This is a genomic window from Variovorax sp. UC74_104 (assembly GCF_044055375.1).
Lineage (GTDB): Bacteria > Pseudomonadota > Gammaproteobacteria > Burkholderiales > Burkholderiaceae_C > Variovorax.
On sequence record NZ_CP171978.1, the window covers coordinates 1,697,793 to 1,753,342 of the forward strand.

General features: G+C 68.3%; 52 protein-coding genes, 1 other RNA gene and 2 pseudogenes (2 of these 55 cut by a window edge). 21 read left to right on the forward strand and 34 right to left on the reverse strand.

The window, feature by feature from the left end:
- Positions 1–1,032: the end of an RNA 2'-phosphotransferase gene (locus tag ACHMXA_RS07930; RefSeq protein ID WP_395319889.1), read on the forward strand. It extends 1,848 nt beyond the left edge of the window; only the last 1,032 of its 2,880 coding nucleotides appear in the window; the start codon falls outside the window, past its left edge; its stop codon occupies positions 1,030–1,032.
- A gap of 22 nt (positions 1,033–1,054) precedes the next feature.
- On the opposite strand, the gene ACHMXA_RS07935 is transcribed toward ACHMXA_RS07930, so the two are convergent.
- The 14 genes and pseudogenes from ACHMXA_RS07935 to ACHMXA_RS08000 all read right to left on the reverse strand — a co-directional run bounded on the left by ACHMXA_RS07935 (position 1,055) and on the right by ACHMXA_RS08000 (position 17,358).
- Positions 1,055–1,588 carry a hypothetical protein gene (locus ACHMXA_RS07935; protein ID WP_395319891.1) on the reverse strand — a complete coding sequence of 178 codons (534 nt, stop codon included), beginning with the start codon at positions 1,586–1,588 and terminating at the stop codon, positions 1,055–1,057.
- A gap of 178 nt (positions 1,589–1,766) precedes the next feature.
- Complete coding sequence (locus tag ACHMXA_RS07940; RefSeq protein ID WP_395319893.1) at positions 1,767–2,039, reverse strand: hypothetical protein; 273 nt, start codon at positions 2,037–2,039, stop codon at positions 1,767–1,769.
- Between the two features lie 475 nt (positions 2,040–2,514).
- The gene (locus ACHMXA_RS07945; RefSeq protein ID WP_395319895.1) at positions 2,515–3,486 is read right to left on the reverse strand and encodes an NAD(P)H-dependent flavin oxidoreductase; all 972 of its coding nucleotides are present in this window, start codon (positions 3,484–3,486) and stop codon (positions 2,515–2,517) included.
- 16 nt (positions 3,487–3,502) lie between these two features.
- A complete protein-coding gene (locus ACHMXA_RS07950) occupies positions 3,503–4,435 on the reverse strand; it encodes an electron transfer flavoprotein subunit alpha/FixB family protein (protein ID WP_019656081.1) in 933 nt (310 codons plus the stop codon).
- 148 nt (positions 4,436–4,583) lie between these two features.
- On the reverse strand, positions 4,584–5,345 hold the full coding sequence (locus ACHMXA_RS07955; protein WP_395319897.1) for an electron transfer flavoprotein subunit beta/FixA family protein: 762 nt from the start codon (positions 5,343–5,345) through the stop codon (positions 4,584–4,586).
- Between the two features lie 57 nt (positions 5,346–5,402).
- Positions 5,403–6,416: a Bug family tripartite tricarboxylate transporter substrate binding protein gene (locus ACHMXA_RS07960; protein WP_395319899.1), complete on the reverse strand. Its 1,014-nt coding sequence runs from the start codon at positions 6,414–6,416 to the stop codon at positions 5,403–5,405.
- A 59-nt stretch (positions 6,417–6,475) separates the two neighbouring features.
- Complete coding sequence (locus tag ACHMXA_RS07965; protein WP_395319901.1) at positions 6,476–8,362, reverse strand: acyl-CoA synthetase; 1,887 nt, start codon at positions 8,360–8,362, stop codon at positions 6,476–6,478.
- A gap of 120 nt (positions 8,363–8,482) precedes the next feature.
- Positions 8,483–9,475 (reverse strand): Bug family tripartite tricarboxylate transporter substrate binding protein, encoded by a 993-nt coding sequence (locus tag ACHMXA_RS07970; protein WP_395319903.1) that lies wholly within the window; start codon positions 9,473–9,475, stop codon positions 8,483–8,485.
- A 42-nt stretch (positions 9,476–9,517) separates the two neighbouring features.
- Entirely contained in the window at positions 9,518–10,726 is a 1,209-nt protein-coding gene (locus tag ACHMXA_RS07975) for a CaiB/BaiF CoA transferase family protein (protein WP_395319905.1), read from the reverse strand.
- Positions 10,727–10,807: 81 nt separating this feature from the next.
- Positions 10,808–11,624 (reverse strand): annotated as a pseudogene (locus ACHMXA_RS07980) (oxepin-CoA hydrolase, alternative type).
- Entirely contained in the window at positions 11,621–12,763 is a 1,143-nt protein-coding gene (locus tag ACHMXA_RS07985; RefSeq protein WP_395319907.1) for an acyl-CoA dehydrogenase family protein, read from the reverse strand. Before ACHMXA_RS07985 ends, ACHMXA_RS07980 begins: the two are co-directional and overlap by 4 nt.
- Positions 12,764–12,774: 11 nt before the next feature.
- Positions 12,775–13,983 (reverse strand): acyl-CoA dehydrogenase family protein, encoded by a 1,209-nt coding sequence (locus ACHMXA_RS07990; RefSeq protein ID WP_395319909.1) that lies wholly within the window; start codon positions 13,981–13,983, stop codon positions 12,775–12,777.
- Between the two features lie 13 nt (positions 13,984–13,996).
- A complete protein-coding gene (locus ACHMXA_RS07995; protein WP_395319911.1) occupies positions 13,997–15,187 on the reverse strand; it encodes an acetyl-CoA C-acyltransferase in 1,191 nt (396 codons plus the stop codon).
- Between the two features lie 35 nt (positions 15,188–15,222).
- Entirely contained in the window at positions 15,223–17,358 is a 2,136-nt protein-coding gene (locus tag ACHMXA_RS08000; protein WP_395319913.1) for a 3-hydroxyacyl-CoA dehydrogenase NAD-binding domain-containing protein, read from the reverse strand.
- A 143-nt stretch (positions 17,359–17,501) separates the two neighbouring features.
- On the opposite strand from ACHMXA_RS08000, the gene ACHMXA_RS08005 reads away from it, so the two are divergent.
- A complete protein-coding gene (locus tag ACHMXA_RS08005) occupies positions 17,502–18,416 on the forward strand; it encodes a LysR family transcriptional regulator (RefSeq protein WP_395319915.1) in 915 nt (304 codons plus the stop codon).
- Here the strand turns inward: ACHMXA_RS08005 and ACHMXA_RS08010 are convergent.
- From ACHMXA_RS08010 to ACHMXA_RS08025, 4 genes are all read right to left on the reverse strand, one after another.
- Positions 18,392–18,691 (reverse strand): hypothetical protein, encoded by a 300-nt coding sequence (locus ACHMXA_RS08010; RefSeq protein ID WP_395319917.1) that lies wholly within the window; start codon positions 18,689–18,691, stop codon positions 18,392–18,394. The two genes, ACHMXA_RS08005 and ACHMXA_RS08010, sit on opposite strands and share 25 nt — an antisense overlap.
- Positions 18,692–18,752: 61 nt before the next feature.
- Positions 18,753–20,255 (reverse strand): diguanylate cyclase domain-containing protein, encoded by a 1,503-nt coding sequence (locus tag ACHMXA_RS08015; protein ID WP_395319919.1) that lies wholly within the window; start codon positions 20,253–20,255, stop codon positions 18,753–18,755.
- 98 nt (positions 20,256–20,353) lie between these two features.
- Positions 20,354–20,917 (reverse strand): YbhB/YbcL family Raf kinase inhibitor-like protein, encoded by a 564-nt coding sequence (locus ACHMXA_RS08020; RefSeq protein ID WP_395319921.1) that lies wholly within the window; start codon positions 20,915–20,917, stop codon positions 20,354–20,356.
- A gap of 90 nt (positions 20,918–21,007) precedes the next feature.
- Positions 21,008–21,346 (reverse strand): Rieske (2Fe-2S) protein, encoded by a 339-nt coding sequence (locus ACHMXA_RS08025; RefSeq protein WP_395319923.1) that lies wholly within the window; start codon positions 21,344–21,346, stop codon positions 21,008–21,010.
- A 127-nt stretch (positions 21,347–21,473) separates the two neighbouring features.
- On the opposite strand from ACHMXA_RS08025, the gene ACHMXA_RS08030 reads away from it, so the two are divergent.
- Positions 21,474–21,992, forward strand: coding sequence for an ureidoglycolate lyase (locus ACHMXA_RS08030; protein WP_395319925.1), 519 nt, complete (start codon positions 21,474–21,476; stop codon positions 21,990–21,992).
- Between the two features lie 15 nt (positions 21,993–22,007).
- Here ACHMXA_RS08030 and ACHMXA_RS08035 read toward each other — a convergent pair whose 3' ends face one another.
- The 6 genes and pseudogenes from ACHMXA_RS08035 to ACHMXA_RS08060 form a co-directional block, all read right to left on the reverse strand.
- Positions 22,008–23,186 carry an amidase gene (locus ACHMXA_RS08035; protein ID WP_395319927.1) on the reverse strand — a complete coding sequence of 393 codons (1,179 nt, stop codon included), beginning with the start codon at positions 23,184–23,186 and terminating at the stop codon, positions 22,008–22,010.
- Positions 23,187–23,221: 35 nt separating this feature from the next.
- Positions 23,222–24,210 (reverse strand): annotated as a pseudogene (locus tag ACHMXA_RS08040) (ABC transporter ATP-binding protein).
- A gap of 14 nt (positions 24,211–24,224) precedes the next feature.
- The gene (locus ACHMXA_RS08045; protein ID WP_176667900.1) at positions 24,225–25,265 is read right to left on the reverse strand and encodes an ABC transporter ATP-binding protein; all 1,041 of its coding nucleotides are present in this window, start codon (positions 25,263–25,265) and stop codon (positions 24,225–24,227) included.
- Positions 25,266–25,274: 9 nt separating this feature from the next.
- A complete protein-coding gene (locus tag ACHMXA_RS08050; RefSeq protein WP_395319929.1) occupies positions 25,275–26,177 on the reverse strand; it encodes an ABC transporter permease in 903 nt (300 codons plus the stop codon).
- A 6-nt stretch (positions 26,178–26,183) separates the two neighbouring features.
- The gene (locus ACHMXA_RS08055; protein WP_395319931.1) at positions 26,184–27,137 is read right to left on the reverse strand and encodes an ABC transporter permease; all 954 of its coding nucleotides are present in this window, start codon (positions 27,135–27,137) and stop codon (positions 26,184–26,186) included.
- 10 nt (positions 27,138–27,147) lie between these two features.
- On the reverse strand, positions 27,148–28,809 hold the full coding sequence (locus ACHMXA_RS08060) for an ABC transporter substrate-binding protein (RefSeq protein ID WP_395319933.1): 1,662 nt from the start codon (positions 28,807–28,809) through the stop codon (positions 27,148–27,150).
- 232 nt (positions 28,810–29,041) lie between these two features.
- Here ACHMXA_RS08060 and ACHMXA_RS08065 point away from each other — a divergent pair, with 232 nt between their 5' ends.
- The 6 genes from ACHMXA_RS08065 (at position 29,042) to htpX (ending at position 33,463) form a co-directional block, all read left to right on the forward strand.
- Entirely contained in the window at positions 29,042–29,260 is a 219-nt protein-coding gene (locus ACHMXA_RS08065; RefSeq protein ID WP_395319935.1) for a DUF2892 domain-containing protein, read from the forward strand.
- Between the two features lie 3 nt (positions 29,261–29,263).
- Entirely contained in the window at positions 29,264–29,806 is a 543-nt protein-coding gene (locus tag ACHMXA_RS08070) for an RNA polymerase sigma factor (RefSeq protein ID WP_395319937.1), read from the forward strand.
- Positions 29,803–30,834: a dihydroorotase gene (gene pyrC, locus ACHMXA_RS08075; RefSeq protein WP_395319939.1), complete on the forward strand. Its 1,032-nt coding sequence runs from the start codon at positions 29,803–29,805 to the stop codon at positions 30,832–30,834. Before ACHMXA_RS08070 ends, pyrC begins: the two co-directional genes overlap by 4 nt.
- Positions 30,831–31,658 (forward strand): NYN domain-containing protein, encoded by an 828-nt coding sequence (locus ACHMXA_RS08080; protein ID WP_395319941.1) that lies wholly within the window; start codon positions 30,831–30,833, stop codon positions 31,656–31,658. The genes pyrC and ACHMXA_RS08080 overlap by 4 nt, the downstream gene beginning before the upstream one ends.
- Entirely contained in the window at positions 31,655–32,416 is a 762-nt protein-coding gene (locus ACHMXA_RS08085) for a DUF3025 domain-containing protein (protein ID WP_395319943.1), read from the forward strand. The genes ACHMXA_RS08080 and ACHMXA_RS08085 overlap by 4 nt, the downstream gene beginning before the upstream one ends.
- A 171-nt stretch (positions 32,417–32,587) precedes the next feature.
- The gene (gene htpX, locus ACHMXA_RS08090; protein WP_176667782.1) at positions 32,588–33,463 is read left to right on the forward strand and encodes a protease HtpX; all 876 of its coding nucleotides are present in this window, start codon (positions 32,588–32,590) and stop codon (positions 33,461–33,463) included.
- A gap of 114 nt (positions 33,464–33,577) precedes the next feature.
- On the opposite strand, the gene ACHMXA_RS08095 is transcribed toward htpX, so the two are convergent.
- The 4 genes from ACHMXA_RS08095 to cysK all read right to left on the reverse strand — a co-directional run bounded on the left by ACHMXA_RS08095 (position 33,578) and on the right by cysK (position 37,861).
- Positions 33,578–34,525: a ProQ/FINO family protein gene (locus tag ACHMXA_RS08095; RefSeq protein WP_176667783.1), complete on the reverse strand. Its 948-nt coding sequence runs from the start codon at positions 34,523–34,525 to the stop codon at positions 33,578–33,580.
- Between the two features lie 120 nt (positions 34,526–34,645).
- Positions 34,646–35,209, reverse strand: coding sequence for a VUT family protein (locus ACHMXA_RS08100; RefSeq protein WP_395319946.1), 564 nt, complete (start codon positions 35,207–35,209; stop codon positions 34,646–34,648).
- Between the two features lie 8 nt (positions 35,210–35,217).
- Positions 35,218–36,867 (reverse strand): NAD(P)/FAD-dependent oxidoreductase, encoded by a 1,650-nt coding sequence (locus ACHMXA_RS08105; protein ID WP_395319948.1) that lies wholly within the window; start codon positions 36,865–36,867, stop codon positions 35,218–35,220.
- A gap of 73 nt (positions 36,868–36,940) precedes the next feature.
- On the reverse strand, positions 36,941–37,861 hold the full coding sequence (gene cysK, locus ACHMXA_RS08110; RefSeq protein ID WP_395319950.1) for a cysteine synthase A: 921 nt from the start codon (positions 37,859–37,861) through the stop codon (positions 36,941–36,943).
- Positions 37,862–37,959: 98 nt separating this feature from the next.
- Between cysK and rnpB the strand changes: the two genes are divergently transcribed.
- From rnpB to ACHMXA_RS08140, 6 genes are all read left to right on the forward strand, one after another.
- Positions 37,960–38,288: RNase P RNA component class A (rnpB, locus tag ACHMXA_RS08115), an RNA gene on the forward strand.
- Between the two features lie 178 nt (positions 38,289–38,466).
- Positions 38,467–38,925, forward strand: a complete 459-nt coding sequence (locus tag ACHMXA_RS08120; RefSeq protein WP_395321254.1) for a MarR family winged helix-turn-helix transcriptional regulator — start codon at positions 38,467–38,469, stop codon at positions 38,923–38,925.
- A gap of 4 nt (positions 38,926–38,929) precedes the next feature.
- Positions 38,930–41,047 carry an FUSC family protein gene (locus ACHMXA_RS08125; protein WP_395319952.1) on the forward strand — a complete coding sequence of 706 codons (2,118 nt, stop codon included), beginning with the start codon at positions 38,930–38,932 and terminating at the stop codon, positions 41,045–41,047.
- Entirely contained in the window at positions 41,044–41,250 is a 207-nt protein-coding gene (locus tag ACHMXA_RS08130) for a DUF1656 domain-containing protein (protein WP_395319954.1), read from the forward strand. The genes ACHMXA_RS08125 and ACHMXA_RS08130 overlap by 4 nt, the downstream gene beginning before the upstream one ends.
- A 16-nt stretch (positions 41,251–41,266) precedes the next feature.
- A complete protein-coding gene (locus tag ACHMXA_RS08135) occupies positions 41,267–42,208 on the forward strand; it encodes an efflux RND transporter periplasmic adaptor subunit (RefSeq protein ID WP_395319956.1) in 942 nt (313 codons plus the stop codon).
- Positions 42,205–43,695, forward strand: coding sequence for an efflux transporter outer membrane subunit (locus ACHMXA_RS08140; protein ID WP_395319958.1), 1,491 nt, complete (start codon positions 42,205–42,207; stop codon positions 43,693–43,695). The genes ACHMXA_RS08135 and ACHMXA_RS08140 overlap by 4 nt, the downstream gene beginning before the upstream one ends.
- 43 nt (positions 43,696–43,738) lie before the next feature.
- On the opposite strand, the gene ACHMXA_RS08145 is transcribed toward ACHMXA_RS08140, so the two are convergent.
- The 3 genes from ACHMXA_RS08145 to ACHMXA_RS08155 form a co-directional block, all read right to left on the reverse strand.
- On the reverse strand, positions 43,739–44,074 hold the full coding sequence (locus ACHMXA_RS08145) for a hypothetical protein (protein WP_395319960.1): 336 nt from the start codon (positions 44,072–44,074) through the stop codon (positions 43,739–43,741).
- Positions 44,075–44,433: 359 nt separating this feature from the next.
- Positions 44,434–45,150, reverse strand: coding sequence for an RNA pseudouridine synthase (locus tag ACHMXA_RS08150; RefSeq protein ID WP_395321255.1), 717 nt, complete (start codon positions 45,148–45,150; stop codon positions 44,434–44,436).
- A gap of 2 nt (positions 45,151–45,152) precedes the next feature.
- Positions 45,153–46,820, reverse strand: coding sequence for an MBL fold metallo-hydrolase (locus tag ACHMXA_RS08155; protein ID WP_395319962.1), 1,668 nt, complete (start codon positions 46,818–46,820; stop codon positions 45,153–45,155).
- A 138-nt stretch (positions 46,821–46,958) separates the two neighbouring features.
- On the opposite strand from ACHMXA_RS08155, the gene ACHMXA_RS08160 reads away from it, so the two are divergent.
- Positions 46,959–47,969: a Bug family tripartite tricarboxylate transporter substrate binding protein gene (locus ACHMXA_RS08160; protein ID WP_395319964.1), complete on the forward strand. Its 1,011-nt coding sequence runs from the start codon at positions 46,959–46,961 to the stop codon at positions 47,967–47,969.
- A gap of 98 nt (positions 47,970–48,067) precedes the next feature.
- Here ACHMXA_RS08160 and ACHMXA_RS08165 read toward each other — a convergent pair whose 3' ends face one another.
- Entirely contained in the window at positions 48,068–48,898 is an 831-nt protein-coding gene (locus tag ACHMXA_RS08165; protein ID WP_395319966.1) for a TorF family putative porin, read from the reverse strand.
- A 140-nt stretch (positions 48,899–49,038) separates the two neighbouring features.
- On the reverse strand, positions 49,039–49,812 hold the full coding sequence (locus tag ACHMXA_RS08170) for a GntR family transcriptional regulator (RefSeq protein WP_395319968.1): 774 nt from the start codon (positions 49,810–49,812) through the stop codon (positions 49,039–49,041).
- Positions 49,813–49,978: 166 nt separating this feature from the next.
- Between ACHMXA_RS08170 and ACHMXA_RS08175 the strand changes: the two genes are divergently transcribed.
- Genes ACHMXA_RS08175 through ACHMXA_RS08195 form a run of 5 tightly spaced genes read left to right on the forward strand, consistent with a single transcriptional unit; the run spans position 49,979 to position 54,703 of the window.
- Entirely contained in the window at positions 49,979–50,191 is a 213-nt protein-coding gene (locus ACHMXA_RS08175) for a DUF3311 domain-containing protein (protein WP_019658356.1), read from the forward strand.
- Complete coding sequence (locus ACHMXA_RS08180; RefSeq protein WP_395319970.1) at positions 50,188–51,663, forward strand: sodium:solute symporter; 1,476 nt, start codon at positions 50,188–50,190, stop codon at positions 51,661–51,663. Before ACHMXA_RS08175 ends, ACHMXA_RS08180 begins: the two co-directional genes overlap by 4 nt.
- A 39-nt stretch (positions 51,664–51,702) precedes the next feature.
- Positions 51,703–52,905 (forward strand): amidohydrolase family protein, encoded by a 1,203-nt coding sequence (locus tag ACHMXA_RS08185; protein ID WP_395319972.1) that lies wholly within the window; start codon positions 51,703–51,705, stop codon positions 52,903–52,905.
- Positions 52,902–54,203: a cyanate transporter gene (locus ACHMXA_RS08190; protein ID WP_395319974.1), complete on the forward strand. Its 1,302-nt coding sequence runs from the start codon at positions 52,902–52,904 to the stop codon at positions 54,201–54,203. Before ACHMXA_RS08185 ends, ACHMXA_RS08190 begins: the two co-directional genes overlap by 4 nt.
- 5 nt (positions 54,204–54,208) lie before the next feature.
- Positions 54,209–54,703, forward strand: coding sequence for a nucleoside deaminase (locus tag ACHMXA_RS08195; RefSeq protein ID WP_395319976.1), 495 nt, complete (start codon positions 54,209–54,211; stop codon positions 54,701–54,703).
- A 21-nt stretch (positions 54,704–54,724) separates the two neighbouring features.
- On the opposite strand, the gene ACHMXA_RS08200 is transcribed toward ACHMXA_RS08195, so the two are convergent.
- A protein-coding gene (locus tag ACHMXA_RS08200; protein ID WP_395319978.1) for a serine hydrolase domain-containing protein crosses the window boundary here: on the reverse strand, positions 54,725–55,550 show its 3' portion. 527 nt of this gene lie beyond the right edge of the window; only the last 826 of its 1,353 coding nucleotides appear in the window; the start codon falls outside the window, past its right edge — the gene reads right to left on this strand; the stop codon is at positions 54,725–54,727.

Below are 55,550 nucleotides of genomic sequence, written 5' to 3' on the forward strand. Positions count from 1 at the left end.
TCGGATCAGGCTGATCGCTTCGTGGGTTCCTTGCGGAATCTTTTTCCTGCGACGCTACCGCAGGTAAGGAAACGGGATGGTCATGCGTCCAACTGGCTCGTGGACCCCGCAGGACGAATCGTCGCTATTGATCTTGAATCCACGGACTTCATTCCAATCGGCTACGACATTGCTCAGCTGGTCGAAGACAACGCGTTGTTAGAAGCAAACCAAGAAGGTTGGCGCATGCGGCTAGCGATCTTGGAGCGTTATCTGAACCGCATGGGGGAAAAACTCAGCGCCACTGACTTGGCCGCTGTATACGGATGGTTCGCCGTCACCCGCGCTTTGCGTCTAGGTACGGAGAGGGAGGCAGGAAAAAACTTGCGACGCCACGCGCGTGAACTGTGCGGGATGCTAGTGGAGTGCTGCAATGGTCCGATCAAGGAAGTAGCGCGGGAGCTATTTCATGCTCTCTCGCGCATTGAACAGCCAGAAACGGTTGCATCAACCCCGAGCCATGATCATCGCCGGTTAAGTAAGTCGATGGCATATCAGCTTCGTCATCATGGTCCGACAAATGGCGTTCCGATCGATGAAACAGGATTCGCAGCGATGGATGATCTAGCCGCTGCTCTCAAGGTGGATTCGAGCGAGTTGCTAGGAGTCGCCGAGCATCCCGGGGAGCCAAGGTTCCAAGTACGGGACGGGCGGATCAGAGCCCTCTACGGTCACTCGCTAGACGTTGTTGTTGAGGCCGGCAATAAAGTTGGTGCGCCAACTTCTCTCTATCATGGTTCTAGCTGGTCAGCCCTGGATGCGATCGTTCGTAACGGTTTGATCCCGATGCAGCGGCGCATGGTTCATTTGACAAACATCGCTGATGAGGCCATGGCCGTGGGCGAACGGAAGGGGGCTCCTCTCGTCCTCGCGATTGATCAACGTCACGATGAAGAGCCTGTAGCCGAAGGCATTTGGGTTGTAGCGGGTGTTATTCCCCATCGCCTATCCATAGTGAATCCTTTTATTGACGAAGCCGGCGCAGTTCGATAAGGAGAACTGCACCTGCGCCTGTCTATTGCTGACTCTCCACAACGTAAGCCTCTTCCAAGTCTCGACGCAACATCAGAGTCCGCGATGATGGCAAAGCTGACGAACACGCAATGAATTGCGATCGCAGCGCTGTCGCATATCTATCCTCCGACAGAGGTCCACCGCCTGCGGATGATCGAAACCCAAGCAGGTCGCCTCGCCGCTGTTCTGCAGTCACCTCAAACTGGATCGAGGTGACATGAATGGCATTGGCGATGCAATATGCGAGCTTGCCCAAAGACCAATACGGATGTCGATGAATGGGCACGTGCCATTCGCCCAGCCGGACAGGTTCGCCAAAGTAGAAGTACCACACGGCCAGCAGCGCGTCATCAAGCTCGTCAAATGTGACGAGAAAGTCGTCCTTGCCGGGACCAGGGACGCTGTCCCAGCAACTAAAATGAATGCCTTCGGAGCTTTCTGCCAAGGTGGAGTGGCGGTTGCCCTCGACATGGAGCGAGAACCGATCTGGTGATATCTCCGTGACGACGACGCCGCGTTCGGAGAGGTACTTCATTGAAGACGACAAGGACATCGGGTTCTCACATTTGTTCTTAGGTCCAGGCTTCACGTCGCCACCTTGGCTCAGAGACCGCAAGCACCTGTGCTCTATTGTTGCTGCACTCAATGCGACGACAACTATCAGTTGTGAGATCCCAGGCGGGCCGCGAACCGCGCAGCCCGCAAACCAGCCCCTACCCGCCAGCCTCAGGCACTTTGCATCGCGCCTTCTCACTCATCTGGAACAACTCCCCAGCCTTGCGCGCCATCTCAGCCGCAAGCCAAAGCAGGTTGTTCAATTGCCGAGGCCCATCCCCGCTGCACCAATCAATCTCTTCCCCGTGGCAGACCCACAGGAGAGCTTCAAGTTGAGTAAGGATGTTTTCAAGAAGATCCGCCGGGTCTTGTTGGGCGGTTTCTGCGGAAGCTACCGGCGTAGTTGGCCGGGCTATAGTCTTGGTAGCCATTTTTGTGCGTTCCTTTAGAGGTAGTTGCACGAACTTGGTTAGACGGCCGGGGTGTTACGAGCACCTTGGCCGTCGCCTTTTGATACCTCGCATCTGCATCAGCGCTTTCGCGCCGACAATCTGCCGCGAGGCAAGCAGCCTTCAAACATCTGGGTGGTGGATTGGGTGTGCGGCCTTTCTGCTCCCCTTGGCGGGGCATAGAGTGACAGGGGCATTCACTCTAGAGAAGAAGCCGGCAAAGAAGCCGCTGCTACAGCACGAAGTCGCGCAGACTGCCAACTAATGCAGCTTCCGCAACGCGCCGTGCGAAGACCCAGCAAGGTCACGCTGTGCCAATCGACCACGGCAACAGCGGCGCTCAACGCTCAGGCCGATGGGGTGCCTTGCGCAGCGAAATAAAGGAGGAGGCCGAAGGCCGGGGGACATTCGCGGAGCAAGGCACCCCATCGGCCTGAGCGCCCCCCGGAAAAGAAGCTCAGTCCATCCAGCCCCGAGCCCGGTCCAGATGCTCACGGCACTCGCGCACCATGCGTTCCAGCAGTTCCGCGCAAGTCGGAATGTCGTCGATCAGCCCGATGCACTGCCCGGCCGAAACCACGCCGTTGTGCACCTCGCCAGACTCCAGCGCCGCACGTCCGCGCGCGCCGGCCACCAGCGGGCGCACGTCCTCGAACTCGCAGCCGCCCGGGCGGTTCTCGGTGGCCACCACTTCTTCGGAGATGGCGTTGCGGAACACGCGCGCCGTGTTGTGCAGGGTGCGGAACATCAGCTTGGTGTCGCGCTCGGTCGCCTCCACCAGCGCCTGCTTGATGTTGTCGTGAATGGGCGCTTCCTTGGTCACGCAGAAGCGCGTGCCCATGTTGATGCCCTCGGCGCCCAGCGCCAGCGCTGCCGCCATGCCGCGCCCATCGGCGATGCCGCCCGAGGCGATGATCGGAATGCGCAGCTTGCGCGCCGCCACCGGCAGCAGCACCAGGCCGGGCACGTCGTCCTCGCCCGGATGGCCCGCGCACTCGAAGCCGTCCACCGACACCGCATCGACGCCGTTGCGCTCGGCCGAGAGCGCATGGCGCACCGAGGTGCACTTGTGGACGATCTTCACGTCGTGCTCCTTCAGCGCCGCGATGAAGTCCTTCGGGCTGTTGCCCGCGGTCTCGACGATCTTCACGCCGCTGTCGATGATGGCCTGCACGTACTCCGCATAGGGCGGCGGCTTCACGGCGGGAAGGATCGTGAGGTTCACGCCGAAGGGCTTGTCGGTCATCGTGCGCGTGCGCTCGATCTCGCGGCGCAGGTCGTCGGGCGTGGGCTGCGTGAGCGCGGTGACGATGCCGAGGCCCCCGGCGTTCGACACGGCCGACGCCAGCTCGGCACGGCCCACCCATTGCATGCCGCCCTGGATGATCGGGTAGCGGATGCCCAGCAGTTCGGTGATGCGGGTCTTCATCGTCGCGGCCTCTCGCTTACAGCGCCTTCACCAGTTCCGGCACGGCCGTGAACAGGTCGGCCACGAGGCCGTAGTCGGCCACCGAGAAGATCGGTGCCTCTTCGTCCTTGTTGATCGCCACGATCACCTTCGAGTCCTTCATGCCGGCCAGATGCTGGATGGCGCCCGAGATGCCCGCTGCGATGTACAGCTGAGGCGCGACGATCTTGCCCGTCTGGCCCACCTGCCAGTCGTTCGGGGCGTACCCCGCATCGACGGCTGCACGGCTGGCGCCGAGGCCGGCGTTCAGCTTGTCGGCCAGGGGCGCCATCACTTCGGTGAACTTCTCTGCGCTGCCGAGTGCACGGCCGCCCGAGACGATGATCTTGGCGGCCGTCAGTTCGGGGCGCTCGCTCTTCGTGACTTCACGGCCCACGAAGCTGCTCTTGCCGCTGTCTGCCACGCCTGCTGCCGATTCGACGGCTGCGCTGCCACCGGTGGCTGCTGCCGCATCGAAGCCGGTCGTGCGAACGGTGATGACTTTGGTGGCATCGCTGCTCTGCACGGTGGCAATCGCGTTGCCCGCGTAGATCGGACGCTCGAAGGTGTCGGCGCTCACCACGGCCGTGATGTCGCTGATCTGCGCCACGTCCAGCTTGGCGGCCACGCGCGGAGCGACGTTCTTGCCGTTGGCGGTCGAGGGGAAAAGGATGTGGCTGTAGCTGCCCGCGATGGCCAGCACTTGAGCGGCGACGTTCTCGGCGAGGTTTTCAGCGAGGCTCGGGCTGTCGGCGGCAATGACCTTCGAGACACCGGCGATCTGGGCCGCTGCCTTGGCAGCTTCGGCGGCATTGGCGCCAGCCACGAGCACGTGGACGTCGCCGCCGCAGGCCAGCGCTGCGGTCACGGTGTTGAGGGTGGCCGGCTTGATGCTGGCGTGGTCGTGTTCTGCAATGACGAGTGCGGTCATTTCATTTCTCCTGTGCGGCAATTTGCGGCACGCAATTCAACGAGGCTTTTCGGGGAACACCGCCGGAACCGGCTTTGCCGGGCCACAGGTGTTGCCCCCGGTAGGGGGTTGGCGTAGCGACACGAAGTGCGCGAAGCCTGGGGGCGAGTCAAATGACCTTCGCTTCGTTCTTCAGTTTGTCCACCAGCGTTGCAACATCAGGCACCTTGATGCCAGCGCCACGCTTCGGCGGTTCGGCGACCTTCAGGGTCTTCAGGCGAGGCTTCACATCGACGCCCAGCTCTTCCGGCTTGACCGTGTCGAGCTGCTTCTTCTTGGCCTTCATGATGTTCGGCAGCGTCACGTAGCGCGGCTCGTTCAGGCGCAGGTCGGTGGTGATGACTGCGGGCAGCGTGAGCGCCACGGTTTCCAGGCCGCCGTCGACTTCACGGGTTACGGTGGCCCTTTTCTCTCCATCTGTGCCGGCGACTTCGACCTTGGAGGCGAAGGTGGCTTGCGGCAGATCGGCCAGCGCAGCCAGCATCTGGCCCGTCTGGTTGGCGTCATCGTCGATGGCCTGCTTGCCCAGGATGATGAGCGAAGGCTGTTCCTTGTCGACCAGCGCCTTCAGCAGCTTGGCGACCGCCAGGGGCTGCAGTTCTTCGGCGGTTTCCACCAGGATGCCGCGGTCGGCGCCGATGGCCATGGCGGTGCGCAGCGTTTCCTGGCTCTTGGCGTCACCGCACGAGACGGCGATGACTTCGGTGACCAGGCCCTTTTCCTTCAGCCGCACGGCTTCTTCAACGGCGATCTCGTCGAAGGGGTTCATGCTCATCTTGACGTTGGCAATGTCCACTCCGGTGCCGTCGCTCTTCACGCGCACCTTCACGTTGTAATCGACGACCCGTTTGACGGGCACCAGAACCTTCATGGCTGTTCCTTTGAATGACGAAGAAGAGAAGAAGAAATGAATGGATGAGCGCAGGGCTCACTCGAGCTTGGCGCCCGATTGCTTGATCAGGCGCTCCCACACCGGGCGCTCTGCCTTCCATGCGGTGGCGAAGAGCTCGGGCGAGCTTTCCTTGATCTCGAAGCCCATGGCCGCGATGCGCTCGCGCACGTCGGGCTGCTGCGTGGCCTTGCGCACTTCCTCGGCGATGCGGTCCACGATGGGCTTGGGCGTCTTCGCGGGCGCCGCGATGGCGAGCCAGCCGGTCACGCGGTAGGCCTCGTCCTTCAGGCCCTGCCCGGCGAGCGTGGGCACATTGGGCAGCGTGCTCATGCGGCGCTCGCCGCTCACGCCGATGGCGCGGATCTTTCCGGAGTCGATGTGCGGCTTAGCCACCAGCGCGCTCGCATACGCCATCTGGATCTGGCCGCCGATCAGGTCCTGCATCATCGGCGCCTCGCCCTTGTAGGCGACGTGGCTCATGTCCGACTGCGTCGCCAGGCTCATGTGCGCGCCGGCCAGGTGCGGGTATGCGCCGATGCCGTAGGAGCCATAGGCCACCTTGCCCTTGTTGGCGACGACGTACTTCAGCAGCTCGGGGCCGGTCTTGGCCGGCACGCTCGGGTGCACCACCAGCACCAGCGGCGCCGCCGCGATCTGGTAGACCAGCGTGAGGTCGCGCGCCGTGTCGTAGGGCAGCTTCTCGTAGAGGAACTCGTTGGTCATGAGCGAATTGCTCAGGCCCAGCACGATGGTGTAGCCGTCGGGCGCCGACTTGGCGACCGCGTCGGTGCCGATGATGCCGGCCGCGCCGGGCTTGTTGTCGATGATGACGGGCTGGCCCATGCCGGCCGACATCTTCTGGCCGATCACGCGCGCGAGCACGTCGGTGGCGCCGCCAGCGGCAAAAGGCACGACCATGCGGATGGGCTTGCTGGGGTAGGGGGCCTGCGCCTGTGCCTGCGCCTGAGCGGGGAGCAGCGCGCACAGCGTGGCGGCGGAAGCGGCGGCGCACAGCAGGGCGCGGCGGTTAGGAAGGCGGAAGGTGGTCATGGCTTGTCTCTGTCTCTCGGTCTGGGTTTCAAAAAAATCGTCGGCTCGCCGTTACTGCGTTACTGCGTGGAGATGCGCGTCTTGAAGGGCAGGGGCTCCAGCGCCTTGTGCAGCCGCTCCTGCAGCGGCGCGGCCAAGGTGCCCGCCGCGGCGCCGTCGATCTGCACGCGCACGAGGCTCTCGCCTTCGGTCTTCACCACGGGCCGCGCGGCCTCGGGCACGCCCAGCTGGGCGCAGGCTTCGGCGACGGCGGCGTTCACCACCTGCAGCGCGGCCATCGCGCGCAGCTCGGGCTTGTAGATCTTTCCGACGTTGGTCATCGGCATGGTCGCGATCACCGACACCCACTTGGGCCGTGCGGGCGCCTCGTCCACGCGCGCGGAGGTGAAGGCCAGCAGCTCCTCTTCGGTCGCGGAGGCGCCGGGCACCAGCGTCGCGAAGATCACCGGCAGCTCGCCCGCGTAGGCATCGGGCGCGCCCACTGCGGCGCACAGCTGCACGGCGGGGTGCGAGCCCAGCGCGTCTTCAATCGTCTTGGGATCGATGTTGTGGCCGCTGCGGATGATGAGGTCCTTCGAGCGGCCGGTGAGGTTGAGCCGTTCCTCGTCGTCGATCCAGCCCAGGTCGCCGGTGGCGAGCCACCCGTCGGCGGTGAAGGCCTTGGCATTGTCCGCAGGGTCGACGAAGCCCGAGAACACGTTGGGCGACTTGAAGAGCACCATGCCCTGCTGGCCGCGCGGCATCTCGCGGTCGGTCGCGTTGCCGTTCTCGTCGAGCGCCACCACGCGCATCTGCATGTAGGGCAGGCGAAAGCCCACGCAGCCCGCGGGTCCGTTCACGCCGGGCGGGGTGATGGTCGAGATGCCGGCCATCTCCGTCATGCCCAGGCTCTCGTGCACGTGCAGGCCGAACAGGCGCTCGAAGCGCGCGGCCAGCTCGGGCGCGAGCACGGCGGCGCCGGTGCGGCAGTAGGTGATCGACGAGATGTCCGCGCCGTCCAGCGGCACGTTGGCCAGCGCCGCGAGCACGGTGGGCACGGCCGACAGCGAGGTAGGGCGGTACCTGGCCACCAGCTTCCAGTAGTTGGCCAGCACCTCCTTGTTGCGCAGCAGCGAGGGCGTGGGAATGATCACCTCCACGCCCGCCGACAGCGACGACAGCGACGCCGGCAGCACGCCCGCCACATGGAACAGCGGATAGCCGTTGATGGAGATGCCGTTCTCGTTCATGCCCGCGACCTGCACGCTGGCCCAGGCGGTGAACACCTGCGCGCCGTGGCTGTGGCGCGCCAGCTTGGGTGCGCCGGTGGTGCCCCCGGTGTGGAAGTAGGCGGCGATGTCGGCAGGCGCGATGTCGCGGCCGCTCACGAGGCGGTCGTCGGATTGCGCGGCGCGCAGCACGTCGAATTCGGCGACGCCTTCGGGCAATACACCGGCTGCACCCGGCTCCTCGCCATGCGGCGCCACGCGCAGCACGGTGGTGAGCGTGGGCACCTGGCCGCGCAGGCGCATCGCCTTCGACCACATGCCCGACTCGGCATCGGAGCCGTAGGCGATCAGTACCTTGGCGCGGCCGGCGGTCATCAGCGCGACCAGCTTCTCGTCGGTGAGCAGCGGGTTCAGCGGCTGCACGATGCCGGCGGCCTCGCCGCCCCACAGCGCCAGGTGGTACTCCAGGCAGCCGGGCAGCAACACGGCCACGGCGTCGTCCGGCCCCACGCCCAGCGTGTGCAGCATGTTGGCGGTCTGGTGGATGCGCGCGAGCAGCTCGGCATACGACCAGCGGATCGGCTCGTCGGCCGGGTTGCCGGTGCGCAGGAAGGTCAGCGCGGTCTTGTCGCCGAAGGCATGGCCCGCGTTGCGGAAGATCTCGTAGGTGCTGCGCACCGTGAGCGCCTGCGCGAGCGGCGTCTCCTCGAGCTTGCGGATGTCGGCGAGGCTGCGCACGGGCAACGCGGGGCGGAACGGCGCGCCCACCGGGGTGCCGTAGTCGTTCTCGTATTTCTGCTTCTGCGTCATGTCTGTCTCCTTGGTTTCGTCGCCCTGCGGACTTGTGCGTTCTACGTTCTACTGGTTCGTGATGTGGTTGTCGCGAATGACCTTGCCCCAGCGCTCGAAGTCTTCCTTCATGCGAACGCTTGTCTGCTCGGGCGTGCGGTAGGCCGCGAAGGTGCCCACGCCCTGGAGCTTGTCCTGCACTTCCTTGTCGGCCAGCGCCTTCTTCAGCTCGGCGCTCATGCGGTCGATGACCTCCTTCGGCGTGCCGGCGGGCGCCAGCAGGCCGCCCCACGAGGTGGCGTCGAAGCCGGGGAAGCCCTGCTCGGCCACTGTCTTCACGTCGGGCAGCAGGCTCACGCGCTGACCCGATCCAACCGCGATGGCGCGCAGCTTGCCCGACTTGATGTGCGGCAGCACGCCCACCAGGTCGGAGAACATCGCGGGCACCTGGCCGCCGATGAGGTCGGTCACGGCCGGTGCGCTGCCGCGGTAGGGCACGTGCTGCATGTCGAACTTGCCGATGGTCTTGAGCTGCTCGGTCGTCAGGTGGCCGAAGCTGCCCGAGCCCGCGCTCGTGTAGTTGAGCTTGCCGCCTTCGGCCTTGGCCTTGGCGATCAGGCCCTGCACGCCAGTCACGTCAGGCAGCGACTTCGGGTTGACCACCAGCACGATGGGCAGGTCGTAGATGCTGCCCACGGGCGTGAAGTTCTTGAAGATGTCGTAGCCGGGCGAAGCGTAGAGATGCGAGGCCAGCAGCGTGGGCGTGGCCAGTGTCACGAAGGTGTAGCCGTCGGCCGGCGCGCGCGCCGCAGCGGCCGCGCCCACGGTGCCCGATGCACCGCTGCGGTTGTCGATGACGATGCTCTGCCCAAGCGCCACCGACATCTTCTGCGCCACGATGCGCGAGGCCACGTCGGTAGGGCCGCCGGGCGGGAAGGGCACGATCAGCGTGATCGGCTTGGCGGGCCAGGCCTGGGCGAAGGCGGTGCCGGCCACCAGGGGCAGGGCGAGTGCGAGAAGGGCGCGGCGAACGGGACTGCGGAGCGAGGAAAGGGATGCCATGGGTTTTGTCTACTTTGGAAATGCGGGCGACTGTCTTCTTCTTCAGACGACGCCACTTGTCTTCAATGCCGCGAGCTTCTCGTCCGACAGGCCAAGAAGGGACTGCAGCACGTCGTGCGTGCCTTCGCCCAGCGTGGGCGGTGCGCTGCGCACCGGCAGGCGTTCGCCGTCGAAACGGTAGGGCGGCGCGAGCACGTTGACGGTGCCGGCCACGGGGTGGGGCTGCGTGGTCACGAGGCCGGCATCGGTGGCGCGCTTCGATTGCAGCGCCTCCAGCAGCCCAAGCACCTCGCCGCAGGGAATGCCGGCGGCGGTGAGCTTTTCGAGCAGGTCCACGCGCTGGCGCTTCGCGAGCTCGGCATGCAGCTCGGGCAGCAGCGCGGCGCGGTTGGCCGAGCGCAGGATGTTGGTCTTGAAGCGCTCGTCGGCCGCGAGGTCGGGCCGCTCGATCACCTCGGTGCAGAAGCGCGCGAACTGCGCGTTGTTGCCCACGGTGATGACCAGCGGGCCGTCGGCCGCGTCGAACACGCCGTAGGGAACGATCGACGGATGCGAATTGCCGTAGCGCGGCGGGTCTTCGCCCATGAGCAGCGCTTCGAGGCCGTAGTAGGCGGTGATCATCAAGCCGCAGTCGAAGAGCGCCATCTCCACGTGCCGGCCCTTCCCCGTCTTCTCGCGCTGGTAGAGCGCCGCGAGGATGGCCTGCGCCGAGTACATGCCGGTGAACAGGTCGACGGCGGCCACGCCGAACTTCAGCGGCGGCTGGTTCGCCTCACCGTTGAGCGCCATCAGGCCGGCCTCGCCCTGCACCACGAGGTCGTAGCCGGGGCGCGCGGCCTCGGGGCCGGTGCGGTCGTAGCCCGAGATCGAGCAGTAGACGAGGCCCGGGTTCTCCTTGCTGAGCTGTTCGTAGCCCAGGCCCAGCTTGTCGATGCCGCCGAACTTGAAGTTCTGGATCACCACGTCGCACTGCCTGGCGAGGTCGCGCGCGAGCTGCTGGCCCTCGGGCGTCTGCAGGTCGAGCGTGACGGAGCGCTTGTTGCGGTTCACGCTGTTGAAGTAGGCGGTCTCGGTCTTGCCCACGCGAAGGCCCCAGTCGCGGGTGTCGTCGCCGCGGCCCGGGTGCTCCACCTTGATGACTTCGGCGCCCATGTCGGCCAGCACCATGCCGCACCAGGGGCCCGCGAGGATGCGGGACAGATCGAGAACGCGCACGCCGGCAAGCGGCAGCGATGAATGGGGCAAAGGCATGAGATCAGCTCCCTGGAAACGAGAAAGCCCCGCACGGTGCACGCGTCGTGCGAGGCGAAAAGACGGGTGGGGCGGCCCGCGTCAGGACGCGCCCTGCTTGCGGCCGCGCAACGCTGCGAATTCGGCCTTGCGCTTGCCGAGGAAAGCGCCGATGCCTTCGGCCGCCTCGGCATCGCCTTGCGACTCGACCATGAACACGGCCTCGGCGTCGAGCTGCTCTTCGAGTGTGGCGCGATGCGCCTGGCGGCACAGCGACTTGATGCGGGCGCTGGCGCGCTCCGGTCCGTTTGCCACCTTGGCCGCGAGCGCGATGGCCTCTGCCAGCGCGGCGCCCTTGTCGGTGAGGCGGTTGACGGCGCCCAGCGCGTGCAGGCGCTCGGCCGGCATGCGGTCGCCGGTGAGGCACATCTCGGTGAGCACCTGGCGCGAGACGAACTCCGACAGGAAGGCCGTGGCGCCACCATCGGGCGTGAGGCCGACCTTGACGTAGGCCACGGTGAAGAAGGCGTCGCGCGCCGACACCAGCATGTCGCAGGCCAGCGCCATCGACAGGCCCGCGCCCGCGGCGCCGCCCTCGACGGCAGCGATCACCGGCTTGCTGCAGTCGCGCAGCGCGCGGATCAGGTTGTTCAGGCCTTCGAGGATCTGGCGGCGTTCCGATGCGGGCAGCTCGCGGCGCTTGGCCAGCAGGTTGAGGTCGCCGCCCGAGCAGAAGAAGTCGCCCCGCGCCGGTGAAGACGATGGCGCCCACTTCAGGGTCGGCCTGCGCGTCGGACAGCGCGGCCGAGAGCTCGGCGTACAGCGTCGGCGTGATCGCGTTGCGCGCGGCGGGGTTGCTGTTGGTGAGGATGCGCACCGCACCGTCCTGCGAGATCAGGATCGTCTTGTTGTCGCTCATTGCGCAAGCTCCTTGCCCAGGGCGATATAGCGCTGCAGGTGATGGTCTTCGTCGCCCAGCTGGTGGTCGATCATCACGAGGCGCTTGGCGTAGTGGGGCAGCGGCAGCTCCCAGGTCATGCCGATGCCGCCGTGCATCTGGATGCTCTCCTGCGCCACCAGCGCGCCGATGCGGCCGATGCTGAACTTGGCGGCCGACAGCGCGCGCTCGCGCGTCAGGCGGTCACCGGTGTCGATGGCGGCTGCGGCGTTGATGACCGCCGAGCGGGCCTGTTCGATCTCCAGCAGCAGGTCGGCCATGCGGTGCTGCAGTGCCTGGAAGCTGCCGATCAGCGTGCCGAACTGCTTGCGCGTGCGCAGGTACTCCAGCGTGGCAGTCTTGGCGGCTTCCATCGCGCCCAGCGCTTCTGCGCACAGCGCGAGCACACCGCGGCCGATGGCGCGTTCCAGCGTGGCATGGCCCCGGCCTTCCGCGCCGAGCAGCGCATCGGCGCCCAGCTTCACGCCGTCGAACGAGAGCTCGGCGACGCGGCCGCCGTCGATGGCGGGGCAGCCGCGCACCGTGAGGCCAGCCGCCTTCGCGGGAACGAGGAAGAGCGAGATGCCCGCTTCGTCGTCCACGTTGCCCGAGGTGCGGGCCGAGACCAGGAACAGGTCGGCCTGTTCGCCCTGCGGCACCACGGCCTTGGCGCCGTGCAGCACCCAGCCATCGCCGCTGCGCTCGGCCTTGGTTGCCACGCGCGTGCGCTCGTAGTGCGAGTCGGCCTCATCGTGCGCGAAGGCAGCGACGACCGCGCCGTTGATGATGTCGCCGAGCTTCTCTTTCTGGGCATCGTTGCCGGCGGTGCTGATCGCCTCGCCGACCATCACCGCGCCCAGCAGCGGCTCGACCACCAGGCCGCGGCCCAGTGCCTCGAAGACCACGGCGATGTCGAAGCCGCCGCCGCCGAAGCCGCCATCGGCCTCGCTGAAGAGGGCACCGATCACGCCCAGCTCTGCGAACTGCTGGAAGATTTCCTTGCTGAACCCGTGCTCCGACTTCGCGATGCGGTCGCGCGCGTCGAAGGCGTACTGCTCGCCGATGAAGCGGTTCAGGCTGTCGGCGAGCATGCGCCGGTCTTCGGTGTGTTCGAAGTTCATTGCATGTCTCCTTACAGACCAAGAATCATCTTGGAGATGATGTTCTTCTGGATTTCGTTGGAGCCGCCGAAGATCGACAGCTTGCGGTTGTTGAAGTAGCGTGAGGCGGCGGCCGATGCGTAGTCAGGGCCGAAGGTCTCGCCGGTGTAGCCGTCCTTCAGCGCTTCCGCGATGAAGGGGCGGCCATAGACGCCCATCGCGCGGCGGGCCAGCGAAGAAATCTCCTGGCGGATCTCGGTGCCGCGGATCTTCAGCATCGAGCTTTCGGCGCCGGGCACGCCGCCGCCGGCCACCGCTGCGATCACGCGCAGGTTGGTGGTCTTCATGTTCTCCAGGTCGATCTCGACGCGGGCCATGCGCGCGGCGAAGGCGGGGTCTTCCGCCAGCGGCTTGCCGTTCTTGGTCTGCGTGGCCGCGATGCCCTTCAGCTGTTCGAGCGCGGCCACCGAGAAGCCCACGCCCGCGATGTTGGTGCGCTCGTAGGTCAGCAGGTACTTGGCGCAGGTCCAGCCCTTGTTCTCCTCGCCCACGAGGTTCTCGGCGGGCACGCGCACGTCGGAGAAGAACACCTCGTTGACCTCGTGCTCGCCGTCGAGCGTGATGATCGGGCGCACTTCCACGCCGGGCGAGGTCATGTCGATCAGCAGGAAACTGATGCCTTCCTGCTTCTTCGCCTCGCGGTTGGTGCGCACCAGGCAGAAGATCATGTTGGCGTGCTGGCCCAGCGTGGTCCAGGTTTTCTGGCCGTTCACGATGAAGTGGTCGCCCTGCGCGTCGATGCCGCGCACGGCCGACGTCTTCACCGCAGCGAGGTCGGAGCCCGCGCCGGGTTCCGAATAGCCCTGGCACCACCAGTCGGCGCCGTTGAGGATGCGCGGCAGCCAGTGCTTCTTCTGCGCCTCGTTGCCGTACTTGATGAGCACCGGGCCGAGCATGTTCACGCCGAAGGGCACGATGCGCGGCGCGAAGGCCAGCGCGCATTCGTTCTCGAAGATGAACTTCTCCACCGCCGTCCAGCCCGGTCCGCCGTACTGCTCGGGCCAGTGGTTGGCGAGCCAGCCGCGCTCGTTGAGGATGGCGTGCCATTGCTGCATGTCGGCCTTCTCGAGGATCTTGCCGCTGCGCACTTTCTCGGAGAGGCGCACCGGCAGCTTCGCGGCCAGGAAGGCGCGCACCTCGCTGCGGAAGGCTTCTTCTTCGGGGGTGAAGTTCAGGTCCATCGCTGGCTCCTCTTCAGTAGATTTCAAAGAGACCGGCAGCGCCCATGCCGCCGGCGATGCACATCGTGACCACCGAGTACTTCGCCCCGCGGCGCTTGCCTTCGATGAGCACGTGGCCCGCCAGGCGCGCGCCGGTCATGCCGAAGGGGTGGCCGATGGAGATCGCGCCGCCGTTCACGTTGAGCAGTTCCGACGGAATGCCCAGCTTGTCCTGGCAGTAGATCGACTGCGAGGCGAAGGCCTCGTTGAGCTCCCACAGGCCGATGTCCTGCACCTTGAGGCCGTGGCGCGCGAGCAGCTTGGGTACCGCGAACACCGGGCCGATGCCCATCTCGTCGGGCTCGCAGCCGGCCACCGCGAGGCCGCGGAAGGCGCCCAGCGGCTTGATGTTGGCGCGCTCGGCATCCTTGGCTTCCATCAGCACGCAGGCCGATGCGCCGTCCGACAGCTGCGAGGCGTTGCCGGCGGTCACGAACTTGTCTTCACCCATCACGGGCTTGAGCTTTGCAAGCGCCTCGTAGGTGGTGCCGCGGCGGTTGCAGTTGTCTTCGGTGGCGGTCACTTCGCGGTAGGTGACTTCCTTCGTCTCCTTGTCGGTGACGGCCATCGTGGTGGTGCAGGCGACGATCTCGTCCTTGTAGCGGCCGGCGATCTGCGCCTCTTCGGTGCGGCGCTGGCTCTCGGCGGAGAAGCGGTCCTGCGCCTCGCGGCTGATGTTGTAGCGCTTGGCGACGATGTCGGCGGTCTCGATCATCGCCATGTACAGCTCGGGCTTGTGCTCGACGATCCACGGGTCCATGCCGCTGTCGCCAGCGTCGGTGGCGCTGCGGGTGCGGATCTGCGAGATGCTTTCCACGCCGCCCGCGATCATGGCCGGCGCGCCGTCCACCACGATGCGGCCCGCGGCCATGGCGATGGCCTGCAGGCCCGAGGCGCAGAAGCGGTTGACCGTGGTGCCGGCGATGGAGATCGGCAGGCCCGCGCGGATGATGGCCTGGCGCGCGATGTTGCGGCCCGTGGTGCCTTCGGGGTAGCCGCAGCCGAGGATGGCGTCCTCGATCAGCGCGGGGTCGAGGCCTGAGCGCTCCACCGCCGCCTTCACGGCGAAGGCGGCCAGCGTGGGGCCGGGGGTGATGTTGAATTCGCCGCGGTGCGCCTTGGTAAGCGGGGTGCGGGCGGTGGAAACGATGACGGCTTCACGCATGGGGGTGTCTCCTGGACGGCTGGCTCTGTCTGTGATTACTCGGATTGGTTGAGGCTCGCGAAGTCGGCGCCGCGCTCGACCAGCTGCACCAGCAGCGGCGAGGGCTTCCAGAAGACCGGGTCTTCCTTCGCGAACTCCTGGATGTCGGCCAGCACCTTGGGCAGGCCCACGGTATCGGCGTACTTCATCGGGCCGCCGCGGTGGCGCGGGAAGCCGTAGCCGTAGAGGAAGGTCACGTCCACGTCGAGCGGGCGCAGCGCGATGCGCTGGAGCACGACGTTGGCGCCCTCGTTGATCATCGCGGCCATGTAGCGGCGCATGATTTCTTCTTCCGTGAAGGCGCGCGGCTTGATGCCGGCGCGCTCGCGCTCGGCGTCGATGATGGCCAGCACCTCGGGGTCGGGCTGGCCGGTGCGGGCGCCCTCGGGGTAGAGGTAGTAGCCGCGCTGCGTCTTCTGGCCGAACCAGCCGCGCTCGCAGATGCGGTCGGCGATCTGCACGTAGCGAGCCTTCGGGTCGCGCGTGGCGGCCTTGCGCTTGCGCGTGGCCCAGCCGATGTCGCCGCCCGCGAGGTCGGACACCTGGAAGGGGCCCATCGGGTAGCCGAAGTTGCGCACGGCGGCGTCGATGTCGTAGGGCGATGCGCCGTCTTCCATCATGTGGTCGGCGGCCTGGCGGTACACGGCCAGGATGCGGTTGCCGATGAAGCCGTCGCACACGCCGGCGCGCACCGGCACCTTCTTGAGCTTCTTCGCGAGCTCGAAGCCGGTGGCGACCACGTCGGCGCTCACCTTGGCGGGCACCACGATCTCCAGCAGCTTCATGATGTTGGCGGGCGAGAAGAAGTGCAGGCCCACCACGTCCTGTGGACGCGAGATGCTGGCGGCGATCTCGTCGATGTCGAGGTACGAGGTGTTGGTGGCCAGCACCGCGCCGCGCTTGCACACGCGGTCGAGCTCGGCGAACACCGCCTTCTTCACGGCCATGTCCTCGAACACGGCTTCCACCACGATGTCGACATTGGCGAGCGCGTCGTAGCTGGTGGAGCCCGAGAAGCGCGCCATGACGCTGCCCTTGGCCTCGGGCGTCATGCGGCCCTTGGCGATGAGGCCGTCGTACACCTTCTCGACGTTGGCGCGGCCGCGCGCGAGCTGCGTGTCGTCGCGCTCGATCATGGTCACGGGCATGCCGGCGTCGAGCATCGCCACCGCGATGCCCGCGCCCATGGTGCCGCCGCCGACGATGCCGGCCGACGCCAGCGCGCGGGGGCTGGCCGACTTGGTTTCGGGGGCCTTCAGCACTTCGCGCTCGGCGAAGAAGGCGTGGATCAGGCCGGCGCGCTGCGGGCTGTCGATGCACTGCAGGAACAGCTTGCGCTCCAGCGCCATGCCTTCGTCGAAGGGCAGCGTGAGCGCGGCTTCCACGGCCTCGACGATCTTCATCGGCGAGAACAGGCCGCGGCTCTTCTTGGCGGTGTCGGCGCGCGCGGCTTCGAGCGCGGCGCGGGCGGCTTCCTTGTCGGCCAGCGCGCCCGCGTCGCGCGTGCGGCGCACGGGGGCCTTGGCGGCGACCAGTTCATTCGCGTAGGCGAGGCCTTCGGCGCGCGCGTCGGCGTCGGTGGCGAGACGATCGACGAGGCCGAGCGACAGCGCTTCCTTCGCGCCCGCATGGCGGCCGCTGAGCATGAGTTCGATGGCGGGCTTCACGCCGATCAGGCGCGGCGCGCGCTGCGTGCCGCCCGAGCCGGGCAGGAGGCCCAGTGCCACTTCGGGCAGGCCCAGCTTGGCGGTCGGCGAGGCGATGCGGTAGTGCGCCGACAGCGCCACTTCCAGCCCGCCGCCGAGCGCGGCGCCGTGGATGGCGGCGACCACCGGCTTCGTGCAGTTCTCGATCTTCAGGCAGGCCTCGGGCAGCGAGGGCGGCTGCGGCGTCTTGCCGAACTCGCGGATGTCGGCACCCGCGATGAAGTTGCGGCCCGCGCCGACGATCAGCACCGCCTTGGCCGCGCTGTCGGCCTCGGCCGCGTCGATGGCGGCCACGAGGCCGCGGCGCACGTCCACGCCCAGGGCGTTGACGGGCGGGTTGTCGATGGTCACCACGAACACGTCGCCTAGACGTTCGAAGGTGACGGGACCGGTGGACGTGGAGGGGCTGGGAGTTGTGGTGGCCATGTGCGTGTCGCTTGTCTCTTGCGTTGCGGACCGGTCGGGTCCGAGGCTCTGGGGTGAACCCAGCATTCTTGGCCTGAGGGACTGCTTTGACAATTGCATAGCCGGTTGACAGACTGTCAAAGGATTTTTGACAAAATAGGCCCATGGACCTCCAGTCGCTCACCCTGTTGGTGGAAATCCTCGACGCCGGCAACCTGAGCGCGGCCGCGCGGCGGCTCAAGATGACCCGCGCCAACGTCAGCTACCACCTGAACCAGCTCGAACGCTCGGTGGGCGCGCAGCTCGTGCGGCGCACCACCCGGCGCGCCGAGCCGACCGAGATCGGCCTGCGCCTGTACCAGCACGGCATCGCCATCCAGGCCGAGCTCCTGGCGGCGCGCGAATCGGTCACCACGCTGGGCCAGGGCCTGCAGGGCCGCGTGCGCCTGAGCGTGCCCAGCGGCTACGGGCAGTTGGTGATGGCCGACTGGCTGATCGACTTCAAGCGCCAGTACCCCGGTATCGTGCTCGACGTGGTGTTCGAGAACCGCATCGAGGACCTGCTGCGCGACGAAGTCGACATCGCCATCCGCGTGATTCCCGAGCCGCCGCAGAACCTGGTGGCGCGCGCGATGGGGCCGGTGCGCTACGTGGCCTGCGCGTCGAGCGAGTACGCCGCGAAGAACCCGCTGCCGGTGCAGCTCGACGCACTGCAGGGCGCGCCGGTGGTCACGGCCGCCGTCATCGGCCGGCAGCTGCGCGTGTCGGCCTACCAGGGCGAGACGCGCAGGGAAGTGATCCTGGAGCCCACGCTGATCTCCGAGAACTTCCTGTTCCTGCGCCAGGCCATCCTCGCCGGCCTGGGCATTGGCCTCGTGCCCGACTACGTGGTGCAGGAAGACGTGCGCCGCGGCGACGTGGTGACCACGCTCGACGACTGGCGCCTGTCGATCTTCGGCACGCAGATGTTCATGCTCTACATGCCCAACCGCCAGCACACGCGGGCGATCCGGACCTTCATCGATTTCGTGCTGGAGCGGGTGCGGGGGCCGGGCTACGAAGGCACCGACGTGAAATAGATCAAGAGGGCTGCCCCGCCGATCAGGAGCCAGGTGAGAAAGCCCACGATGCTGCCCAGGCCTGCGCTGATGACAATGCGTCCACTGGGCGCCCGGATCCACCTGTCGGCCATCGCCTCGACGCCTTCTTCGTGCCGCTCGACGACCACGTGCCCCAGCGTGGCGACCGGAACGACGACAAACCCGGTGATGTAGCCGATCAGGTGTATCGCAGCCTCTGCGATGGGCTGCAGTACCAGTTGGATCAGCGCTTCGGCAAGGCCTTCAAGAAGCATCGGTTCTTTTCGGCAAACGCAACCTCGCAAACTACGGATCAACTCGGCGCAGCGTCGGTAGCTACTGCTGCCGGCGGTCGGTTCCCGTGCTCTCGTAATACCGCGACTTGTCCTCGTACATCGCCCGGTCGGCTCGCTGCAGCGCGGCTTCCAGCGGCTCGTCGCCGTGGCAGGTCGCAAGGCCGATGGCCAGGCTCAGCGCGTGGCCGCTCTGGCCGGCGTGGAACTGGTTGTTCATTTCCAGCAGCGTGAGGATGCGCTCGCGCATGGCCTCCGCGCCGCGTTCGTCGGTCATGGGCAGCAGCACCGCGAATTCGTCGCCGCCGATGCGCGCGGGCCAGGCGGGCAGGTCGACGGCCTTGTCGAGCACCTCGCCCATGCGGCGCAGCAGGGTGTCGCCGGCGGCGTGGCCTTCCTGGTCGTTGACCTGCTTCAGGCCGTTGAGGTCGATGGCCACGATCGACACCGGCCACGGGCCCTTGCGCGAGAGGCGGTTGAGCTCCTCGGTGTAGTAGGTGCGGTTGCACAGCTGCGTGAGCACGTCGTGCTTGCCGAGGTATTCGAGATACGCCTCGGCCTTCTTGCGCGCAGTGATGTCGACGAGCGACACCAGCACCAGGTCCCAGGTGTCGAGCCGGTCGTCCTGCACCGCGAACTGCATGTGGATGTTGAGCACCTCGCCCGACAGCGAGTAGTTGAGCACCTCGCGGTGTTGCACGGTCTTGCCGTTCCACAGGTCCTGCAGCTGCTCGGCGAACGATTCGCGCATCTCGTCGCGGAAGATGCGCGGCAGGTTGCCCAGCAGCGTCTGCAGGTCGGGCGCGCCGAACATGCGCAGCGTCTCGTGGTTAACGTCGATGACGCGGATCTCCTGCATGCAGCGCGTGACGAAGTCGGGGTGCACCTTGATGAAGGTGGCGAAGTCGGTGATGCCGCGCGCGCGCAGCGTCTCCATCAGCGAGCGCACCGCGCTGAAGTCTTCCACCCACAGCGACACCGGAGAGCGGTCGAACAGGCTGCGTGCGTAGATGGCGCTCTCGTCGCGCAGGCGCTGCGCGGCCACGCGCTCGGTGACGTCGTCGAGCGCCACGAGCACGCGGCTCCAGCTGTCTTCGTAGCCGGGCAGCACGCGGGCACGCACGCGCACGTCGAGCCGGCGGCCGTCGAGCGCGTAGTTGACGGTCTCGCTCTCGAAGCTGAGTTGGCCGCGCCAGAGCTGGTCGAGCTCGTGCACCACGGTGGCCGACATGTCGCCGCGGAACACGCGGTCGAGCGCGCCCAGCAGGGTCTGCTCGCTGTCGGCGCCGAAGAGCTTGAGCGTGTGCTGGTTGACCCGCAGCACCTTCAGCAGCGCCATGCAGTCGCTGATCCGCTGTGGATCGGCCTGCAGGTGCGCCACCAGGTCGGTGATGCCCTCGGCGCGCCAGCCGTCGAGCTTGCGCTTGAGGTCGCCGTAGTCCTCGATCCAGAGGGAGACCGGCGCCAGGTCGAACATGGCGTCGAGGTCGCCGGCGGCGGAGGGTGGAACCGGCGTGGAGCCGGAGGTGGCGGCGGGCAGGGCCATCGATGGAGCTTTCGTGGAAGAGGCTGCAGCCATTGCTGGCGGATGCCGGCGGAACGAGGTCTTAATTATTAACTGTTGCCTATCCGGGCCGTTCCGGCTCAGCGGCTGTAGAGGCCGACCACGCTCTGGCCGCCCAGCGCGCGGCCCTTGAGCGCGGCCAGCAGCGCGTCGCGGCCCAGGCCGGCCGGCAGGCTGCCCGGCGCGACCTCGGTGGCGATCACGGTCACCACGTAGTGGTGCGGCCGGTCGCCCGCCGGCGGGCACATGCCGCGGTAGGCGGGCGTGCCAGCCACGTTCGGGCCCATGGTGAAGTCGAAGTTCGAACCCGCCGCTCCTTCGCCTGCCTTGAGCTCGCCGCGCTCGGCCGCGATGTTGTAGGCCACCCAGTGCGACACGCCCAGGCCGGCCGCACCGTCCGGGTCGAACACAAGCACCGCGACCGACTTCGTCTTGGCCGGCAGGTTGCTCCAGGCCACCGGCGGCGAGATGTTCTTGCCGCCGCAGTCGCCAACGCCCGCGTGTTCGGCCGGAATGGTGCCGTTGTCGCTGAACGCGCTGGACGTGACCTTCATGCCGGTGGAGCCCTTGCCCACGGGCGAGGACATGCCCGCGCAGCCCGCCAGGAGGCCGGCCAGGGCGAGCGCCGCGACCGGCAGGGTCATATGCGGGAGAGTGCGGAATCGGTTGATGCAGTTGCGCATGTCTTCTTTCTCCTGGATGGTTGTCCTGTTCTGGCTTGTCTTCTCTTCTCTTCAGCCGGCGGCGCCGGCCCACACGCTGCCGTCGGCCTTCTCGTGCACGGCCACCGGCGTGAGGCGCGCGCCGCGGCAGGGGCCGCCGACGCACTTGCCGGTGTCGGGCTCGAAGATGGCACCGTGCCGCGCGCACATCAGGAAGCGGCCTGAACTTTCCAGCACCTGGCCTTCGAAATCAAGCGGGCCGCCCGCATGGGGGCACTGGTTGAGGTAGCCGTACACGCCGCCTTGCCAGCGCACGGCGAAGGCCCGGGCGCCGTCGGGCGCGGTGAAGATGGCGGCCAGGCCGCCTTCGGCCAGTGCCGGGGCGATCGGGTGGGGCTCGGTCGTATTCATGCCGGTGCGTGCATTCGTCGTTGTCGTCGTTTGCGAAGCGAACAGTATCTCCTGCGCGCCGGTGTCGGGCAGTCTGCCCGGCCGATCTCGCGTAGGCGAACGGCACGCTTTCTGCTGCAATGGCCGGATGAACGATGTTTCCCCGACCGCCGCCGAGGTGCTGGTGGCGCAGCCGCTGACCTCCGAAGCCTTCGCGCCCTACGGCACCGTGATCGCCGCTCCTGCCGGCGAAGGCAGGCCCATCAACGGCGGCAATGCGCAACGCTTCGACCTGCTCGACGACCTGCAGCTCGCCGCCGAAGGCGGCAGGCCGATGCTGGCGCTGTTCCGAGCGCAGGCACGGCGCTTTCCTCATGAGGTGTCGGAGATGGAGCGCCACGCGCTGGGTAGCCAGACCTTCATGCCGCTGGGCGACAGGCGCTTCGTGATCGTGGTAGCCCGCGCGGGCGAAGCACCCACATCGGCTCGACAGCTCGCGGCCTTCGTCACCGACGGGCGCCAGGGCGTGGTGCTCGCGCCCGGCACCTGGCATCACGCGCTGCTGGCGGTGGATGCGGGCGACTTCGCGGTGATCGAGCGCGCGGGCAGCGGCGGTGTCGACTGCGACGTCTGCCAGCTGCGGGAGCCGGGCAGCGTGCGGCTCTGAGGCTTTCGGCCTTAGTCAGCCCGCGATGCGCTGCGCCAGCGCGACAAGCGACCGGTCCGACCCCGCCGGCCCGAGCAGCGAGATGCCCAGCGGCGCCCCATCGCGCGCAGCCAGCGGCATCGACAGCTGCGGAAAGCCCGCCAGCCCCGCGATGCACAGCATGCGGATCGCGCGGTTGCGGTAGTCCTTCAGCGCTGCCTCGCTGTCGCTGCGCAGCGGGGCGATGTCGGGCATGGTCGGCATCAGCAGGACGCCGTCGCTGTCGAGCAGTGAAGCCAAGTGCGTGCGGAACGCGGTGCGGAAGGCGCGCGCCGCATTCACCTGCGCGTCGGTGACTTCGCGCGACCATGCGAAGCGCTCGGCCACGCCCGGCCCCAGCGGCGGGGCGTAGCGTTCGATGAGCGGGCCGTCGGTGAGCCAGGCTTCGCGCGATTGCAGGTAGCGGAAGTTCCAGTACATGGTGTCGAAGGACTCCATCGCCACCTCGATGCCCCTGGCGGGACCGAGCGCGCCCTGCACGCGGTCGGCCGCGCCCTCCAGCGCGTCGGCCGCCGCCGGCACGGCCAGCGCCCAGACGTCGTCGGGACGCAGCAGCCGCACGCGATCGGGCAGCGGTTCGGCATCGGCGCCCAGCAGCACGTCGGCCACGCGCGCGAAGGTGCCGATGTCGCGCGCGAACCAGCCGCAAGTGTCGAAGCTGGGCGCGAGGTCGAGCGCGCCTTCGAGGCTCACTCGGCCGTGCGTGGGACGCAGCCCGTACAGGCCGCAGTGATTGGCCGGCGCGCGCACCGAGCCGCCGGTGTCGGTGCCCAGCGCGAAGTCACACAGATGCGACGACACGGCCGATGCCGAGCCCGACGAACTGCCGCCGGTGATGCGGTCTTTGGCGGCGCCGTTGATGGGCGCGCCGAAGTGCGCGTTGTTGCCGTTCATCGAGAACGCGAGCTCGTCGGTCACCGTCTTGCCGGCGAAGCGCGCGCCGGCATCGAGCAGCTTCTGCACGGTGGGCGCGGTGCGCGTCTTGATGCCCGACATCGCCAGCACGATGGGGTTGCCGCCGCCCGTGGGGTAGCCGGCCACGTCGAACAGGTCTTTCGCGGCAAAGCTCAGGTCCGCCAGCGGACCGGTCGTCGCGCGGGCCACTGGCGCATCAGGGTACGGAACGAAGGCGTGGGCGGGGTCGTGCAGGGGCATGGCGATGGAGGATGGGCGAAGGGTCTTGGAGGTTGTCAGGCGACGAGCACCGGCGCAATGGCCGCGGCCGCGTCGGTGTGGATGCAGCGCGCGCGGTGGTTCGGGCAAGCTCGACCACCGGCGGCTGCGCCGCGCGGCAGGCGTCGCCCGCGAGCGCGCAGCGTTCGGCGAAGGCGCAGCCGGGCGGCAGCGCCGAGAGGTCGGGCGGCGCGCCGCCGATGGTCTCCAGCCGCGTACCGCGCGCCAGCGCGCCGTGCGCACGGCTCTTGAGCAGCGCGATGGTGTACGGATGGCGCGGCGAGCGGATCAGCTCGCGCGCAGTGCCTTCCTCGACGATGCGCCCCGCGTACATCACGGCGATGCGGTCGGCCACCTCCACCGCGGCGCCGATGTCGTGCGTGACGAAGATCACCGAGAGGCCCAGGTCGCGCTGCAGTTCGCGCAGCAGCAGCAGGATCTGGATCTGCACCGTGGCGTCGAGCGCAGTGGTGGGCTCGTCGGCCAGCAGCAGCTGGGGCTTGCAGGCGAGCGCCAGCGCGATCATGGCGCGCTGGCGCATGCCGCCCGACATCTCGTGCGGATAGGCCTGCAGGCGACGCTCGGGGCTGGGAATGCGAACGCGCTCGAACAGCGCCAGCGCGCGTTGCTGTGCCTCGGCATGGGTGACGGACTCATGCCGCCGGATCGACTCGACGATCTGCGCGCCCACCGAGTACACCGGGTCGAGCGCCAGCAGCGGCTCCTGGAAGATCATCGAGGCGACCTTGCCGCGGAAATCGGCCAGCTCGCGCTGCGACATGGCGAGCACGTCGCGGCCGGCCACCTGCACCGTGCCGCCCATGCGGGTGCGGCGCTCGGGGTGCAGGCGCAGCAGGGTGCGCATGGTCACGCTCTTGCCGGAGCCCGACTCGCCGATCAGCGCGACGACCTCGCCGCGCTTCACTTCGAGGCTCACGCCGCTGACGGCATGCACCGGCTTGCGGCCGCCGTCGAAGGTGACGCTGAGGTCGCGCAGGCGGACCATCGGTTCGTCGCTGCTCATGCTGCTTTCCTCGGGGTTTCGATGGCCATCGGGTGTCCGCTGCCCGGCTCGTGGATCAGGCAGCTCACCGCATGTTGCGAACCGGTGGCGATGCGCTCGGGCACGACCCTGGCGCACACCGGCGCGGCCAGCGCGCAGCGCGGATGAAATCGGCAGCCCGAGGGCGGGTTGATCGGGTTCGGCGGATCGCCCGCGAGCGCCGCCTCCTCGGTGCGGTGGTCGGGGTCCATCGAAGGCATGGAGGACAGCAGCGCGCGCGTGTAGGGATGCGCGGGCTGGTCGTACAGCGCGTCGGCCGGGCCGATCTCGGCCACCTGGCCCAGGTACATCACCATGACGCGGTCGCTCACGTAGCGCACCACGTTGAGGTCGTGGCTGATGAATACGTAGGTCAGGCCGAACTCGGCCTTCAGGTCGAGCAGCAGGTTGATGACCTGCGCCTCCACCGACTTGTCGAGCGCGGAGACGGCCTCGTCGAGGATCACCATGCGCGGCTGCAGCGCCAGCGCCCGGGCGATGTTCACGCGCTGCCGCTGGCCGCCCGAGAGCTCGTGCGGATAGCGTTCGGCAAAGCGCTGGGGCGACAGGCCCACGCGGCCGAGCAGGTCGCGCGCCCGCGCCACCGATTCGCGCCGCGGCACGCCGTGCACCTGCGGCCCGAAGGCGATCGAGTCCTCGATGGTCAGGCGCGGGTTCAGCGAGGCGTAGCTGTCCTGGAACACCATCTGCACCTGGCGGCGGAACTCCTTCAGCGGCAGGTCGCGGCCGCCGACCTCGCGGCCGTCGAACACCACTTCGCCGCGCGTGGGTTCGATCAGCTGCATCAGCAGGCGCGCGGTGGTCGACTTGCCGCAGCCGGACTCGCCGACCACGCCGAGCGTCTCGCCCTTGAGCACCTCGAAGTCCACGCCGTCGACCGCGCGCACCACGCCGCCGCCACGGCCGAGCGGGTCTTTCTTCAGCGGGAAATGCTTGACCAGGCCATTGATCGTCAGCAGGGGCTGGGCCGGTCCGCCGATGTCTTCGAGTGCGTCCATTGCCATGCCTCAGCCCTTGTTGTCCATGGCGGTGCGCAGCCCGTCGGACAGGATGTTGAAGGAGATCGAGGTGACGAAGATCATCACGCCCGGCAGCGCCGCGACCCAGGGCTGCACGTAGATCGCGGTGCGCAGCGTGTTGAGCATCAGCCCCCACTCGGGCTCCGGCGGCTTCACGCCCAGGCCCAGGAACGACAGGCCCGAGGCCAGGATCATCGACACCGCGATCAGGCTGGTGGCGTACACGAAGATCGGCCCGAGCACGTTGCCCAGCACGTGCACCCGCACGATGGTGAAAGGCCCCGCGCCCGAGGCGCGCGCCGCCTCCACGTAGTCGCGGTTGCGCACCTGCGTGGTCACGCTCTCGGCCACCCGTGCGATCTGCGGAATGAAGACGATGGTCAGCGAGATCAGCGAATTGACCACGCCCGCGCCCAGCGCGCCCGACAGCGCGATGGCCAGCAGCACCGACGGGAAGGCGTAGAACACGTCGATGGTGCGCATGATGAGCGTGTTGGTCAGCCCGCCTGCGTAGCCCGCGACGATGCCGATCACCGTGCCCAGCACGAAGGCGCACAGCACCGGCGTGATGCCGATGAAGAGCGACAGCCGCGCGCCGACGATGAGGCGCGAGAGCATGTCGCGGCCCAGCTCGTCGCTGCCCAGCGGCAGGCCCTCGGTGCCGATGGGCTTGAGCCGCTTGAGCATCGACGACTGGTAAGGGTCCGACGGTGCGAGCCAGGGGCCGAAGATGGCGAGCGCGATCAGCAGCAGCACGACGACCGCGGCGCCGACGGCCACCGGGTCGCGCCTGAAGCGCAGCCAGACCGAGGCCCAGTAGCCGCGAGAGCGCTGGGCCGGCAGCGGCTCGACGGCCGCGGCGATGGAGGAGGGGGCGAGCACGGAGGACATGGTCTTTCAGGCCCGGGCGATGCGCGGGTCGAGCAGGGTCTGCAGCACATCGACCAGCAGGTTGAGCACGACGAAGAACAGCGCCAGCACGAGGATCGTGCCCTGCAGCAGCGGCAGGTCGCGCTGGAAGATGGCCGAGTTCAGCAGGAAGCCGGTGCCCGGCCAGGAGAACACCGTCTCGATGAGGATCGAGCCGCCGAGCAGGTAGCCCAGCTGCAGCCCCATCACCGCCAGCGCGGTGGGCGCGGCGTTCTTCACCATGTGGCGGAACACGCCGAAGTGCGTGAGTCCCTTCGCGCGCAGGCCGACGATGAACTCCTGCTCGAGGATCTCGGCCACCAGCGCGCGCACGGTGCGCGCGATGATGCCCATCGGGATCACCGACATCGTGACCGCGGGCAGCAGCAGGAACTGCAGGTGCGCCCAGTCCCAGGCCCAGTCGTCCGAGCCGCTGGGGCCCGCGCCGGTGGCCGGCAGCCACATGAGCTGCGAGGAGAACACGATCACCATCACCATGCCCAGCCAGTAATGCGGCACGCTCACGCCGAGCACCGAGAACATCGAGGCCAGCCGGTCGGGCCAGGAGCCGCGGAAGTAGCCCGCGACGAAGCCGAACAGACTGCCCAGCACGAAGCCGATGAAAGTGGCCACCACCGCGAGCCGCAGCGTGTTGCCCACCGCGGTGAACACCTCGCCCGCCACCGCGCGGTTGCTCGCGATCGACACGCCCAGGTCGCCGTGCAGCGCGCGCCACAGCCACATCGCGAACTGCTCGGGCAGCGAGCGGTTGAAGCCGTACAGCTCGCGCAGCTGCGCCTGCAGCTCGGCGGAGGCGTCCGGCGGCAGTATCGACACCAGAGGATCGCCCGGCGCGATGTGCACGAGCAGGAAGCACACGAGCGCCACGCCGATCATGATCGGCACGGCGTAGATCACGCGGCGCAGGAGGTAGGCGAGCATCGGGGGCTCGTCAGTCCATCGACATGGTTGCGATGTCGATGAACCAGCTCTTGGGCTGCACTACGTTCTTCACCTTGGCCGACATGGCCCGCGGACCGACGTCGTGCGCGATCCACACGAAGGGCGCGTCGTCGACGATGTACGTGTGCAGCTTGGCCAGCGCGGCGTCGCGCGCCTTGTCGTCGAAGCTGGTGCGCGCGTCGGCCACCAGCTTGTCGACCTCGGCGTTGCCGTAGTAGCCCCAGTTGTTCGACACCGGCGGGACGGTCTTGGTGCTCACGAAGCGCACCATCGCGAAGAACGGGTCCATGGCGGCGAAGCTTATGTTGACCGCGTTCGCGCCGTTGGCCGACGGGTCCTTCGCGCCCTTGCGCCAGTTGGTGAACAGCGTGTTCCATTCGATCACGTCGAACTGCACGTCGAAGTAGCACTGCTTGAGCGACTGCTGCGCGAACTCATTCATCGGCAGCGGCTGCATCTGGCCCGAGCCCGAGGCCGAGATCTGCACTTTCACCTTGATCGGCTTGGCGGCCGAGTAGCCGGCCTGCGTCATGAGCGCCTGGGCGGCCTTCACGTCGTAGCGGATGTCGAAGGTGGGCTTGCCGAACCACGGGTGCCCCGGCGGCACCGTGCCCTTGGGTTCGGCCATCATGCCGCCCAGCAGCTGCTTCATGCCGGCGCGATCGATGCACAGGTTGGCGGCCTGGCGCACGCGCTTGTCGAGCCAGGGCGAGCCCTCGGCGAACGAGAGCTGCCAGGGCCACACGTGCGGCTGCGCGTTCGAATAGATCTTGAAGCCGCGCTGCGTGATCTGCGCCATGGCGTCGGGGGCGGGCGCCTCGATCCAGTCGACCTGCCCGCCCAGCAGCGCGGCGGTGCGCGCGTTGGCCTCGGGCATGGGCAGCAGCACGACCTTGTCGATCTTCGGCACGCGCTTGGCGTCCCAGTAGCCCTTGTTGGCGGCCAGCTCGAGCCGCTCGCGCGCCACGAAGCGCGTGACCTTGAACGGGCCCGAGCCCGACGGGTCGGCGGCGAAGGCGGTCCAGGCGGCCTTGGCCTTGTCTGCGGGGGTGGCGCCGGCGGCCGCGTCGAACTTCTTCTGCCAGTGGGCAGGCGAGGCCATGAACAGGTTCGTGAGGTTGATCGGCAGGAAGGCGTCGGGCTCGCTGGTGGTGAGCTCGACCGTCGTGTCGTCGATCTTGCGCGCCGACTTGAGCGTGGGCATGCGCGAGGCTGTCACGCCGACCTGGCTGGGGTCGAACTGCGGCGCATCTTTGTCGAGCACCTTCTGCACGTTCCACACCACGGCGTCGGCGTTGAAGGCCGAGCCGTCGTGGAATTTCACGCCGGGGCGCAGCTTGAAGACCCACTTGGTCCTGTCCTTGGCGTCGACCGCCCACGAGGCGGCGAGGCCGGGAATCAGCACGCTGGGCGCATCGGCCTTCGACAGGTCCCATTGCGTGAGCGAGTCGTAGATCGGGATGCCGGTGAAGCGGTTGCCCTCGAAACCCTGGTCGGGCTGGCCCAGCGTGCGCGGAATGTCGGCGGCCGTCATGGCGATGCGCAGCGTCTTCTCCTGCGCCATCGCATGGGGCGCGGCGAGCACCAGTGTGGCGAGCGCCGCGCAGGCGGCCAGGGGTTTCAGGAACAGGGCAGGGGCAGCACGCTTCACATGGAACTCCGTTGGAATGAAAGGGGAAAAGAACGTAAATAACTGTCAAGCACGACATGTGCCAGCGAGGGAGTCCCTTGTGGAGCGAGGGCCATGACGGCTGCCGGGCGTTCCTGCCGGCGTGGAAAAATTTGTGCTTCCCGCGAACCGTCCGGCGGGTTTGACGCCTCCTGGTGTCCGAGGGTCTTCCTCATGCACTTACTCATCACCAAGAAGGAACGAAGGAACCGCCATGCTCTACGCAAAGAATCTTCCCGGCTGGGAGCGCGCACTGCGCATCGTCATCGGCCTTGTGGCACTGGCTTTCGCGGCCGTCGGCTGGAGCACAGCCGGCTTCGGGCTGGGCGTGGCCGTCACGCTCATGGGCGCCACGCTCGCGCTGACGGGCCTGTTCGGCTTCTGCCCGATGTGCGCGATGCTCGGGCGCAAGCTCGACGGAAAGGGGCACTGAAGCATGGCCGCGGGCATCGACCGATCCAGCCTAGTCCACGCCGCGCAGACCGGCGACCCGGCCGCCATCGCGAGCCTGCTCGCGGTCTGCCAGGCCGATGCGCGCCGCTACGCCTGGCGGCACTGCCATGCCAGCGACGTCGACGACGCGGTGCAGGAGTCGCTGCTGGTCATCGCGCGCAAGGTCCGGGGGCTGAAGGCCGCGGCGGCGTTCTCGTCGTGGCTCTTCACCGTCATCCGGCGCGAATGCCTGCGGCTGCAACGCGCGATGTTCAGGCACGAGCCGCTCGACGAGGAAGCGGCCGAGCGGCAGCTGCTCAGCCGCGGCGACGCCGCGCTGCGGCTGGACCTCACCCACGTGCTCGAATCGCTGCCCGCGCACTACCTCGAGGTCGTGCTGCTGCGCGACTTCGAGGAGCTGACCATCGCGGAAATCGCCGAACGGCTCGGCGAACCGCCGGGCGCCGTGAAGAGCCGCCTGCACAGGGCGCGTTCGCTGGTGCGCGAGTACCTGCTGGGGCCCGGTGCGACAATCCCCGGGCCATGACAGACACCCTCACGATCACCCGCCCCGACGACTGGCACCTGCACGTGCGCGACGGCGCCGCACTCGAAGCCGTCGTTCCCCACAGCGCCCGCCAGTTCGGCCGCGCGCTGATCATGCCGAACCTCCGCCCCCCCGTGACCACCGCCGCGCAGGCCGTGGCGTACCGCGACCGCATCCGCGCCGCCGTGCCTGCCGGCACGGGTTTCGAGCCGGTGATGTCGCTCTATCTCACCGACAAGCTGCCGCCCGAGGAGATCGCGCTGGCAGCCGAAGCCGGCGTGCGCGCGCTCAAGCTCTATCCGGCCGGCGCCACCACCAACAGCGATGCCGGCGTGACCGACATCCGCAAGACCTACAAGACGCTCGAAGCCATGCAGAAGCACGGCCTGCTGCTGCTGGTGCACGGCGAGGTGACCGACCCGGCCATCGACCTGTTCGACCGCGAGGCCGTGTTCGTCGACCGCGTGATGATCCCGCTGCGCCGCGACTTCCCCGAGCTCAAGGTGGTGTTCGAGCACCTCACCACCAAGGAAGGCGCCCACTACGTGCGCGACGCCGGCCGCTTCACTGCCGCCACCATCACGGCGCACCACCTGCTCTACAACCGCAACGCCATCTTCACCGGCGGCATCCGCCCGCACTACTACTGCCTGCCCGTGCTCAAGCGCGAGACCCACCGCGTGGCGCTGGTCGAGGCGGCCACCAGCGGCAGCGACCGCTTCTTCCTGGGCACCGACAGCGCGCCGCATCCGGCGCACCTGAAGGAGCACGCGCTGGGCTGCGCCGGCTGCTACACCGCGCTCACCGCCATCGAGCTCTACGCCGAGGCCTTCGACAACGCGGGCGCGCTCGACAAGCTCGAAGGCTTCGCGAGCTTCCACGGCCCCGACTTCTACGGCCTGCCGCGCCACACCGACACCATCACGCTCAAGCGCGAGAGCTGGACCGTGCCCGAGACCGTGCCCTACGGCGACGCCACGCTCAAGCCGCTGCGCGGCGGCGAAGCCGTCAACTGGAAGTTCGCATGACGGTTCCCTCGCTGCGCGTGATGCTCCTGATCGACGCCGACAACGTGTCGGCCGAAGTCATCGAGCAGGCGGTGGAGCGCACCATGGACGAGTACGGCGCCATCCACGTGCGCCGCGCCTACTGCAACGCCGAGATGGCGGTGAACCGGCAGGCGCTCTTCAAGCGCCTCTCGGTGCGGCCGATGGTGAACCTGTCGGCCGGCAAGAACAGCACCGACATCGCGCTGTCGGTCGATGCCATCGACCTCGCCATCGCCGAGCGGCCCGACGTGGTGGTGCTGGTGTCGTCCGACTCCGACTTCGCGCCGCTCGTGATCCGCCTGCGCGAGAAGGGCTGCCGCGTCTGCGGCATCGGCCAGCAGGGCAAGACGGGCGAGGAAACCATAGGCATCTACGACGCCTTCACCGACATCGCGCACAACGCCGTCGCCAAGCCGGCCGCGCGCACGGTGGCCGCGAAGAAGACGGCCGCGGCGAAGACCACGCGCGCCAAGGCCGCGCCCGCCGCGAAGAAGACCGCGACGAAGACGGCAGCGCGCAAGACGGCGAAGGCTGCCGGCAAAGCCGAGCCCAGGCCCGAGCCGCAGCAGCAGGCACAGCAGCAGCCGCAACCCTCGGAAGCCGCCGAATTCATCCTGCAGGCCGCCCCGGCCCTGCGCAGCGGCAAGGACGTGCCGCTCAACGATGTGGCCAAGGCCCTGCGCACGGCAGGCCTGCTCGGCAAGAACAGCAGCTCGCTGAAACTCTTCGAGAAGCTCACGGCCGAGTTCGCGCTGATGCAGCACCCGGACCGCATCCGCTGGACCGGCGCCCCCGCGCCTTGACCCTGCCGTCGATCGACTGGGCGCAGCCCTGGCTCGCACCCTATCGCGCCGACGGCGAAGCGGCAGCGCAGGCTGTCGCGCGCAGCGATGGCTGCATTGCGGCCGCGCTGCAGGGCATCAGGCCCGTATCGGCGCCTGATTTCGTGAGGCAGCACGAACTGCCCGCCGGGCAGGCCTACGAGGCCCACATCTTCCAGACCCGCACCGTCCCCACCCGCGACAACCTGCACGACTTCTTCAACGGCCTGGTCTGGGTCGCCTTTCCACGGACCAAGCGCCGCCTGAACGAACTGCAAGCCGGCGAGATCGCCCGCGACGGCGTCGGTGCCACGCGCGGTGCGCTGCGCGATGCCCTCACGCTGTTCGACGAGAACGGCGCCTTGCTCGATGCGCCGCCGGCGCTGTGGCGGGCGCTGGTTGCGCGCGACTGGCACACGCTCTTCGTCGGCGAGCGCGGGCTGTGGCGCGAGGCCAGGCTGGTGCTCTTCGGCCATGCGCTGCTGGAGAAGCTCGTCACGCCGCGCAAGCCCATCACCGCGCATGTGCTGTTGCCGGTGCACGGCGAAACCGGGCCGGCGGCGCTCGACGACGCCCGAGTGGCCGCCGCGCTCGACCCGCTGCGGCTCGAACACAAGCCCTTCGTGCCGCTGCCGGTGCTCGGCGTACCCGGCTGGTGCCACGACAACGAGGCAGCACGGTTCTATGACGATCCGCAGGTCTTCAGGCCCTTGGCCGGTCGGGGAATACCGGGGCCCTAGAACTTTTGCTCCTATCATGGCTCTACCGGCTGCCGCCGACCGGAGCGCCCAGAACACCTAAAACTCCCAGGGCTTCCAGGCCGCGAACTGCCTGAACATGGCGCGGAAACGGCTTGAAGAGGGCCCCGGGGCCCTCATCTGGGTGGCAGATTTCCCCACGGAGAATTCAACTTGAAACGTATCCTTCTGTTTGTCCTGACCAACGTGATGGTCGTCGCAGTGCTCGGCGTGGTCGCCAGCCTGCTCGGCGTCAATCGCTTCCTCACGGCCAACGGGCTCAACCTGACCGCGCTGCTCGGCTTCGCGCTGGTGATGGGTTTCGGCGGCGCGATCATCTCGCTGCTCATCAGCAAGCCGATGGCCAAGTGGACCACCGGCCTGCACATGATCGACAACCCCCAGACGCCCGACGAGGCCTGGATCGTCGGCACGGTGCGCAAGTTCGCCGACAAGGCCGGCATCGGCATGCCCGAGGTCGGCATCTTCGAAGGCGAGCCCAACGCCTTCGCGACGGGCGCGTTCAAGAACTCGTCGCTGGTGGCGGTGTCCACCGGCCTGCTGCAGAACATGACGCGCGAAGAGGTCGAGGCCGTCATCGGCCACGAGGTGGCGCACATCGCCAACGGCGACATGGTCACCATGACGCTGATCCAGGGCGTGATGAACACCTTCGTCGTGTTCCTGTCGCGCGTGATCGGCTATGCGGTCGACAGCTTCCTGCGCCGCGGCGACGACCGCAGCTCGGGCCCCGGCATCGGCTACTACGTGAGCACCATCGTGCTCGACATCGTGCTCGGCTTCGCCGCCGCGATGGTGGTGGCCTGGTTCTCCCGCCAGCGCGAATTCCGCGCCGACGCCGGCTCGGCCGCCCTCATGGGCAACCGCCAGCCCATGGTCAACGCGCTGGCCCGCCTGGGCGGCCTGCCCGCCGGCGAACTGCCGAAGGCGGTGGAAGCCATGGGCATCACCGGCAGCATCGGCAAGCTGTTCGCCACGCACCCGCCGATCGAGGAGCGCATCGCCGCGCTGCAGAACGCGCAGCGCTGAGCGGGACGGGCCATCCGGCCCGTGACTCGACAAAGAGAAAGCCGCCACGTCACCGTGGCGGCTTTTTCATTTGGACGGTCGCAGGCTCGAAACTGCGACGCGGGGGCTTCCGAGTCAGTCGGCAGCCGGAGCTTCAGGAGCGGCCGGGGTTTCCGTCGCTTCCGGCGTGGGCGGAGCTTCCTGCGCAGCGGCAGCAGCGGCCGCCTGATCGCGCCGCACGCGCTGCAGGGTCCGCGTCACCTCCGCCGGGTTCATGCCGTACATCTCCGCAAACTCCTTCTCGCTGCGCCCGCTGGCCTCGAAGGCGCGCAGCAGGGCCTCGCGCTTGGCGGCCTGTTCCGCGAGCAGGGCGAGGGCTTCGTCGAGCACGGCGTTGTTGTTCGCGTCGCGCGAGCGCACCAGCACGGCATAGGCCTCGCGGTCGAGGCCCGAGGCTTCGACGGCGCGGGCCAGGCGCGCCACCAGTTGCGGGCGCAGGTCTTCGCCGGTGCGTTGCGAGCGGCGGCGGTGCAGTTCGAGGATGGCGTGGTGCACGTGCTCGGGCGCCACCGGTTCGGCGACGTTGCCGTCGAGGTCATGGCGCGGATGGCCGGCGGCCACGCTTTCGAGGTAGCGCGTGGATCGCGCGTGCAGGCCCATCGCCACCTTCAGGTCTTCGGCCTTGAAGTCGTCGGGGTGGCGGGCAATCAGCTCTTCGTACACGCCGAGCTTCAGCGGCAGGAAGCGCGCGCCGAAGAGGTTCGGGTACAGCTCGAACAGGCGCTCGAGCGCCGGGTGCACCTTGCGCTGCGGGCGCGCGGGCTGCTGAGGCTGTTGTTGCTGCTTCTGTTGCGAAGGCTGCTGGCGGCCCTGCGCCTGCTGCGGCTTCTTGGGCTTGCGCTGCTGCTGGTGTTGCGGACGCTGCCTGGTCTGCGCAACGGCTTGCGCGGTGTCGGCTTCGGGCGCGGTCGTCGCGCCGTCCGTGCCGGCACGCAGGGCCTGCAGCTGCTGCGCCATGTCCATGCGCTCGCCACGGGGGCGGCGCGACTTGTTGTTCGGGTTGGCGGTGGTTGCTTCGGTCATTCTGGAAATCCGGCGCGAAGGCGCGAAGAAAGCAGGAAGTGGTTCAGTGGAATGCGCTCGCGCATGCGGCGCGGCGCAGGGAATGGGGTGCTGGGTGCATTGTCGTTTCCGTGGCCGTCGTCAGCTCATGGCGGCGGAAGTGCGCGCGGCCTGGCGGCCGATCAGCAGCCGGAACGGCAGCAGCATCAGCACGCCGACGGCCAGCTTCACCGCGAGGTCGCCCAGCGCCCAGGTGAGCCACGGGCCCTCGGTGCCCGCGAAGGCGATGCCCCAGAACACGATGCTGTCGAGCACCGCCGCGATCACCGTGGCCACCAGCGGCGCGCGCCACCAGAGGCCGCGGCGCAGGCGGTCGAAGACGCCGATGTCGAGCAGCTGCGAAGCGATGAAGGCCAGTCCCGAGGCCGCCGCGATGCGCACCGGCGCAAGCAGCAGCGAAACGCCCACCGCCACCGCGAAGCCCACCCACGCCACGCGCCGCGCCATGCCGGGGCCGAAGCGCCGGTTGACGAGATCGCTCACGAGATACGCCACCGGATAGGTGAAGGCGCCCCAGGTCAGCCAGTCGTTGATGGCGAACTGCACGAGGACGTTGGAGGCGAGCACCACAGCCGCCATCGCCAGCGTGGCGACGACCAGGTGGCCCAGGGTGGGGCGCTCGAAGCGGATGGCTGAGTGCTGCATGGTCTGCATCAGACGCTCGCAGTGCGTTCGCGCTCCGTCTCGGCCAGCACGCTGCGCGCCACGGCCTCGGCCACCTTGATGCCGTCCACGCCGGCCGACAGGATGCCGCCCGCGTAGCTCGCGCCTTCGCCGGCGGGGTACAGGCCGCGCACGTTGAGGCTCTGGAAGTCGTCGCCGCGCGTGATCTTGATGGGCGAGGAAGTACGCGTCTCGACGCCGGTGAGCACCGCGTCGTAGGTGTCGAAGCCCTTGATCTTGCGGCCGAAGGCGGGGAAGGCCTCGCGCATCGCCTCGATGGCGTAGGCGGGCAGGGCCTTGTGCAGGTCGGTCGGCGTCACGCCCGGCTTGTAAGAGGGGATCACGCTGCCGAGCGCGGTGGAGGGCTTGCCGGCGATGAAGTCGCCCACCAGCTGGCCGGGCGCGCGGTAGTCGCCGCCGCCGAGCACGAAGGCGTTGCTTTCCAGTTCGCGCTGCAGCGCGATGCCGGCGAGCGCGTCTCCGGGGTAGTCGCGCGGGTCGATGCCCACCACGATGCCCGCGTTGGCGTTGCGTTCGTTGCGCGAGTACTGGCTCATGCCGTTGGTGACCACGCGGCCCGGCTCGCTGGTGGCCGCGACCACGGTGCCGCCGGGGCACATGCAGAAGCTGTAGACCGAGCGGCCGTTGCTCGCGTGGTGCACCAGCTTGTAGTCGGCCGCACCCAGCAGCGGATGGCCCGCATGGCGGCCCCAGCGCGCGCGGTCGATGAGGCCCTGCGGATGCTCCACGCGGAAGCCGATGGAAAAGGGCTTGGCCTCGATGTGCACGCCGCGCGCATGCAGCATCGCGAAGGTGTCGCGCGAGCTGTGGCCCAGCGCCATCACGACGTGGTCGGCGCGCAGTTCGCTGCTCTGGCCGGTGGCCTGGTCGAGCACGGTGAGCCCGCGAAGATGGCCGTCCTCGATGCGCACGTCGGTCACGCGCTGCTCGAAGCGGATCTCGCCGCCCAGCGCCACGATCTGCTCGCGGATGTTCTCGACCACCTTCACCAGCTTGAAGGTGCCGATGTGCGGGTGCGCGACGTAAAGGATCTCGGGCGGCGCGCCGGCCTTCACGAACTCTTCCATCACCTTGCGGCCGAGGAAGCGCGGGTCCTTGATCTGGCTGTAGAGCTTGCCGTCGGAGAAAGTGCCGGCGCCGCCTTCGCCGAACTGCACGTTCGACTCGGGGTTGAGCTCGCTCCTGCGCCACAGGCCCCAGGTGTCGCGGGTGCGCTGGCGCACGGTCTTGCCGCGTTCGAGCACGATGGGCCTGAAGCCCATCTTCGCGAGCATCAGCGCCGCGAAGATGCCGCAGGGGCCGAAGCCGATCACCACGGGCCGCAGCGGCAGGCCTTCGGGTGCGCTGGCTGGCGGTGTGTAGCGCATGTCGGGCGCGTTCTGGATGTGTGGGTGGCCCGCGTGCTTCGCGAGCAGGGCGGCTTCGAGCTTTGCGTCGGACAGCTGCACGTCGCAGATGTAGACGGTGAGCAGTTCGACCTTGCGCGCATCGAAGCTGCGCTTGTAGACGGTGTGGGAAGCGATCGCTTCGGGCGGGACGCCGAGCGTCCTGGCGATCAGTGCGGCCAGCGCCTCTGGCGCGTGGTCGAGCGGGAGTTTGAGTTCGGAGATTCTCAGCATGGCGTGGGGCTTGTAGTTATCAAGCAGACCACGGATTTTAAGCGCCCGGAGCGCTATGAAAGCGATAGCTGGATCAGGCGGGCAGGAAGCCCTCTACCGACAAGTAGCGCTCGCCGGTGTCGTAGTTGAAGCCCAGCACCACCGCGTCGGGCGCGAGCGACGGCAATTTCTGCGCGATGGCCGCGAGCGTGGCGCCCGAGGAGATGCCGACCAGGATGCCTTCTTCTTGCGCACAGCGGCGGGCCATTTCGCGCGCCGGCTCCGCGTCGACCTGCAGCACGCCGTCGAGCAGCGAGGTGTCGAGGTTCTTCGGAATGAAGCCCGCGCCGATGCCCTGGATGGGGTGCGGCGAAGGCTGGCCGCCCGAGATGACCGGCGAGGCCACCGGCTCCACCGCGAACACCTGCAGCTTGGGCCATTTCTTCTTCAGCACCTTCGCCACGCCCGTGATGTGGCCGCCGGTGCCCACGCCGGTGATCAGCACGTCGATGCCGTCGGGGAAGTCGACGGCGATCTCCTCGGCCGTGGTGCGCACGTGCACGTCGATGTTGGCGGGGTTGTTGAACTGCTGCGGCATCCATGCGCCGGGCGTGCCGGCCACGATCTCTTCCGCACGGGCGATGGAGCCCTTCATGCCGTTGGCGCGCGGCGTGAGGTCGAAGGTGGCGCCGTAGGCCAGCATCAGGCGGCGGCGCTCCACCGACATGCTGTCGGGCATCACCAGGATCAGCTTGTAGCCCTTGACGGCCGCCACCATCGCCAGGCCGATGCCGGTGTTGCCCGAGGTGGGCTCGACGATGGTGCCGCCGGGCTTGAGCGCGCCGCTCTTCTCGGCGTCTTCGACCATCGCGAGCGCGATGCGGTCCTTGATGGAGCCGCCGGGGTTGGCGCGCTCGGACTTGATCCACACCTGCTGCTTCGCATTGCCGAACAGGCGGTTGATGCGGATGTGCGGCGTGTTGCCGATGGTCTGGAGGATGTTCTGGGCCTTCATGGGATCTCCTTGGGAATCAGTGCGTTTGTCGGACGGGCAGCGCACATTGTGAGACCGGCCCGCCGCTGCGCTCGGGCGGAGGCGATAATCCACCCCGTGAAGCACGCCAGACCGCCGCTGGTGCAAGTGCCGAAAGGCCGCACTGGAGGAACGTCCGGACTGCACAGGACAGCGCAGGAGTTAACGACTCTCCACCGTGAGGTGAGGATCAGAGCAACAGAGACGAGCCGATTGAGTTCGGGTGAAACGGGCAATCTCTGCGCGCAGCAACACCAAGTAGGCCAGTATCGAGGTGGTTCCGCTGAGCTGGCGGGTAGGTGGCATCGAGCCGTCTGGTGACAGGCGGCCCAGAGTAATGGCGGTCACGCCGCGGGTTCCGCAAGGGGCCTGCGGTGCACAGAATCCGGCTTATCGGCGAGCTTCACACTTTTCTTCTTCTTTCCCCTTTCCGTTTTTCCGCGCCCTTCGGCCCTGACCGAAGGCGGGCGCGAGCCTTGCCGCCTGCAGGGATTGGTAGTTACCCGTATAATCGGTAGCATGCTAATTAATAGGCGGCTATCTTGACCACCCAATCCACCCCCCAACTGACGCGCGAACAGTCGCTGATGCGGCTCGGCACTTCGCTGGCGACGCTGCAGCGCGGCTACCGCGCCGCGGCGGACAAGGCGGTGGCGCATGTGGGCGTGTCGCAGACGCTGGCCTATCCGATCGTGATGCTCGGCCGCATGAACGGCGACGTGCGCCAGGGCGTGCTGGCCGAGGCGCTGGGCATCGAGGGGCCCTCGCTGGTGCGCTCGGTCGACCAGCTGGTGGAAGCCGGCCTCGTCGAACGCCGCGAAGACCCGGCCGACCGCCGCGCCAAGACCCTGCACCTCACCGAGGCCGGCAAGGCCGTGTGCGAGCCCATCGAGGCCGCTCTGACGCTGATGCGGGTGTCGCTGTTCGAGGGCGTGTCCGACGAGGACGTCGCGGCCTGCCTGCGCGTGTTCGCCGTACTGGAGGAGCGCATGGGCGTCCGCACCGTGCAGAGCCTGCCGCCGCCGTCGCAGGAAGGGCGCGGGTAGCCCGATGGCCGCGTTCAGCCTGCCGCGCTTCAGCCGCGCGGAGATCCTCTTTTCCAGCAAGAGCTTCGCTGCCGCCATGCTGGCGATGTATCTCGCCAGCCGCGCCGGCCTGCCGCGCCCGTTCTGGGCGCTCATGACCACCTACATCGTCGCCCACCCGCTGGCCGGCGCGGTGCGTTCCAAGGCGGTGTTCCGTTTCCTCGGCACGCTCATCGGCTGCACCGCCACCGTGCTGCTGGTGCCGGCGCTGTCCAACGCGCCCGAGCTGCTCACGCTGGTGCTTGCGCTGTGGGTGGGGCTGTGCCTGTGCATCTCGCTCTTCGATCGCACGCCGCGCTCGTACGTGTTCATGCTCGCGGGCTACACGGCGGCGCTGATCGGTTTTCCGTCGGTGCAGACGCCGCTTGCGCTGTTCGACACCGCCGTGGCGCGCGTGGAGGAGATCGGCCTGGGCATCTTCTGCGCCACGCTCATCCACAGCCTCGTGCTGCCCGCGGGGCTCGCGCCGACCGTGCTGGGCCTGCTCGACCGCACGCTGCAGGACGCGCGCAAGTGGCTGGGCGATCTCTTCCAGCCCGCCGGCCGCGGCAGCGCCGAGCCGCGGCGCCTCGACGACGACCGCCGCCGCCTCGCCGGCGACATCACGCAGCTGCGCCTTCTCTCCACCCACGTTCCCTTCGACACCACGCACCTGCGCTGGACCGCCGGCGCTATCCGCGCGATGCAGGACCGCGTCGCCGCGCTCACGCCCGCGCTCTCGGCCGTCGAAGACCGACTGCTGGCGCTGGAACAGGCCGAAGGCGCCATCGCGCCCGACGTGGCTGCCGTGCTCGCCAAGGCCGCGCAATGGCTGCGCGATGAAGCCGATTCCTCCGGCGATGCAGCGACCCGCGCCGGCCGCCTGCAGGAGCTGCGCAGCGCCATCGACGCCCTGGGCGCCACGCCGCCGAATGCAGAACAAAAGGGTCGCTGGGGCCGCGCCCTGCGCATCGGCCTCGCGGGCCGCCTCGAAGAGCTCGTCGACGGCTGGACCGCCTGCGCCCAGCTGCGCCAGGATATCGACGAAGGCCTGAAGGGCGCCGCGCCGCTGCGCCGCACGGCCGCGCTCGGCAGTCGCGTGCTGCACCGCGACTACGGTATGGCGCTGCTGTCGGCACTGGCCGCCGTCATCGCCATCTGCCTGTGCGGCGCCTTCTGGATCATCACCGGCTGGCCGATGGGTTCGGCCGCGACCATGATGGCCGCCGTCTTCTGCTGCTTCTTCGCGACCATGGACGACCCCGTGCCGGCGATCCATGGCTTCCTGAAGTGGACGCTGTGGTCCGTCCCGATCTCGGCCGTCTACGTGCTGGTGCTCATGCCCACGGTGCAGGACTTCGGCATGCTGGCGCTCATCTGCGCGCCGCTCTTCCTGCTGCTGGGCTTCTACTTGCCGCGCCCCACGCACTTCATGCCCGCGATGGCGCTGATCTTCGGCGTGTGCGGCACGCTGGCGATGCACGACACCGCCAGCTCCGACCTGGTGAGCTTCCTCAACAGCATGATCGGCCAGATCGTCGGCGTGGTCGTCGCGGCGCGCGTCACGCGTCTCGTGCGCTCGGTGGGCGCCGACTGGAGCGCGCGGCGCATCCAGCGCGCCACTTGGCGTGAGCTGGGCGACATGGCAGCGTCTTCGCAGCCGCAGTACGCGCAGAGCGACGCCTATGCGGTGCGCATGCTCGACCGCATCGGCCTGCTCGCGCCGCGCATCGCGCAGGCCGGCGGCACTGTCGAGGGCGTGGCCGCCAACGACGCGCTTCGCGACCTGCGCATGGGCGCCGACATCGCGGTGCTGCAGCGCGTGCGCGGCCAGCTGCCGCTGGCTACCTCGGCCGCGCTGCTCGGTGGCATCTCACGCTTTTTCCGCCAGCGCGCGGAGGGCCGCATGAACCCGCGCCCGCAAGGCCTGCTGCCGCAGATCGACGAGGCACTGGGCGCCATGCTCGATGCGCGCGACGCCGCTCCTTCCACCGCAGCGCGCTCGGCCGTCACCGCACTGGTCGGCCTGCGCCGCAACCTCTTTCCCGACGCGCCGCCCTCGCTCGCGAGCACGTCCCTCACTTCGCAAGGAGCTTCCGCATGATCGGCGAAGCCAGCTTCTACGGCCTGTACCTGCCCTGGATCATGGTGCTCGCGCTTGTGGCACTGCTCGTGCTGTGGGGCGTGCGCCGCCTGCTCGCGGCCACCGGCGCCTATCGCTGGGTGTGGCATCCGGCCCTCTTCGACATGGCGCTCTACCTGCTGCTGCTCTACGCGCTCAGCCGCGCCAGCGCCTACCTCCAATGACAACAACGAGATTCCAATGAAAGCCGCCCGAACTCCAACCGACACCAATCCGTGGGCCCAGCGCCTGGGCCGCATCCTCATCACCCTGGCCGTGGTGGCCGCCGCCGTGTGGGCCGGCCTGCGTCTGTGGGACCACTACGAACTCGCGCCGTGGACGCGCGACGGTCGCGTGCGCGCCAACGTCGTGCAGATCGCGCCCGACGTCTCGGGCCTGGTCACGGCCGTGCCCATCCACGACAACCAGCCCGTGGCCGCCGGCACGCTGCTGTTCGAGGTGGACCGCGCGCGCTACGACCTCGCCGTGCGCCAGGCCCAGGCCGCGCTCGCCGCGCAGCGCGCCGTGAGCGCGCAGGCCCAGCGCGAGAACGCGCGCAATGCCGGCCTCGACGAGCTGGTGTCGAAGGAGTCGCGTGAACAGACCCGCTCGCGCGTCGAGCAGATGCAGGCCGCCGTCGCGCAGGCCGAAGTGGCGCTCGACTCCGCCCGCCTCAACCTGCAGCGCGCCCAGGTGCGCGCGCCGGCCGACGGCCTCGTCACCAACCTCGACCTGCGCCAGGGCAGCTACGCCGCGGCGGGCCGGCCGGTGCTCGCGCTGGTCGATGCGCAGTCGTTCTACGTCGAAGGCTATTTCGAAGAGACGAAGCTGCCGCGCATCCACCTCGGCGACCGCGTGCGCGTCACGCCCATGGGCGGCGGCGCGGTGCTCGAAGGCTCGGTGGAGAGCGTGGCCGCCGGCATCGCCGATCACGACCGTTCCACCAGCGCCAACCTGCTGCCCAGCGTGAACCCGACCTTCAACTGGGTGCGGCTTGCGCAGCGCATTCCGGTGCGCGTCAAGCTCGACCCGCTGCCGCAGGGCGCGCGGCTCGTCGCGGGCCAGACGGTCACGGTGCAGGTGCTGGAGAACAAGCCGGCGCAGAAGACGGCGGCAACGGCTTCCACGCCGCAGAAGGGATGAACGACATGACCAGCTTCGCATTCCGCCTCGCATCGCTGGCCGCCGCTGCCGCGCTCGCGGCCTGCGCGGCGGTCGGCCCCGACTACAAGCAGCCGCCCGAGGCGCTGGCCAGCCAGAGCGCCGCGGGCAAGCCCTTCGCCGAGGCGCCCGCCAATGCCGCGCCGCTGCCCGCGCACTGGTGGCGCCTGTACCACGATCCGCTGCTCGACAGGCTGGTCGAGCAGGCCCTCGCGCACAACACCGACCTGCGCCAGGCCGTCGCGAACCTCGAGCGCGAGCGCGCCATCGAGGACGAGACAGCCGGCGCCAAGTACCCCACCATCGGCGTGAACGGCGGCCCCTCGTTCGGCCACGTCTCGGGCCTGTCGCTGCTGCAGAAGGGCTACGAGCCGCCGAGCACCTTCAACTACAGCGCGGGCGCGTCGCTGTCCTACCAGGTCGACCTGTTCGGACAGATCCGCCGCGCCATCGAAGCCTCGCAGGCCAGCACGCAGGCCGCCGAAGCCGCGCTCGACCTGGTGCGCGTGAACGTGGCGGCAGGCACTGCGCGCGCATATGCCGAAGCCTGTTCCACCGGCCTGCGGCTGCAGATCGCGCAGAAGTCCGTTTCGCTGCAGCAGGACGCCGTCAACGTCACTGACCGCCTGCAGCGCGCGGGCCGCGCCGGCGCCATCGACGCGAATCGTGCACGTGCGCAGCTGCAGCAGCTCAACGCCGCGCTGCCGCCGCTGAAGGCCGAGCGCCAGGGCGCGCTGTACCGGCTCGCCACGCTCACCGGCGCGCTGCCGCAGGACTTCCCGCGCGAGGTGGCCGATTGCACCGTGCCGCCGCGCGTGGCCGGCGTGCTGCCGGTGGGCGATGGCGCCGCGCTGCTGCGCCGCCGGCCCGACATCCGCCAGGCTGAACGCAGGCTGGCCGCATCGACCGCGCGCATCGGCGTCGCCACGGCAGAGCTCTATCCGAAGGTCACGCTGGGGCTCTCTGGCTCTTCCGCAGGCCATGCCGACGGCTTCGGCCGCAAGGACACCTTCGCCTGGAGCCTCGGTCCGCTGATCTCCTGGACCATTCCGAACACCGGCGTCGCACAGTCGCGCATCGCGCAGGCCGAGGCCGGCACGCGTGCCGCGCTCGCCAAGTTCGACGGCACCGTGCTCACCGCGCTGCGCGAGACCGAGACCGCGCTTGCCACCTATGCGCGCGAACTCGACCGCCGCGCCGCACTGCAGGCCTCGCGCGACGAAAGCGCCAAGGTCGCGGCGCAGGCGCGCCAGCTCTACCAGAACGGCCGCACCGGGTATCTCGATTCGCTCGATGCCGAACGCTCGCTGGCCGCCAGCGAGGCCGCGCTCGCGGCCAGCGAGGCGCAGCTGGCCGACGACCAAGTGGTGCTATTCATGGCGCTGGGTGGCGGCTGGGAGCCCGAGGGCGCCAACCTAGCGCGCAACGCCGCGTCGGCGGACGCCGCGACCGCGACCACCAGGCAGTGACCGCAGCCGCATCCTCCGGCCCGCGCAGCGGCGGCGGCCGGCCTCAGCGCGTGAACAGCCAGCCGCCCTTGGGCTGGCGCACCAGCTCATGGCGCTTGACGGCGCGCTCCTCGCCGTCGTCGCCCACGTAGACCACCTCGAAGCGCAGCAGCTTCGGCGAGACCATCTTCCAGTTCTGGATGCGCTTCACCGTCACGCAGGCGGTCTTGTCGTGGTACTGCATCTCCGACATCGGGCCGCCCTGGAAGCCGCTGCCGTCGAACAGGCGCCCGGGCGCGGCAAAGGGGTTGAGTACCGCGCCGTTGCGCGCGGTGATGCAGCCTTCGGTGCGCACGAAGGACTCGATGGTGGGCGAGGCGCTGCGCACCACCTTGCCCACGGCGGGGCTCGGCGGCTTGCTGGCGATGGCCTCGCGGATGCGTTCGACCTGCTCCTCGGTGATGGGTGCGAGGCCGTCCTTCGAGACGATGGCCGGCGGGGGGTGCCGGCGGCGGGGGCGGCGCAGCGGGCGTGAGGTAGGTGCATCCCGTCACCAGTGCCAGCGGCACGGTGCAGGCGAGGGCGGTGCCCTGTGTTCCGAACTTCATGACTCAGTCTCTCCCTGAGGGCTGGCGGCCCTGGAGGCCGCGGGCTGGAATTTGCGGGCCGCGAACATGCGGTGCATCGTCGTTGTCGTCCTCTGTCTTCTCTCTCGACGGTTCTCTTTTTTTCTTCTCTTCTGTTTTCTTGCTGTTGTTTTCAGAAGCGTTCGTGGGGTGCAAGGTAGCGCCACTGGCCGGGCTGCAGCCCCGCCAGCGGCACGCGGCCGATGCGGATGCGCCGCATCGCCAGAATGCGCAGGTCCGCGCCGTCGCAGATGCGCGCGATCTGCCCGGGTTTCGCACCCTTGAGCGCGAAGCGCAGGCCGGTCTGCTCGGCGGTCTGCCGTCCGATGCTCACGCGCGCGGGCGAACGTTCGAGCCGCGCGAGCACCTCGGGGCTCACCGCGCCGGCCACATCGACCATCACCTCGTGCTCGATGAAGGCGGCGTCCTCGTGCAGCTTGCGCTCAACGCGCCATTCCTGGGTGTACGCCACCAGCCCGCTCGCGCCGGCTTCGAGCGGCGTCATGCAGCGCTGGCCCCTCGCATGCGCGGGCAGAAAACGCAGCCCGGCGCGCTCGGGTTCGTGGTGGTTGGCGGCAACGAGCAGTTCGTGCGCGGTGTCGATCGGCATGCCCGCAGGCTTGTACAGCAGCAATGTGACGGGCTCCACCGGCTGCGGCTTCGCGCCGGCCTCGATCTCCACCTGCTGGTGCGACAGCACGCGCGACTGCGGCAGCGTCTGCTGCACGCCGTCGACGCGCACTGCGCCGTTCTCTATCAGCAGCTCGGCTTCGCGCCGCGACACGCCGGCCAGCGCGGCCACGCGTTTCGCGAGGCGGATGCCTTCGTCTTCGGCGGGAGCGCTGCCCATGTTCAATGGAGCTCCGCCAGTTGCCGGATGCGCGCCACGTGCGCGGCCAGCGAGCGCGCGGCCACCGGCCACATGCGCTCGGGCACGTCGTCGTAGGCCAGCGGCAGCCATTGCTCGGGCGTGCCTTCGGGCAGCTTCTGCATCGCGGCGGCGATCTTGGCCTCGCGCTTCAGGCGGTGCGCCTTCAGCATGCCGATGGCGGTGCGCGCGAAGCCGATCACGTAGCCGTGCGCGGGCAGGATGAACTCGATGCCGCCGGCCTCGCAGGCCGCATCGAGCGCGTCCAGCGAATCGAGGTACGCGCTCATGTCGCCGTCGGGCGGGTCGATCACCGTGGTGCTGCCGTTGAGGATGTGGTCGCCCGAGAAGAGCAGGCCGTCTTCCTCCAGCACCAGGCACAGGTGGTTGGCCGCGTGGCCGGGCGTGTGGACCACGCGCAGCGTGTGCGTGATGGACTCGCCGGCTTCGGTGGTGCCGGAGAGCACCAGGCGTTCGCCGTCTTCCAGTTCGCGTTCAGGCGTGAAGCGCGCGGTGGAGCGTGCCGTCGGCTTCGAGGCCAGCCCGAGGATCGGTGGCTTGCTGCCCTTCGTGCACAGCGCCTGCAGCGGCGCCGCGCCCGGCGAGTGGTCGGCATGCGAGTGCGTGCAGACGATCATGCGGATGTCGCCATGCGTGGCGCGCCACAGCCGGCCGATGTGGTCGAAGTCGTTCGGGCCCGGATCGATCACGATGTAGCCCGTGGCCGCATCGCCCACGATGTAGCTGTTGGTGCCGGGGCCGGTCATGATGCTGGCGTTGGGCGCGGTCAGGCGCATCACGTTCTTCAGCAGCGGCACCGGGGCTTCGCTCTGCCAGTCGAGCGCGTGCAGCACCTGGCCGTCGGGGCACACCAGCGCGAGCTCGCCGTAGGGTGATTCGTGCTCCATGTAGCGCACGTCCTCGCCCTTGAGCAGGCCGGCGCGCGGGCAACTGGTCCACAGCGGCAGTTCGCTGGCGCAGGCCACGAGCAGGGCGTCGACGGTGGCGTAGGTGGCCATGCGCTGCAGCGTGCGCACGGTCGGGAAGATCATGAAGAAGCTGCCGGCCTCGTGGCGCGCGAGCGCGTCGGCGGGGCGCACCCAGCAGGGCTCGAACTGCTCGTTCTCGTCGGCCGTGGGCACCTGTCCCTCGGGCATGCGCGCGACGAGGAAGGGCACGTCGAAGCGACGGGGCAGGTCGCGGTCGGTCATCCAGTGCGCGAAGGTGAAGACGCGGTTGGTGTCGAGCACGAGGCCGCGCGCGGCGCACTGGTCGGCGAAGGCGGTGCCGGCGGTGTTGCCACGGTCCATCGCGGCAATGTCTTCGGCAGTGACGGGGCTGCCGTCGGCATGGTGCGCAAGCAGGATGCCCAGTTCCTCGAAGGCCTCGCGGACGGCTGCGATGGCCTGCGTGCGCTGCATGCGGCTCTGCGTGGTGCGGCGGGTGGCGATGCGCTTGGCCGCCTCGTCGGCCTCGTCGATGTGGCCGCCGGGAAATACGTACGCGCCGGGCGCGAAGCTGGCGGTGGCGGAACGGCGGGTCATGAGCACTTCGATGCCGGCGGCGCTGTCGCGCAGCAGCAGCACCGTGGCGGCCGGGCGCAGGGGCGCGGGCTCGCGTGGGGCGTGTAGTTGTTGGGTGGAGCGGACCATGGGGCGATTATCGGGAGCGGGCGCGATACCTGCATGTCGCGCATAAGCTCATATGGAATCGGGCATCAGCCGCGCGCCACAATGCGCGGCTGCACCGTCTGCATTGAAAACAAAAGACTGACCGACCGAAAGACTGCCATGGCTCATTCTCCCCTCACTCGAATCGTTCGCCGCTCGCTGCTGCTGGCCGCGACATCGCTTGCCGTGCCCGCTGCCTTCGCCCAGCATGCCGCGCACGACTGGCCGCAGCAACCCGTCACGCTGATCATGGGATTCCCGGCCGGCTCGGGCGTGGACGTGGTGGCCCGCGCCATCCAGGAGCCGCTCTCCAAGCAGCTCGGCAAGCCGGTCATCATCGACTACAAGTCGGGCGCCGCGGGCAACATCGCCAGCGACTACGTGGCTCACTCCAAGCCCGACGGCTACACGCTCTCTTTCGGCACCGCCGCCACGCACGGCAGCAATGCCGCGCTCTACAAGAAGCTGCCCTTCGACGTGGAGGCCGACTTCGTGCCGGTGGCGCCGGTGCTCGACGTGTCGAACGTGCTCACCATCAATCCCGACGTGATCAACGTCAAGACCTTGAAGGAATTCGTCGAGCTGGTCAAGGCCAACCCCGGCAAGTACAACTATGCGTCTACAGGCAACGGCGCCGGCACGCACATGGCCTTTGCCGAGTTCAATTCGCGCCTGGGCCTGAACATGGTGCACGTGCCCTACAAGGGCGGCCCTGAGGCCATCACCTCGGTGGTGCGCGGCGAGACCTGCTGCATCATGAACCAGGTGCAGACCGTGCTGCCGCACTACAAGGCCGGCAAGGTGCGCCTGCTGGGCGTGACCACCGCGGCGGCCGTGCCCGCGGTGAAGGAGGTGCCCACCATCGCAGCGAGCGGCCTGCCCGGCACCAAGGGCTTCGACAGCTCGATCTGGTTCGGCATCTTCGCGCCCAAGGGCACCGACCCGCAGATCGTCGACAAGCTCAACGCCGCGGTGAAAACAGTGCTCGAGACGCCCGAGATCCGCGAGCGCTTCGAGAGCCAGGGCAACACCGTGCGCATCGAGTCGCCGGCGCAGTTCAAGAAGACCGTGCACGAGAACCGCGTGAAGTGGGCCGAGGTTGCGAAGGCGGCGAACATCAGTATCGATTGAACTTTGTTCGGGGCGCGTCCACAGGCCGCCGGGTACTCCCCTCTGCGAATGTCCCCCGTCGGCGTGATCGCGGCCCCGAACCAAGGCGACGGTGTGGCCTACAGTGTCTTGGTCAACGTAAGAATGAAGCGCGCCTTGTTCGGCGAGTACGTCTGCCTGCCCAACGGACCGAAGCCCAGGTCGATGCCCGGATTGCTCACTGACAGATACGCGCTCTGCTTGTTGGCCCCCTGCACCGAGCCCGCCAGCGAGAGCCCGTTGCCGAAGTCGTAGCTCGCGCCGATGTTGTAGTCGACATACCTCTTGTAGCTCAGGCTGCGGATGTCGCTCGACATGTTCGTGTAGCCCACGGCCGCCTTCAGCGTGAGCTTGGGCACGATCTCCTTGCTGTACGACAGGTTCAGGTAGCCGGTGTTCGTGCCCTTCAGGCCCGAGCCGGCCTTGTTGCCCGCATAGCCGAAGTAGTCCTTCGACACGGTGTGCGAGTACTTCAGCGTGAATGAGCCGATGGTCTCGTCGGTGTAGCCGGCGCTGCCGTAGAGCTCGGTGGTGTTGGCCGAAGAGTTGCCCGGATAGATGTACGTGAGCGCGCCCACGTCCATGTCGAAGGGGCCGGCCTTGAACTTGTAGCCGCCGTAGATGTCGCTTTCGATGCTGTTGCCCTTGAGCCAGTTGACGCTCGAATTCCAGTTGCCCAGGTAGAAGCCGCTGTCGCCGAAGGCGTAGTCGAAGCCGCCCTGGATGGCGGGCTTGAAGGCGCTGGTCTTGGCGTAGTCGTTCTTGCCGAGCATGTCCTGGTCCTGCCCGCGGAATTTGTAGTTGGTGGTGAGCGACACATTGCCGCTGAGCTGTGCGCTCGCGAGCATCGGCAGGGCGCCCAGGGCCGGAAGAACGAGCATCGGCAGTGCGATGCGCAGAAGGTTTTTCATCGAAGAAATCGCTGACGAATGGAGGAGCCGGCAGCGTATGAGTTGCCGTCTAAACGCCGCGTAAAAACTGCGCTCAGCGGCGCAAAAGTTTCGTCTCGGGCATCGTCATCGTGACCACGCCGGTCACCACGCAGGCCGGCTCAGTGATCGTGCGCGTGCGGCTTGTTCTTGCCGCCGGCGCCGCCGTTCAGCAGCGTCGCCAGGTCCACCTCCTGCTCGGCCGCCGCGCCGGCGATCACGCGCTGCTCCAGTTCGTCGAGGTGTTCCAGCGCCACCTCCAATGCCTTGTCGAGCGACTTGCCCGTGGCCAGCGCCTCGATGATCTGCTCATGCTCGCGCGGCGCGCAGCTTGCGGCCTCGGCGGAGTCGTAAAGCGCCTTGTAGAGCTCGGTGTTCGATATCAGCCGCTTGATGTACGACAGCAGCTCTTCGCTGTTCGCCATCTGCGCCAGCAGCAGGTGGAAGTCGCCGGCCAGCTTGATCGCGTCTTCGCGCCGGCCTTCCTTGAAGGCCTTCTGCTCCTCCTGCACGTGCTTGCGCAGCGTGGCCACCTGGTCGCGCGAGAGGTTGCCGAAAAGCGTCGTCACCAGGCCGGCCTCCACGATGCGGCGCGCGCGGTAGATGCCGCGCATGTCCTCGATGGAGGGGTTGGGCACGAAGGCGCCGCGGTTGTGCTCCAGCACCAGCCGCTTTTCCATGCCCAGCCGCGCCAGCACCTTGCGCACCGCGCCGCGCGTGCAGCCCAGCGCTTCGGCCAGCGCCCGTTCGCGCAGCGGCGTGCCGGGGCGCAGCTTGCCGCTGAGCAGGGCCTTGGAGACGGCGGCGTAGACGCGTTCGTCCACGTTCGCGTCGTCGGCTTCCGCGGGTTCGGGGGAGGGGGTTGTCGCTGGGGTCTTGCGGGCGGCGGAGGGCATAGGCAGGCGGATTATTGCCTGCGCACCGCGGCCTCAGGGAAAGCCCCCGGATTGACTCGGCCCCCGGTGCTCCGTACCATCCGCCTCCGTTTGGTTAACCAAATTGAATTGTATGGTTAACCAAAATCCCAGAGAATCCCAACCAGAGACAGGAATCGAGGCCCCGATGAAATCCGCCAAATGGCTTGCCGCACTGCCGGTCGCCGCCTTCTTCAGCGGGGGATGGCTGTCCTCCGTCGCGCCCACCTTCGTGCTCGGCATGCCTTTCCTGATGGTGTGGAACGTCAGCTGGCTGGTGCTGACCTCGCTCATCATGGTGGTCATCGACCGCGCCGAGGGCGACATCGACGCGCCTTCCTCGACCGGAGACGCACGATGAACGCCGCGCTCGGAGTCATTGCCCTCTTCGTCGTCGGCGCACTGGGCCTGGCCGTGCTCGCGCGGCGCGGCCGCACCATGAGCCTGGAGCAGTGGGCCCTCGGCGGGCGCGGGCTGGGAACCATCATGGTGTTCCTGCTGATGGCGGGAGAGTCGTTCTCGACCTTCACCTTCCTGGGCGCGAGCGGCTGGTCGTACAGCAAGGGCTCGCCGGCCTTCTACATCCTGGCCTACGGCGGCCTGGCCTACCTCATGGCCTTCTGGATGCTGCCGGCCATCTGGCGCTACGCCACCGCGCACAAGCTGGTGTCGTTCTCGGACTTCTTCGCGCACAAGTACGACAGCCGCGCACTCGGCGTGCTGGTGTCGGTGGTGGCGCTCATGGGCATGGTCGCGCTGCTCACCATCCAGCTGCGCGGGCTCGGCATCATCGTGTCGGAAGCCTCGTACGGCTCCATCGCACCGCAGGTGTCGATCTGGATCGGCACGCTGGTCATGGTCAGCTACATCCTGTTCTCGGGCATCCACGGCTCGGCCAGCATCGCCATCGTGAAGGACATCCTCATCCTCGCGCTGGCCGTGTTCCTCGGCATCTACCTGCCGTGGCACTACTACGGCGGCGTCGCGCCCATGTTCGGCGCCATCAATGTGGCCAACCCCGGCTTCTTCGAGTTCCCGAAGGAGGGCCTGAACCTCACCTGGTACAACTCGACCATCCTGCTGACGGCGCTGGGCTACTACCTCTACCCGTTCAACCTCACCTCGGTGTACGCGGCCAAGAGCGCGAGCGCGGTGCGGCGCAACACCATCCTGATGCCGCTGTACCAGGTGGTCATCGCCTTCCTGTTCCTGGTCGGCTTCGCGGCCATCCTGCAGGTGCCGGGGCTCAAGGGCTCCGACGTCGACCTGGCCCTCTTCGGCCTCGTGAAGCACACCTTCGACCCGTGGTTCGTCGGCGTGATCGGCGGCACGGGCGTGCTCACCGCGCTGGTGCCGGGCTCGATGATTCTGCTCACGGCCTCCACCGTGATCGGCAAGAACGTCTACAAGGAAGGCTTCGCGCCCAACGCCACCGACAGGCAGGTCTCGCGTGTGGCGCGCGGCGTGCTGCCGGTGTTCGCGCTGGTGGCGGTGTATTTCGTGCTGCGTGGCGGCACCACCATCGTGTCGGTGGCGATCTTCGCCTCCAGCCTGCTCACGCAGCTGCTGCCTTCGCTGCTCTTCAGCCTCATGAAGAAGCCCTTCGGCAACAGGCACGCCGCGTTCGCGGGCATCCTGGCGGGCGGCGCGGTGCTGGCCTTCATGATGACCACCGGCTCCAACCTGGGTACGCTGTTCCCGGCCGCGCCAGTGATGTTCAAGTCGCTCAACACCGGGCTCGTGGCGCTGGCGACGAACGCGCTGGTGTTCGTGATCGTGGCGCTGCTCACCCCGAACACGACGGGCCGCGCCATCGCAGCCCAACCGGCCTGATGCCCGGACAGAGATAGAGAAAGAAATGGACCGCCCCACATGCCATCGCTCCTGATCCGCAACGTGCGCCCCATGGGTGCCTCCCCCGTCGACGTGCTGGTGCAGGACGACCGCATCGCCGCCATCGGCCCGGAGCTCGCAGCGCCCGCCGGCGGCGCCGTCGAGGAAGGCCACGGCGCCTTGCTGCTGCCCGGCCTCGTCGAAGGCCACACCCACCTCGACAAGACGATGTGGGGCATGGACTGGTACCGCAACGAGGTCGGTACCAACCTCATCGACAAGATCGAGAACGAGCGCGCCTTCCGCCACGCCAGCGGGCATGACGCGGCCGCGCAGTCGCTCGTGCTGGCCAAGGCCTTTCTCGCGCTCGGCACCACGCGGCTGCGCACGCACGTCGACGTCGACACCCAGGCCGGCCTGCGCCATCTCGAAGGCAGCATCCGCACTCGCGAGGCGCTGCGCAAGCTGCAGCAAATACAGATCGTCGCCTTCCCGCAGTCGGGCCTGCTGGGCCGGCCCGGCACTGCCGAGTTGCTCGACCAGTCGCTGGCCATGGGCGCCGACGTGCTCGGCGGCCTCGACCCCTGCGCCATCGACGGCGATCCGGTGAAGTCGCTCAACGTGCTCTTCGGCATCGCCCACAGACACCAGCGCCCCGTCGACATCCACCTGCACGAGCCCGGCGCCATGGGCGCCTTCTCGCTCGACCTGATCCTGCAGCGCACCGAGGCGCTGGGCATGCAGGGCAAGGTCGCCATCAGCCACGGCTTCTGCCTGGGCGACGTGACCGAACGCGAGCGCGAGGCACTGCTTGCGCGCATGGCGAAGCTGGGCGTGGTGCTCGTCACCAGCGCGCCGCCTTCGCGCACCGTGCCGTCGCTCATGGCCTGCAGGCAGGCCGGCGTGACCGTGCTCGGCGGCAACGACGGCATCCGCGACACCTGGTCTCCCTACGGCAACCCCGACATGCTCGAGCGCGCCATGATCATCGGCCTGCGCTACAACCTGCGCCGCGACGACGAGATCGAAGTGGCGCTCGACACCGTCACGCACTCCGGCGCACGCGGCTGCGGCTTCGAGGCCTACGGGCTCGAAGCAGGCTGCCGCGCCGACCTCGTGCTGGTCGATGCGCAGACCGTCGCGCACGCCGTCGTCTCGCGCCCCGTGCGCAAGCTGGTGGTGGCGGGCGGCTGCATCGTGGCGCGCAACGGCGTGCTGCGGGCCGACCTGACCTTCCTGTGAAGGCGGCGCAAGCAGGCCGGAGCAGCCGCGACGCAGGCATCGCCTTCGCGATCGTCATCGTGCTGGTGGCGCTCAACCTGCGCGCCTTTCTCACGTCGAGCAGCCCGCTGCTCGAGCCCATCCGCACCGCGACCGGCATCGGCTTCCATGCCGTGGCACTGCTGACAGTGCTGCCGATGTTCGCAATGGGCGCCACCTCGCTCTTCGGCGCGGCGGTCGGCCAGCGCATCGGCCCGCGCGGCGGCGTCGCGCTCGGGCTCGCGGCCATTGCCGCCGCCTGCGCCAGTCGGTACGTGGCCGGCGGCGCGGCGGCGCTGCTGTGGAGTGCCGCGCTTGCCGGCGCGGGCGTGGGCCTGGTGCAGGCGCTGATGCCCGGCGTGGTGAAGCAGGCCTACCCGGCACGCATCGGCGTGATGACGGGGCTCTACTCCGCAGCCATCATGGGCGGCGGCGGCCTCGGTGCCATGGCCAGCCCGTGGGTGGCGCATGCGTTCGGCGGCGCGCAGCCCGACTGGCACGCGGGCCTCGCGATCTGGGCGCTGCTCGCCGTCTTCGCGCTGCTTTACTGGCTCAACATGCGGCGCATCGAATTCACATCCGCCGCCGAGGCGACGGGCCTGCGCAGCCTTTCGTGGCTGCGCTGCTTCACGAGCCGCCGCGCATGGCTGCTGGCCGCATGCTTCGGCCTCATCAACGGCGGCTACACCAGCCTCGTCGCTTGGCTTCCGCACTTCTATGCACAGCAGGGCTGGACCGCGCAGCAGGGCGGATCGGTGCTCGCACTGATGACCGCCGCGCAGGTGGTCTCTGCACTCGCCATGCCCGCCATCGCGCGCAGCCGCGGCCGCGACCTGCGGCCCTGGCTGGTGCTCACGCTCGCCGCCCAGCTCGCAGGCTTCTGTGCGCTGACCTTCGATGTGCCCGTTCCGGCAGTCGCCATCGCCATCGTGCTGGGCTTCGGCCTTGGTGGCGCCTTCTCGCTGTGCATGGTGCTCGCGCTAGACCACCTGCCCGACCCCGCGCAGGCCGGCGCCCTCGCGGGCTTCATGCAGGGCGTCGGCTTCATGATCGCCGCGCTCGCGCCCTTCGTCACCGGCTGGGTGCGCGAGCACACCGGCGGCTTCACGCTCGCGTGGGCCTACCTCGCGACGGTCGTCGTTGCGCTGCTGCCGCTCATGCTGCGATTCGATCCGCGCCGCTATGCCGACGCCACGGCGAGTCTTTTCGATGCGCTCGGCGCGCAGGCCGGTGCACCATCTCTTGCCGCGCTCGAAGGCGCGGCCACCAGAAAGGCCTGAACACCATGTACCAGGAACAATTCATGCAGCGGGCGATCGCCCTTTCTGCACAAGCGCTGAGCGAGCCCGGCACCGAGCCCTTCGGCGCAGTCGTCGTGAAAGACGGTGTGATCGTCGGCGAAGGCTTCAACCACTCAGTCGCGCACCATGACCCGACATCGCACGGCGAGGTGGAGGCGATCCGCGATGCGTGCCGCAAGCTCGGCACCGTCGACCTGCAGGGCTGCGAGCTCTATACCTCGTGCGAGCCCTGTGCGATGTGCGTGGCGGCAATGCACATCGCGGGGATCGCGAAGCTCTACTACGCGGCTTCGCTGGCGCAGTCGGGCAAGGCCTTCGAGGGCGTGACGGTGGCGGCGCGGCATCCTATCGATGTGGAAGCGTTGCGCGCCGAGGCGGGCGCGACGCTGGCGCAGAGAAGCTTACCTGCGATGCAGAAGATGGATCGGGAGGCGGTGGAGGTTCTTTCGGAGTGGGCTGCGACGCGCAAGGCTCCCTGAGCCCTTGCGCGCACGCGTCGGCTACTTGAGCGCTGACACCACCGCATCGAAGAACGGCAGCACTGGAAACACGCCGCCGCCCAGCGGGTCCGTCTGCGCGCCCCAGATCACGATCACAACCTTTTCCTTGCGGTTGATGTAGATCTGCTGACCCATGATGCCGGTCGCGTAGAAGGCTCCATCCGTGGCCGATTGGCCACTGGGCGGTATCCACCAGAGGTAGCCATAGCTGATCTTCGTACCGGTGCTCAGCACCTTGGGCGTGCCCGCTTCCGTTACCCAGCCTGTGGGCAGCACCGGTTGCCCGGCCGCGACGCCGTCGTTCATGATGAACATGCCGAAGCGGCCATAGTCGCGCAGCGTCGCGCTGATGCCGCTGCCGCCGATCTCCACGCCGTCGGGCGAGTCGAGCCACCAGTTGGCCTGCGCCTCCATGCCGAACTTGGACCAGATCTTTTCTGACAGGTACTGCGCCAGCGGCTTCTTCACTGCGTTGCGGACGATTTCCCCGGCCACCTGTGTCTCGCCGGTGCTGTAGTTGTAGACGGAGCCCGGTGTGGCCGCGCGGGGCAGCTTGCTCATCAGGTCCATGGCCGAGCCCGGCTTCTGGCTGATCTGCGCTTCGAGCAACTGGCGACGATCGGAGCTTGGATCGGTGTACGTTTCGTTCCACTTGGCGCCCGAGGCCATCATCATCACGTGGCGCACCGTTGCGCCGTCGTAGGCGCTGCCGGCCAGTCGCGGAACGTACTTGACGACCGGGTCGTCGATGCTGGCGATGTAGCCGTCCTTCACTGCCGCGCCGATCAGCGTTGACGTGATCGACTTGGCCACCGACATCGACATC

Bases quoted from the DNA above. Each gene is read 5' to 3' on its own strand.
- ACHMXA_RS08005 (WP_395319915.1), top strand. From the start codon at position 17,502: ATGGACCTCCAGTCGCTCACCCTGTTGGTGGAAATCCTCGACGCCGGC.
- ACHMXA_RS08010 (WP_395319917.1), bottom strand. From the start codon at position 18,691: ATGCTTCTTGAAGGCCTTGCCGAAGCGCTGATCCAACTGGTACTGCAG.
- ACHMXA_RS08080 (WP_395319941.1), top strand. From the start codon at position 30,831: ATGACGGTTCCCTCGCTGCGCGTGATGCTCCTGATCGACGCCGACAAC.
- ACHMXA_RS07950 (WP_019656081.1), bottom strand. From the start codon at position 4,435: ATGACCGCACTCGTCATTGCAGAACACGACCACGCCAGCATCAAGCCG.
- ACHMXA_RS07940 (WP_395319893.1), bottom strand. From the start codon at position 2,039: ATGGCTACCAAGACTATAGCCCGGCCAACTACGCCGGTAGCTTCCGCA.
- ACHMXA_RS08130 (WP_395319954.1), top strand. From the start codon at position 41,044: ATGATCGGCGAAGCCAGCTTCTACGGCCTGTACCTGCCCTGGATCATG.
- ACHMXA_RS08015 (WP_395319919.1), bottom strand. From the start codon at position 20,255: ATGGCCCTGCCCGCCGCCACCTCCGGCTCCACGCCGGTTCCACCCTCC.
- ACHMXA_RS08165 (WP_395319966.1), bottom strand. From the start codon at position 48,898: ATGAAAAACCTTCTGCGCATCGCACTGCCGATGCTCGTTCTTCCGGCC.
- ACHMXA_RS08100 (WP_395319946.1), bottom strand. From the start codon at position 35,209: ATGCAGCACTCAGCCATCCGCTTCGAGCGCCCCACCCTGGGCCACCTG.
- ACHMXA_RS08055 (WP_395319931.1), bottom strand. From the start codon at position 27,137: ATGCTCGCCTACCTCCTGCGCCGCGTGATCTACGCCGTGCCGATCATG.
- ACHMXA_RS08155 (WP_395319962.1), bottom strand. From the start codon at position 46,820: ATGGTCCGCTCCACCCAACAACTACACGCCCCACGCGAGCCCGCGCCC.
- ACHMXA_RS08185 (WP_395319972.1), top strand. From the start codon at position 51,703: ATGCCATCGCTCCTGATCCGCAACGTGCGCCCCATGGGTGCCTCCCCC.
- ACHMXA_RS07995 (WP_395319911.1), bottom strand. From the start codon at position 15,187: ATGCGTGAAGCCGTCATCGTTTCCACCGCCCGCACCCCGCTTACCAAG.
- ACHMXA_RS08020 (WP_395319921.1), bottom strand. From the start codon at position 20,917: ATGACCCTGCCGGTCGCGGCGCTCGCCCTGGCCGGCCTCCTGGCGGGC.
- ACHMXA_RS08180 (WP_395319970.1), top strand. From the start codon at position 50,188: ATGAACGCCGCGCTCGGAGTCATTGCCCTCTTCGTCGTCGGCGCACTG.
- ACHMXA_RS08045 (WP_176667900.1), bottom strand. From the start codon at position 25,265: ATGGACGCACTCGAAGACATCGGCGGACCGGCCCAGCCCCTGCTGACG.
- ACHMXA_RS08175 (WP_019658356.1), top strand. From the start codon at position 49,979: ATGAAATCCGCCAAATGGCTTGCCGCACTGCCGGTCGCCGCCTTCTTC.
- ACHMXA_RS08135 (WP_395319956.1), top strand. From the start codon at position 41,267: ATGAAAGCCGCCCGAACTCCAACCGACACCAATCCGTGGGCCCAGCGC.
- cysK (WP_395319950.1), bottom strand. From the start codon at position 37,861: ATGAAGGCCCAGAACATCCTCCAGACCATCGGCAACACGCCGCACATC.
- ACHMXA_RS08160 (WP_395319964.1), top strand. From the start codon at position 46,959: ATGGCTCATTCTCCCCTCACTCGAATCGTTCGCCGCTCGCTGCTGCTG.
- ACHMXA_RS08050 (WP_395319929.1), bottom strand. From the start codon at position 26,177: ATGTCCTCCGTGCTCGCCCCCTCCTCCATCGCCGCGGCCGTCGAGCCG.
- ACHMXA_RS08125 (WP_395319952.1), top strand. From the start codon at position 38,930: ATGGCCGCGTTCAGCCTGCCGCGCTTCAGCCGCGCGGAGATCCTCTTT.
- ACHMXA_RS08170 (WP_395319968.1), bottom strand. From the start codon at position 49,812: ATGCCCTCCGCCGCCCGCAAGACCCCAGCGACAACCCCCTCCCCCGAA.
- ACHMXA_RS07960 (WP_395319899.1), bottom strand. From the start codon at position 6,416: ATGACCACCTTCCGCCTTCCTAACCGCCGCGCCCTGCTGTGCGCCGCC.
- ACHMXA_RS07955 (WP_395319897.1), bottom strand. From the start codon at position 5,345: ATGAAGGTTCTGGTGCCCGTCAAACGGGTCGTCGATTACAACGTGAAG.
- ACHMXA_RS08065 (WP_395319935.1), top strand. From the start codon at position 29,042: ATGCTCTACGCAAAGAATCTTCCCGGCTGGGAGCGCGCACTGCGCATC.
- ACHMXA_RS08095 (WP_176667783.1), bottom strand. From the start codon at position 34,525: ATGACCGAAGCAACCACCGCCAACCCGAACAACAAGTCGCGCCGCCCC.
- ACHMXA_RS08025 (WP_395319923.1), bottom strand. From the start codon at position 21,346: ATGAATACGACCGAGCCCCACCCGATCGCCCCGGCACTGGCCGAAGGC.
- ACHMXA_RS08035 (WP_395319927.1), bottom strand. From the start codon at position 23,186: ATGCCCCTGCACGACCCCGCCCACGCCTTCGTTCCGTACCCTGATGCG.
- ACHMXA_RS08030 (WP_395319925.1), top strand. From the start codon at position 21,474: ATGAACGATGTTTCCCCGACCGCCGCCGAGGTGCTGGTGGCGCAGCCG.
- ACHMXA_RS07985 (WP_395319907.1), bottom strand. From the start codon at position 12,763: ATGAACTTCGAACACACCGAAGACCGGCGCATGCTCGCCGACAGCCTG.
- ACHMXA_RS07990 (WP_395319909.1), bottom strand. From the start codon at position 13,983: ATGGACCTGAACTTCACCCCCGAAGAAGAAGCCTTCCGCAGCGAGGTG.
- ACHMXA_RS08000 (WP_395319913.1), bottom strand. From the start codon at position 17,358: ATGGCCACCACAACTCCCAGCCCCTCCACGTCCACCGGTCCCGTCACC.
- ACHMXA_RS07945 (WP_395319895.1), bottom strand. From the start codon at position 3,486: ATGAAGACCCGCATCACCGAACTGCTGGGCATCCGCTACCCGATCATC.
- ACHMXA_RS08150 (WP_395321255.1), bottom strand. From the start codon at position 45,150: ATGGGCAGCGCTCCCGCCGAAGACGAAGGCATCCGCCTCGCGAAACGC.
- ACHMXA_RS08105 (WP_395319948.1), bottom strand. From the start codon at position 36,867: ATGCTGAGAATCTCCGAACTCAAACTCCCGCTCGACCACGCGCCAGAG.
- ACHMXA_RS08120 (WP_395321254.1), top strand. From the start codon at position 38,467: ATGCGGCTCGGCACTTCGCTGGCGACGCTGCAGCGCGGCTACCGCGCC.
- ACHMXA_RS07935 (WP_395319891.1), bottom strand. From the start codon at position 1,588: ATGAAGTACCTCTCCGAACGCGGCGTCGTCGTCACGGAGATATCACCA.
- pyrC (WP_395319939.1), top strand. From the start codon at position 29,803: ATGACAGACACCCTCACGATCACCCGCCCCGACGACTGGCACCTGCAC.
- ACHMXA_RS08070 (WP_395319937.1), top strand. From the start codon at position 29,264: ATGGCCGCGGGCATCGACCGATCCAGCCTAGTCCACGCCGCGCAGACC.
- ACHMXA_RS07970 (WP_395319903.1), bottom strand. From the start codon at position 9,475: ATGGCATCCCTTTCCTCGCTCCGCAGTCCCGTTCGCCGCGCCCTTCTC.
- ACHMXA_RS08140 (WP_395319958.1), top strand. From the start codon at position 42,205: ATGAACGACATGACCAGCTTCGCATTCCGCCTCGCATCGCTGGCCGCC.
- ACHMXA_RS07975 (WP_395319905.1), bottom strand. From the start codon at position 10,726: ATGCCTTTGCCCCATTCATCGCTGCCGCTTGCCGGCGTGCGCGTTCTC.
- ACHMXA_RS08195 (WP_395319976.1), top strand. From the start codon at position 54,209: ATGTACCAGGAACAATTCATGCAGCGGGCGATCGCCCTTTCTGCACAA.